The organism is Streptomonospora arabica (genome assembly GCF_039531585.1).
In the GTDB taxonomy this organism is placed as follows: Bacteria; Actinomycetota; Actinomycetes; order Streptosporangiales; family Streptosporangiaceae; genus Streptomonospora; species Streptomonospora halophila.
Map to the genome: position 1 here is coordinate 1 of NZ_BAAAQI010000017.1, position 57,671 is coordinate 57,671.

Consider the following 57,671-nt stretch of genomic DNA (forward strand, 5'->3'; position numbering starts at 1 on the left):
ATGTGCGGCGGGGCGGGTTTCTGGGGGATGCGGCGGGGTTTGATGCGGGGTTCTTCGGGGTGTCGCCGCGTGAGGCGTTGGCGATGGATCCGCAGCAGCGGGTGTTGTTGGAGACGGTGTGGGAGGCGCTGGAGCGGGCGGGTATCGATCCGACGGTGCTGCGGGACAGCGCGACCGGCACCTTCATGGGCGCCACCAGCAGCGACTACCTCACCGCCGCGAGCCCCTGGCCGGAGGGCACCGAGGGCTACGTGCTCACCGGCAACGCCGCCAGCGTGGTCTCCGGCCGTGTGGCCTACACGCTGGGTCTGCGCGGGCCGGCGGTCACGGTGGACACGGCGTGCTCGTCGTCGCTGGTGGCGCTGCACCAGGCGGTGCAGGCGCTGCGCCGGGGCGAGTGCGACCTCGCCCTGGCCGGCGGCGTCTCCGTGGCCTCCTCGCCGAGCGTCTTCGTCGAGTACTCCCGGCAGGGCGGGTTGTCGCGGGACGGGCGGTGCCGGTCGTTCGGCGCCAAGGCCGACGGCACGGGGTTCGGTGAGGGTGCGGGTGTTGTGGTGTTGGAGCGGTTGTCGGATGCGGTGTCCGGGGGTCGGCGTGTGTGGGGGGTGGTGCGGGGGTCGGCGGTGAACTCCGATGGGGCGAGTAACGGGTTGTCGGCGCCCAATGGTGCGGCGCAGGAGGCGGTGATGCGTGCGGCGCTGGCGGATGCGGGTGTGGAGGCCTCGCACGTGGGTGTGGTGGAGGGGCACGGTACGGGGACGGTGCTGGGTGATCCGATCGAGTTGGGGGCGCTGGGTGCGGTCTATGGCCGCTGCGGCGGTGTGGTGGTGGGGTCGGTGAAGGCCAACATCGCCCATGTGCAGGCGGCCGCGGGGGTGGCCGGGCTGATCGCGCTGCTGGGTGTGCTCGGGCGCGGCACGGCGCCCGCTCTCACCGGGGTCTCGGACGGCGTGTCGGAGTTGGTCGACTGGGCGGAGCTGGGTCTGGGTGCGGTCTCGGGCGGCCCGCGTGCGTGGCCGCGGGGGGAGGGCCGGCGGATCGGCGGGGTGTCGTCGTTCGGGATCAGCGGCACCAACGCCCACGTCGTCGTCGAGGAACCGCCGCACGATCACGCCTACGACTTCCCCGCGCCCTCCGGCGAGCCCGCCGGCGCTCCGCGGGGACGCGTCCTCGGCGGACTCGCCGGGATCCCCGCACCTCCCGCCGCCCCCGAAGCCCCGCCGTACGCGGGCGGCACCGGGAACACGTCCGGCGACGGGCCGACCGCCTCCCCGGCACCGTACGGCCCCCGGCCCCTCCTCTTCGGACCGGACCCGGCGCGAGGAGAGCGGACGGTGCCGCTGCCGATCAGCGCGCGCACGCCCGAGGCGCTGCGCGCCCAGGCCGAGCGGCTGCATACGTATCTGGCCGAGCACCCCGAAGCGGACGCGGTCGGCGTCGCCTACTCCCTGGCCACCACCCGCGCCCGCTTCGAGCACCGCGCCGTCGTGCTCGGCACCCGCCGCGACGAGCACCTGGACGGGCTGGCCGCCCTCGCGCGCGGCGAGACCCCGCCCGGCACCGTGCGCGGCGAGGGCGGCGCTCCCGGTGCGACCACCGCGACCGTGTTCGTGTTTCCCGGGCAGGGCGGGCAGTGGCCGGGGATGGCGGCCGAACTGCTGGAGGCCTCCGAAATCTTCTCCGGGCGGATCGCCGAGTGCGAGGCGGCGCTGCGCCCGCACGTCGACTGGTCGCTGGGTGCGGTGCTGCGCGGCGAACCCGGTGCACCGGGCCTGGAACGGGTGGATGTGCTCCAGCCTGTGCTGTGGGCGGTGATGGTGGCCCTGGCCGAGCTGTGGACCGCCTGCGGGGTTCGGCCCGACGCCGTGGTGGGCCACTCGCAGGGCGAGATCGCGGCCGCCTGCGTCTGCGGCGCGCTCTCGCTGGAGGACGGCGCCCGCGTCGCCGCGGCGCGCAGCCGGCTGTCCGTCCCGCTGATCGAGACCGGCGGCCTGCTGGCGGTCCCGGTGCCGGCCGAGGAGGCCGCCGCGCGGATCCTCCCGTGGGGCGAGGCGCTCAGCGTCGGCGCGCTGAACAGCCCGGAGTCGGTCGTCATCTCCGGGCGCCGGCAGGCGCTGGAGGAGGTGCGGGCCGAGTACGAGCGGGAGGGCGTCAGCGCCCGCCCCGTCGCCTCCGCCTTCGCGTCCCACTCTCCCGAGATGGAGGTGCTGCGCGGCCCGATCGCCGCGGAGCTGGCGGGACTGGCGCCGCGCTCGGGCGGCGTGCCCTTCCACTCCACCGTGCGCGGCGAGGTCGTCGACGGCGCCGAGCTGGGCGCCGACTACTGGTTCGCCAACCTGCGCCGACCGGTGCTGTTCGAACCCGCTGTGCGCGCGCTCGCCGAAGCCGACCGGTGCGTGTTCATCGAGGTCAGCCCGCACCCGGTGATGGGTGCGGCCGTGGCCCGCACCGCGGAGTCGGTCGACGCCCCGCCCGGGGCGGGGCAGCGGGTGGTGGCCACGCTGCGCCGCGACGAGGGCGGTCCGGAGCGCTTCACCGCCGCCGTCGCCGAGGCCTACGCGCACGGCGCCGCCCCCGACTGGGGCGCGCTCCTCGCCCGGCGCCCCAGCGCACGCGTGCACCTGCCCACCTACGCCTTCCAGCACCGCCGCTACTGGGCCCGGCGCGCGGGCGGCGCCGACCCGGCCCTGGGCATCGGCACCGAGGACCACCTGCTGCTGGGCGCCGCCGTCTCGCGCGCCGGCACCCGCGGGTTCCTGCTCACCGGCGAACTGGCCCTGCACCGGATGCCGTGGCTGGCCGACCACGCGCTGGGCGGCGACGCCCTGCTGCCGGGAACCGCCCTGGCCGAGCTGGCGCTGCGCGGCGGCGACCGCGCCGAGTGCCCGCGGCTGGTGGAGCTGGCAATGCACACTCCGTTATGGCTGCCGGCGACCGGCGGCCTGCAGGTGCAGGTCCGCGTCGACGACGCGGGGGAAGGCGGCCGCCGCGCCGTCAGTGTGCACTCCCGCCCCCGCCCGGCGGAGTCGGGCCCCGGCGCCGGCGACGCCTGGACCGTGCACGCCGAAGGGACGCTCGCCCCCGACGACGCGGCTGCGCCCGGCGCCGCGCCCGGCGGGCCCACCGGGGCGTGGCCGCCGCCGGGAAGCGAGCCCCTGCCGCTGGACGGCGCCTACGACGATCTGGCGGGGCGGGGCTATGCCTACGGGCCCGCCTTCCGCGGGCTGGAGGCGGCGTGGCGCCGCGGGGACCGGCTCTACGCCGACGTCGCCCTGCCCGGCGAACGCCGCGCCGAGGCGGCGGCCTGCGGGATCCACCCCGCGCTGCTCGACGCCGCACTGCACCCGCTGCTGCTGGACGCCTCCGGTGGGAACGGGCCGGACGCGGCGCCGCGCCTGCCCTTCAGCTGGGAGGGCGTGCGGCTGCACGCCGAAGGCGCCACCGCGCTGCGCGTGTGCCTGACCCGGCTGGAGGAGGGGGTCTTCGCCGTGCACGCCGCCGACCCCCGGGGCGCCCCCGTCCTCACGGTCGAGGCCCTCACGACCCGGCCGGTCTCCGCCTCGGCCGCCGGCGGGCGCGGCACGCAGCCCCTCTACCGGGTGGACTGGGTCCCGGCGCCGGCTCCCGCCGAGCCGGCTCCGGCGCCGTCCGGTTGGGCGAGTCTGGGGGATCGCGCCGGCGCCGGAGTACTGTCCGCCAGCGCGCCCCACTACGCCGACCTCGCCGAACTGAGCGCGGCCGCGGCAGCGGGCGCGCCGGTTCCCGACGTCGTGCTCTACCGCTGTGCCCGGCCGGGCTCCGGAGCCGGCGCCGCCCGCACCGCGGTCGCCGACGTCCTCGCGCTCGTCCGGGCCTGGCCGGGCGACGACCGCCTCGCCGGCGCGCGACTGGTGGTGGCGACCGCCGGGGCGGTCGCCGTGGGCACCGAGCCGACCGCTCGGACCCCCGGCGGGGACGGGCGCCGGGACGGGCCCGCCCCCGAGGGCCCTGAGCCCGACCCGGCCGGCGCGGCCGTGTGGGGACTGGTGCGCTGCGCGCAGAGCGAGCACCCCGGCCGGTTCGCCCTGGTGGACCTGGAACCGGGCGCCGACGGTGCGGACGGCGCCGCCGCGGGGGTGCTCGCCGCCGCGCTGGCCGCCGACGAGGACCAGATCGCGGTGCGCGGCGGCGCGTGCCGCGTCCCGAGGCTGGCGGCCGTGGAGTCCGCCCGGGTCATCCCGCCGCCCGGCGCCGAACCGTGGCGGCTCGAACCCGCCGGCGACGGCACCCTCCGGCTGCGGGCGGTGCCCGCCCGGGCGGCGCAGCGCCCGCTCACGGCGGGCGAGGTGCGCATCGCGGTGCGCGCCGCCGGCCTGAACTTCCTCGACGTGCTGCTCGCTCTCGGGCTCTTCGCCGCCGAGCACGAGTTCGGCAGCGAGTGCGTCGGCGAGGTCCTGGAAACCGGCGCGGGAGTCACCGACCTGGCCCCGGGGGACCGCGTGATGGGCATCGTGCACGGCGCCCTCGGCACCGTCGGCGTCGCCGACCGGCGCATGGTGGCCGCCGTACCCGGCCACTGGAGCGACACCGACGCCGCGGCGGCGCCCATCGCCTACCTGACCGCTTACCACGCCCTGGTCGACCTGGCGCGGGTACGGCCCGGGGAGCGGGTGCTCGTGCACGCCGCGGCGGGCGGTGTGGGCCAGGCGGCGCTGCGGCTGGCCCGCCACCTGGGCGCCGAGGTCTACGCCACGGCCGGCCGGGGCAAGTGGCCGGTGCTGCGCGGATTCGGTGTCCCCGACGCCCGCATCGCCGACTCGCGCACGCTGGACTACGAGGACGCGTTCGGCGGGGGCGCAGGCGTGGACGTGGTGCTCAACTCGCTGACCGGCGCGCACATCGACGCCTCCCTGCGGCTGCTGGCGCCGGGCGGGCGCTTCGTCGAGATCGGCAAGGCCGAGGTCCGCGACGCCGGGGCGGTCGCCGCGGACCACCCGGGCACCACCTACCGCGCCTTCCGGCTCGGCGAGGGCGAATGCGGACCCGAGCGCATCCAGGAGATGCTCCAGGAGGTCCTGCGGCTGTTCGAGCAGGGCGCGCTGGGGCCCCTGCCCGCCTCCGCCTGGCCGATCGGCCGCGCCCACGAGGCGCTGCGGTGCCTGCAGAAGGGCCGCAACGTCGGCAAGCTCGTGCTGGAGACGCCGACCCCGCCCGACCCCCGCGGCACCGTGCTCATCACCGGAGGCACCGGCCGCCTGGGCGCGCTCACCGCCTACCACCTGGTGCGCACCCACGGCGTCCGCCGCCTGCTGCTGACCAGCAGGCGCGGTCCCGACGCCCCCGGCGCCGGGGAGCTGGCCGAGGGCCTGCGGGCGCTGGGCGCCGAGGCCGACATCCGCGCCTGCGACGCCGCCGACCGCACCGCCCTCGCCGGCGTGATCGGCGGCGTGCCCGCCGACCGGCCGCTCACCGCGGTCGTGCACGCCGCCGGGGTCCTCGACGACGCGCCGGTCACCGCGCTCACGCCCGAGCGCGCCGCACCCGTCCTGGCGGCCAAGGCCGGCGCGGCCTGGAACCTGCACGAACTGACCCGCGAGGCGCCGCTGGCCGCCTTCGTGCTGTACTCCTCGGCCGCGGGGGTGCTGGGCGCCGCAGGGCAGGCCTCCTACGCCGCCGCCAGCACCGCGCTGGACGCGCTGGCGGTCCACCGCCGAAGCCGCGGGCTGCCCGCCACATCCCTGTCGTGGGGGCTGTGGGCCGACCGCAGCGAGCTGACCGCCGGTCTCGGCGAGGCCGACCTCGCCCGCATGCGGCGCCAGGGCGTCGCCGGGGCGCTGGAGACCGACCAGGCCCTGGAACTGCTGGACACCGCCCTCGGCACGGGCGAACCGCACGTGGTGGCGATGCCCGTCGACCGCGCGGGCCTGGCCGCGCGCGCCCGCGAGACCGGCCGGATACCGCCGGTGTTCCGCGGCCTCGTCCGCCCGCCGCGGCGCGGAGCGGCGGCGGCCGCGGAAGGCGGCGGGGGCACGGGGCTGCCGCGCGACCTCGCCGCCCGGCCCGAAGCCGAGCGCACCCGCGTCCTGCTGGAGCTGGTGCGTGCGCACGCCGCCGACGTGCTCGGCCATTCCGACGCCGCGGCGATCGGCGAGCACCGGCGGTTTCTGGAGCTGGGTGCGGACTCCCTGACGGCGGTCGAGCTGCGCAACCGCCTGGCTGCGGCGGTCGGCGCGCCCCTGCCCGCCGGCCTGGTGTTCAGCCGCGCCACACCCGGGGAGCTGGCCGAGCACCTGCGCGGCCTGCTCGACGAGCGCAGCGCGCCCGAGCACGGCTTCGGGCCGGTCGAGGGGCCCGGAGGCGGTGAGGCGGGCGCCGGGCGGGAGGGCGCCGCCGCGGGCGCCGACCCCGGGGGCGACAGCATGGTCGCGCTGTTCCGCGGGGCGTGCGCGGCGGGGCGCGTCGAGGACGGCCTGCAGATGCTGCGCGCCGCCGCCCGGCTGCGTCCGCGGTTCGACGCGGGGCGCGGGCAGCCGCGGCCCCGGCCGCTGCTGCTGGCCGAGGGCCGGGCGCCGCTGTTCGTATGCTTCCCCTCGCTGGTCATGATCTCCGGGCCGCACGAGTACGCCCGCTTCGCCGCGGCCCTGCGCGGGGTCCACGAGGTGCGCGTGCTGCCCCAGCCCGGGTTCGCCGGCGGCGAGCACCTGCCCGGCACGGTCCGGGCCGCCGCCGAGGCGCAGGCCGCGGCGGTGGAGGAGGCGTGCGGCGCCGAGCGCTTCGTGCTGGTGGGCCGCTCCTCCGGCGGCTGGGTCGCCCACGCCGTGGCCGAGGCCCTGGAGCAGCGCGGCCGCCGGCCGGCGGGAGTGGTGCTGCTGGACACGCCGGTGCCCGAGGACGCGGCGCTGGCCCCGCTGATCGGCGGGCGCATCATCGAGCGCGACCGGGAGCTGGGCCTCACCGATGCCGCGCGCGCAACGGCGATGGGCGGCTACCTCGACCTGTTCGAGAGCTGGTCTCCGCGCAAGATCGCCGCTCGCACGGCGATGGTGCGGCCGGACGACCCGGTGGCCGACGGCGGCGGCGCCCCCGTGGCGGAAGGGCTGTGGCGCTTCGCGTGGCCGCTGCCGCACGACGCCCTGCGCGTGCCGGGCGACCACCTGACCATGCTGGAGGACCACGCCGAGCAGACGGCCGCCGCGGTGGGGGAGTGGGTGCGCAGGACGGTCCATCCGCCGCGCTCGACGCCGCCGGAGTTCTGACCTCGTCGCCTGGTGGCGCCGGGCCCGCCGGGGAGGAGCCTCCGGCGGCACGCCGGCGCGCGGCGCCTGGCCGCGGCTTCGCCGCAGCGCCGGTGGCGGCGAGCCCCCCGGCTACCGCCCGCTGCGCGCCGGCCGGCCGGGCCACCACGTCCGCCGGCCGGCGTCCAAAGCGAGCGCGGGCACCAGCAGGGATCGAACAACGAGTGCGTCCAGCAGTACTCCGAACGCAACCAGGAACGCGAGCTGCAGCAGGAACAGCACCGGGATCACCGCCAGCGCCGCGAAGGTCGCGGCCAGCACGACCCCCGCCGAGGTGATGACCCCGCCGGTGGCGGTGAGGGCGCGCAGCACCCCCTCCCGGTGGCCCGCGCGCACCGCCTCCTCACGCGCCCGCGTCATCAGGAAGATGTTGTAGTCGATGCCCAGGGCGACCAGGAACACGAACGCGAAGAGCGGCACGACCGGGTCGGCTCCGGGCAGCTCCAGCACGTGGTTGAACACCAGTGCGCCGACACCCAGCGCGGCCGCGAACGACAGCACGGTCGTCGCCACCAGCAGCAGCGGCGCGACGACCGCCCGCAGCACCGCGACCAGCACGGCCAGCACCACCACCAGCACCAGCGGGATCACGACCGCGAGATCGCGCTGCGCGGTCTCCAGCGTGTCGAGCATCACCGCGCTGGGGCCGCCGACCAGGGCTTCGGCGCCGGGAACCGCGTGCACCTCCGTTCGCAGACTACGGACGATCTCCACGGCCCGCGCCGACTCCGCGGGGGCCTCCAGGCCCGCCTCGACCAGGACGCGCCCGCCGACGACCTTCGGCGGAGCAGCGGGTGCGCCCGGTCGCTCCCCGGCCCCCGTGGGCGGCCCGCCGCCCTCGGTGACCGGACGTGCTCCGCTCACGCCGTCCACACGCTCGGCGGCGGCCGCGATCTCATCGGCCTTGCCGGCGTCGGCGACGATCACCGCGGGCGCCGCCCCCGCGTCATCGCCGAAGCCGCGCCGCAGCACCTCCTGGCCGCGCACCGACTCCACATCGGTGCGGAAGACGTCGGCGGTGGAGGTCCCCTCCGCCTCGAACGACGGGACGAACGCGGCACCGGCGAGCAGGACCAGGGCGGTGACCGTCCACACGGCCCGCGGCCGGCGCCCCACGGCGCGGGCGACCCGGCCCCACAGCGGGTGCCGGGCCTGGCCTCCCGTCCCGTCGCCCCCGCTGCCGGCGTCGGCCACCGTGTACCGGGGCCGGGCCGGCCAGAACGCGGTGCGGCCGAGGAGCAGCAGGACCGCCGGCAGGAACGTCAGCGCGGTGGCCATCGCCGCGCCGATCCCCAGCGCCGCCACCGGCCCCAAGCTGCGGTTGGAAGCCAGGTCGCTCGCGAGTAGGCAGAGCACGCCGAGGACGACAGTGCCGCCCGAGGCGAGGATGGGGGCGGCGGTGCCGCGCACCGCGGAGGCGAGGGCCGGCGGTGCGCTGCGGTGCTCGGTGAGGGCCTCGCGGTAGCGCGCCACCAGGAGCAGGGCGTAGTCCGTGCAGGCGCCGACGACCAGGATGAACAGGATGCCCTGGCTCTGTCCGCTGAGGGTGAGCCAGTCCGCAGCCGCGGCGGCGTAGACCCCGGCGGCCGCCAGTGCGAGGGCCAGCACCGCCGCGGCGATCACGGCGGCCGGGAGGATCGGCGAGCGGTACACGGCAACGAGGATGGCCAGCACGGCGGCCAGCGCGACGGCCAGCAGCGTGCCGTCGATGCCGGCGAAGGCCGCGGAGAGATCCGCGGCGAACCCCGCTGGTCCGGTGACCAGCACCTCGGTGCCGTCCTCGGTCGCGCTGTCCGCCAGTTCCGCGCGCAGCCGGTCGACGGCGGCGGTCTCCTCCATCCGGGGGTCGAGCGGGACGACCAACTGGAGGACGCCGTCGTCCTCGGTGCCGATGAGCGGTCCGGCGATCGTCCCGCCGACCGCCTCGGATCCGGCGATGCTCCGGGCGTCGGCGCGCACGGCCGCGGGGTCCACACCGTCCTCGTCGGCGTAGGCGACGAAGGCCGGTGCGGCGTCCTGTTCGGAGAACTCCTCCTCGATCTCGCTGACTTCGGTGGACTCCGCCCCCAGCGGGAGAAACGCCGACTGCTCGTTGGTCTGCACCTCCGAGAGCCGGCCGACGTACGAGCCCAGCGGGCCCGCCCCCGCGATCCAGGCGAGCGCCACCACGACCGCGGCGCCGGTCCAGACGCGCCGCCTCCAGGGCGACCGGGAGTCCTCCGGGCGATGGGCGGATCCGTGCACCATGGCCGGCCTTTCGTGGTCAGGGGCGGGGAACGAGCCGGGAGCAGGAATGATGAATGAAGACATGCGCTCACGGGTCGTCCTCGTGCGGCGGCCCGCGCCCGGCGTTCCCGGCGGAGGCGGAGTACGCTGCGGCCGCTATCCCGCCGCGGGGCCGCCTACCGTCGCCCGTGCCGCGACCTCCGCCGGAGTCGGCGTGCGAAGCGCTCCGCCGGGCCGGGGGGTCGCCGAGGGCGCCCTCGACTCGCCGGGGGCGGGGAACGGGCCGGGCCCGCCGCAGTCCAGGCGGAGCGCGAGGAGAACGAGGACGAGGGACGCCGCGCCGGGCGAGGACGGTCGGAGGCCCGGCGGGCCCCGGCGTTCGCGCGAGGGCCTCTATGACGCCATCCAGCACGACGGGCAGCGCCTGGCCGCCGGGCTGATCCGCCTGCTGTACGCCCTGTCGGCCGACTCCGACATCAACCCGACCGACTTCCAGTGCTACACGCTGCTCAGAGTGGGCGGGTTGATGACACCGGGCGAGATCGCCCAAGGGCTCCGCCTGACCACCTGCTCGGTGACGATGGTCGTCGACCGCCTCGCCGACCGCGGACTGCTCCGCCGCGAGCGCCCCCCGACGCCCGGCGCAAGGTCGTCGTGGTTGCGGGAGGCCCCCGGTGCCGTGCGCACCGGGGGCCCGACCGGGCCGGGGGCGGCGATGAGCGCGCTGCACGATCGGTATGCCGAGGCCGACTGGAGACCGCGGCGTCGTGGTTGGGGCAGGTGGCCGGCGTGCTGGACGGGGTGGCCGCCGGCGTCGGCCCAGGACCCGGCGCCGCCTGCCGCGGCGGGCACGCGCAGCGCGGCGGTCCGACCGCGGACCGAGCGGCGGCCCGCGGGGCGCCGACGCGCCCGCCCGCCGCCCCGCCCGCCGGAGTTCAGTCCGGCTCGCGCTCGGGCGCCTCCTCGGCGGGGGCGTCCGCGCGCGGCGGCTCCTTCGGTTCGCGCCGGCGGGTCGCGCCGACGCTGGCGGCGACGACGCAGCCGATCGCCAGCCACTGCCACGCCGACAGGAACTCGCCCAGCAGGACCAGCCCGACCAGGGCGGCCGCCGCCGGCTCCAGGCTCATCAGGATTCCGAACACCCGCGGCGGCATCCGGCGCAGCGCCTGCATCTCCAGCGTGTAGGGCACCACCGACGACAGCAGGCCGATCGCCAGCCCGATCAGCAGCAACTTGGGGTCCAGCAGTGCGGAGCCGCCCGCGGCGATCCCGGCCGGGGCGACCAGGATCGTGCCCGCCACGCTGGCCACCGCCAGCCCCGACATGCCGTGGAACCGCCGCCCGGTCGCCGCGCTGAGCAGGATGTAGCCGGCCCAGGCGGCGCCCGCGAGAAGCGCGAACAGCACACCGGCCAGGGTGATGTCGCCGTCGCTGCGGCCCAGCAGCACGACGCCGGCGCCGGCCAGCGCCACCCAGAGCAGGTCGATCCTGCGCCGCGACCCGATCACCGCCACCGACAGCGGGCCCAGGAACTCGATGGTGACCGCGATGCCCAGCGGAATGCGCGCGAACGACTGGTAGATGGCGAAGTTCATGGTCGCCAGGCACACGCCGAAGCCCACGGCCACCATCCAGTCCGCGCGCGTCCGGCCGCGGAGCGCGGGCCGGGCCAGGGCCAGCAGCACCACCGCGGAGGTCAGCAGCCGCAGCCACACCACCGCGCTGGGCGGCAGCACGGCGAAGAGGCGGCTGGCGACACCCGCGCCCGCCTGTACCGACAGGATGCCGATGAGCACGAACCACGTCGGCGGCACGGACTCGCCGGCCGCCCGCAGCAGGCCGGTCCCGCTGGGCAGCCGCGTCCAGATGGGGCCACCGGATGAATTCACCGCCGCGTTCGCACTCACAGGCGCTCATCCTAAGCGCCTCCCGGCCGGGCGCGCCGTCCCGCCCGCCCCGGTGCACCTCCGGTCCGCCGCCGGGCCGACCGGAGCCCGCCGAGGTTTCGGACACCCGGTTGCACGGAATGCTGACCCTCACCCCGCACGGCGCGGGCCGCGGCGGAACGAGAAGCGAGGAGTCCATGGCGTTTTCGGTGACCTCCGAGGTGGGGCGGCTGCGGCAGGTGATCGTCCACCGTCCCGGCCTGGAGCTGAGCCGGCTCACCCCCTCCAACAACGACGCGCTGCTCTTCGACGACGTGCTGTGGGCCGAGCGGGCGCGCGAGGAGCACGACGTCTTCACCGCGCTGCTGCGCTCCCGCGGAGTCGCGGTGCACCTCTTCGGCGACCTGCTGCAGGAGGTGCTGGCGCTGCCGGAGGCCCGCGCCTACGTGCTCGACTGCATCTGGGACCAGCGCTTCTTCGGCCCGATGGCGGTCGACGCGCTGCGTGCGGCGTTCGAGGCCATGGACCCCGCCTCCCTGTGCCGGTACCTCATCGGCGGCATCACCAAGCGCGAGCTGCTGGAGCGCGTCGAGGAGCCCCGCTCGGTGTGGTTCCACACCCTCGGCCCCGACGATTTCGTGCTGACGCCGCTGCCCAACCACCTCTTCACCCGCGACACCTCCTGCTGGATCGGCGGCGGGGTGTCGGTCAACGCGATGCGCAAGAAGGCGCGGCGCCGCGAGACCATCCACTACGAGGCCGTCTACCGGTGGCACCCGCTGTTCGCCGACGCCGCCTTCGAACTGTGGAACCCCGGCCACGCCTGGGGCCCGGCCACCATCGAGGGCGGCGACGTCATGCCGATCGGCAACGGCTCGGTGCTGGTGGGGCTGAGCGAGCGCACCCAGCCCCAGGCCGTGGAGATGCTCGCCCACGAATTGTTCGCCCGCGGCGGCGCGCAGCGCCTGCTGGGACTGTGGATGCCCAAGGCGCGCGCCATCATGCACCTCGACACCGTGATGACGTGCGTGGACCGCGGGGTGTTCACCAAGTACGCGGGCCTGGGCATGCTGCCTTCCTACACCATCGAGCCCGGCGACACCGACAAGGAGCTGAAGGTCACCGACAACCCGCCCGAGCGCATGCACGCCGCCATCGCCGACGCCTCCGGGCTGGAGGACATCACCGTGCTGACCCCCACCCAGGACGTGTTCTCCTCCGAGCGGGAGCAGTGGGACGACGGCTGCAACGTCTTCGCGCTGGAGCCCGGCACGGTGGTCGCCTACGAGCGCAACGCCGCGTCCAACGCCTATCTGCGCGACCGGGGGGTCGAGGTGCTGGAGATCAGCGGCAGCGAGCTCGGCCGCGGCCGCGGCGGCCCCCACTGCATGACCTGCCCCCTGGAGCGCGACGAGGCCGAGGAGTAGGAGCGCGCGCCGGTATCCCGGGGCCCGGGCCGGGCGGATGCGGTGCGGCCGCGCGCCCGGCCGCTACGTCCGAGTGCTGGGCGGGCCCTGCGGCACGGCCCGGTCGGTGCGGCCGCGCCGATCGGGGGAGGCGCCGTTCCGGCCGGGGCCAGCGCTCCGCGTGCCGGGCGGCGGGGGCTCGCGTCCACCCCGGTGCGGGGGAGCGGTGGCGGTCACGGCTGCAAGCGCCAGGATCCAGGCGAGGGCCTCCGCGCCCGGCTGCACCAGGATCATCACCGGCGCGACGGCGTAGTGCCGGCCCAGTCCCGCCGCCGCCTGCAGCGAGAGCCACGCGTAGGGCAGCGCGGCCGTCGCCAGCTGCACGGCCAGCGCCGCCCACATCAGCCGGGCCCGCACCGGACGGCGGCGCACCAGCAGCACCCCGCCGACCGCGAGGACCACCAGCGGCGGCCCCAGCGATCGGATGAGCGCGACCAGGGGCACACCGATGGACTCCACGCGCACGAGCCTAACGGCCGGGCCCGCGCGGGGGTCCGCGCGCCGCGCGCCGCCCCGGTCGGCCGGAACCGCGGTGCGGCGGGCGCTACTCCCAGCGGAACAGCCGTGCGGCCAGCACCGCGCCGACGGCCGCCCAGGCGGCCAGCACGGCCACGGGGCCGAGAGAGGGCGCCGCGCCGTCGGCGAGCACACCGCGCAGGCCCTCGGTCAGGGCGGTGATGGGCAGCGCCTCCACCGCGGTCCGCACCGCCCCGGGCAGCCGGTCGACGGGGAAGACGACCCCGCCCAGGCCCAGAAGCACCACGTAGACCAGGTTGGCCGCGGCCAGGGTCGCCTCGGCCCGCAGCGTCCCGGCCATCAGCAGCGCCAGCGCGGTGAAGCACGCGGTGGCCAGCAGGACCAGCAGCACGGCGTAGGCGACGCCGGCCGCGTCGGCATGGGGGCGCCAGCCCAGCGCCGCGGCGGTGGCGCAGATGAGCATGATCTGGACGAGCTGGACGCCCAGCACCGCGAGGGTCTTGGCCGCCAGCAGGCCGCCGCGCGGCAGCGGGGTCGCGCCCAGGCGCTTGAGCACCCCGTAGCGGCGCTCGAACCCGGTGCCGATGGCCTGGCCTGTGAAGGCGGTGGAGAGCACCGCCAGCGCCAGGACGCCCGGCGCGAGGAAGTCCACGCGTGGGCCGGGTCCCAGGTCGAGCACCGGCGTCAGGCTGAACCCCGTCAGCAATAGGATAGGAATCACCATGGTCAGCAGCAGCTGCTCGCCGTTGCGCAGCATGATGCGCAGCTCCATGGCGGCCTGCGCGCCGACCATGCGGTGCGGCGGCGCGGCCCCCGGCGCGGGAGCGAAGAGGCCGGGTGCGGTGCGGGTACGTGGTTCGGTCATGGCTCGCGCAGGTCTCGGCCGGTGAGTTCGAGGAAGACGTCCTCCAGGCTGCGCCGCTGCACGCGCAGCCCTTCGGGGGAGATGCCGTTGGCGGCGCACCAGGCGCCCACGGTGGCCACCAGCTCGGGGCCGATGCCCCCGCACGCGTCGGCGGTGACGGCGTACTCGGTGAGCACGGCGGTGCCGCGGCGGCCCGCGCCGGGGCCCGGATCGCCGTCGCCGCGCCGCTCGACGGCCGCGGCGGCGGGCAGCGCCGCGCCCAGCCCGGCGGTGTCCAGGTCCGCGCCGGCGCGGAAGCGCAGCTCCTGGCGGGACTCGGTCAGCTCCTCGGGCGCGCCGGAGGCGACGGTGCGGCCGTGGTCGATGATCACCACGTGGTCGGCGAGCCGCTCGGCCTCGTCCATGTAGTGGGTCGTCAGCACCACGCCGACCCCGGAGTCGCGCAGCTCGGCGATGAGGTCCCAGGTGGCGTGGCGCGCCTGGGGGTCCAGTCCGGCCGTGGGCTCGTCGAGGAAGACCAGCTCCGGGCGGCCGACCACGGCGGCGGCCAGGGACAGCCGTTGCTGCTGGCCGCCGGAGAGGCGGCGGAACGGCGTCGCGGCGGCGGAGACCAGGCCCAGGCGCTCCAGCAGCACCTCGGGCGGCACCGGGCTGGCGTGGAAGGAGGCCACCAGGCGCAGCCACTCGCCGGCCCGGGCGCCCGTGGGCACGCCGCCCGACTGCAGCATCACACCGACGCGCGGTTTGAGCGCGGCGGCGTCGGCGGCCGGGTCCAGGCCCAGCACGCGCACCCGGCCGGCGTCGGCGCGCCGGAAGCCCTCGCAGGTCTCGACCGTGCTGGTCTTGCCGGCGCCGTTGGGGCCGAGCAGCGCGGTGACCGCGCCGCGGGCCGCGGAGAACGTCAGGCCCGCCACGGCGGTTGTCGCGCCGTAGCGCTTGACCAGTTCAGTGGCCTCGACCGCGGCTGTCTCCATGGGTCCCGAGTCTATGGCGGGACGGCCGACTACCCGCACCGCCCCCGGCCCCCTGAAGGACCGGCCGCCCCGCGGGGGTGCGGTCACGTACAGGAGCGCCCGTCCCGTGGGGGTTGGGTCACCTACAGGATCGGGCGCCCCGAGGGGGTGGGCTGCGGCGATGGGGCCAACGCGCGCAGCGAGTGGGCCGGCTTGCCGCCGAGCGCACGGTGCATCCCCGAACAGGACCCCGGCCCAGTCCGGAGCACAACTCGCATGCACGGTCGGGAATACCGCACACAACCACGTGTTGCCGACTATCAGCACCCAGCACCCAGCACCACCCCCAAACCCCCGCCCCACCCCACCAAAAGCCGGCAAGGTAAGCCTCACCTGCGTGACTTACCGCATCGGGCGGCGTTTGCCCACCGGGACTTATTTACGCCACACTGATGTTGTGAAAAACATGGGGAACCGTCAGCAGTCCGCGGGAAGCGCCGCCGCCGGCGCCTCCGCGGCCGCTCACGGCCCCGAGCGGGGTGCCGAGAACGGTACGCGCGCACGCGTGGCGCGGCTGATCCTCGAACACGGGCCCATCACCGCCGCCATGCTCGGCGAGCGGCTCGGCCTCACTCCGGCGGCGATCCGCCGCCACCTTGACAACCTGATGAACGAGGGCATGGTCGAGGCCCGCGATTCCCGCGACCGCGGGCGCCGCGGCCGCGGCAGGCCGGCCCGGGTCTTCGCCATCACCGATGCCGGGCGCGACGCGTTCGTGCACGGCTACGACGATCTCGCCGCCAGTGCGCTGCGGTTCCTCGCCGAGAAGGCGGGGTCCCAGGCCGTGGCCGAGTTCGCCCGGAGCCAGGTGGCCGACCTGGAACGGCGCTACCGCCCGATGCTCGCCGCGGCGCCGCCGCAGCAGCGCATCCGGCTGCTGGCCGAGGCGCTGTCCAACGACGGCTACGCGGCGTCGGCCGGTGAGGCCCCCGCCCCGGGCGGCGGCGACCAGCTGTGCCAGCACCACTGCCCGGTGGCCCACGTCGCCACGGAGTTTCCCGAGCTGTGCGAGGCCGAGGTCGAGGTCTTCGAACGGCTGCTGGGGACCCCGGTGCGGCGGCTGGCCACCATCGCCCACGGCGACGGCGTGTGCACCACGCACGTCACCCCGCGCGACATCGCCGCTGCCGAGCCCCGTCCCGCCGGGAGCCCGGGCCAGTCGCGCACCGATGAGAACACGCCCGCCCGTCCTGGGGCGAGAGGGCGGGCGACGCCAGATGAAGGACGTCTGAGTCCAGGAGGATCCGCGTAATGACGTCTACCGCGCACCCCGAGCTCGAAGGGCTCGGTACCTACGAGTACGGCTGGGCCGACCGAGACGAGGCCGGCGCCTCCGCTCGGCGCGGCCTGAACGAAGAGGTCGTCCGCGACATCTCCGGCAAGAAGGACGAGCCGGAGTGGATGGAGAAGCTCCGTCTCAAGTCGCTGCGCCTCTTCGGCAAGAAGCCGCTGCCCGAGTGGGGCGCCGACCTCGGGGGCATCGACTTCGAGAAGATCAAGTACTTCGTGCGGTCCACGGAGCAGCAGGCCGCCTCCTGGGAGGAGCTGCCCGAGGACATCAAGAACACCTACGACAAGCTCGGCATCCCCGAGGCCGAGAAGCAGCGCCTGGTCGCCGGTGTCGCCGCGCAGTACGAGTCCGAGGTCGTCTACCACCAGATCCGCGAGGACCTGGAGCAGCAGGGCGTCATCTTCCTCGACACCGACACCGCGCTGAAGGAGCACCCGGAGCTCTTCCAGGAGTACTTCGGCACCGTCATCCCGCCCGGCGACAACAAGTTCTCGGCGCTCAACACCGCCGTGTGGAGCGGCGGGTCGTTCATCTACGTGCCGCCGAACGTGCACGTCGAGATCCCGCTGCAGGCCTACTTCCGGATCAACACCGAGAACATGGGCCAGTTCGAGCGGACGCTGATCATCGTCGACGAGGGCGCCTACGTCCACTACGTCGAGGGCTGCACCGCGCCGATCTACAAGACCGACTCGCTGCACTCCGCGGTCGTGGAGATCGTCGTCAAGAAGAACGCCCGCTGCCGCTACACGACCATCCAGAACTGGTCGAACAACGTCTACAACCTGGTCACCAAGCGCGCCGTCGCCTACGAGGGCGCCACCATGGAGTGGATCGACGGCAACATCGGCTCCCAGGTGACGATGAAGTACCCGGCCGTCTACCTGATGGGCGAGCACGCCAAGGGCGAGACCCTCTCCGTCGCCTTCGCCGGCGAGGGCCAGCACCAGGACACCGGCTCCAAGATGGTGCACTGCGCGCCCAACACCTCTTCCACCATCGTGTCCAAGTCGGTGGCGCGCGGCGGCGGCCGCGCCTCCTACCGCGGGCTGATCCAGGTGCAGGAGGGGGCCGACCACTCCAAGTCCACGGTCAAGTGCGACGCGCTGCTCATCGACACCATGAGCCGCTCGGACACCTACCCCTACAACGACATCCGCGAGGACGACGTGGAGATGGGCCACGAGGCCACCGTCTCCAAGGTCAGCGAGGACCAGCTCTTCTACCTGATGAGCCGCGGTCTGGACGAGGACGAGGCCATGGCCATGATCGTCCGCGGGTTCGTCGAGCCCATCGCGCGCGAGCTCCCCATGGAGTACGCGCTGGAACTCAACCGGCTGATCGAACTGCAGATGGAAGGAGCGGTCGGTTAAGCATGGCCAGCCCCAATCTCGGAATCCGCGAGCACTCGCACGGCGGGGACATCCCGATCTCGCGCCTGGACGTGCACGGGTCCTTCGAGTCCGCGAGCTTCCCCGTGCCCAACGGGCGCGAGGAGGAGTGGCGCTTCACGCCGCTCCGCCGGCTGCGCGGCCTGCACCAGGGCCGCGAGATCGCCGACGGCACCATCACCGTCGAGGTCTCCGGCCCTGAGCAGGCCGTCGTCGAGCGCGTTGGGCGCGACGACTCCCGCATCGGCGCGTCCTTCCTGCCCAACGACCGCGTCAGCGCGCTGGCCTGGGAGAGCTTCACCGACTTCAACCCGGCCACCGTGGTCACCGTGCCCAAGGACACCGAGCTGTCCGAGACGGTGTTCGTCAACATCACCGGTACCGAGCACGGCGACGCCTACGGCCACGTCCTGGTGCGCGCCGAGCCGCACTCCTCGGCCACCGTGGTCCTGGAGTACGCCGGCTCGGCCGTCTACGCCGACAACGTCGAGTTCGTCGTCGAGGACGGCGCCTCGCTGACCGTCATCAGCCTGCAGGACTGGGACGACGACGCCGTCCAGGTCTCCCACCAGTACGCCACGGTGGGCCGCGACGCCCGGTTCCGCAGCTTCGTGGTCACACTCGGCGGCGACCTGGTCCGCCTGTCGCCCAGCGTCCGTTACAAGGGCACCGGCGGCGACGCCGAGCTGCACGGCCTGTACTTCACCGGCCGCGCCCAGCACCACGAGCACCGCTCGCTGATCGACCACAACGAGTCCAACACCCGCAGCCGCGTCGAGTACAAGGGCGCGCTCAGCGGTGAGGACGCCCACGCGGTGTGGATCGGCGACGTCATCATCGGCGAGGGCACCTCCGGCACCGACTCCTACGAGCACAACCGCAACCTGGTGCTCACCGACGGCACGCGGGTCGACTCCGTGCCGAACCTGGAGATCTTCACCGGAGAGGTCGAGGGCGCGGGCCACGCCAGCGCAAGCGGCCGGCTCGACGACATCCACCTCTTCTACCTGCAGTCGCGCGGCATCCCCGCGGACGAGGCCCGGCGCCTGGTCATCCGCGGGTTCTTCCAGGAGCTCATCGGCCGCATCGCGGTCCCCGAGCTGCGCGAGCGCATCATGGACGAGGTGGAGGAGAAGCTGGCCCTCCATGAGTGACGGATACACCCGGGTGTGTTCGCTGAGCGACGTCCCCGACGAGGGCGCGCTGGGCGTGGAGATCGGCGACACGCCGGTGGCGGTGGTGCGCAGCGAAGGCGAGATCTACGCCATCAGCGACATCTGCTCCCACGCCGAGGTGAACCTGTCCGAGGGCGAGGTCGAGGACGGGACCGTCGAGTGCTGGCTGCACGGGTCCTGCTTCGACCTCGGCTCGGGCAAGCCGATCAACCCGCCGGCGACCCAACCGGTCGCCACCTACGCAGTGCAGATCGACGGCGACGACGTCCTCGTCTCGCTCAACACCCAGAGTTCAAAAGGCTGAATCGCATATGACGAAGTTCGAAATCCGCGGGGTGCGCGCCGACGTCCTCATCGGCGCCGAGGAGCGCCAGGAGATCCTCAAGGGCGTCGACCTCACCATCAACTCCGGCGAGACCCACGCCATCATGGGCCCCAACGGCTCCGGCAAGTCCACGCTCGCCTACGCCATCGCCGGCCACCCCCGCTACGAGATCACCGACGGCGAGGTGCTGCTCGACGGCGAGAACGTGCTGGAGATGAGCGTCGACGAGCGCGCCCGCGCCGGCCTGTTCCTGGCGATGCAGTACCCCGTCGAGGTTCCGGGCGTGTCCATGTCCAACTTCCTGCGCAGCTCGGTCACCGCCGTGCGCGGCGAGGCGCCCAAGCTCCGCACCTTCTCCAAGGAGCTGCAGGAGACCATGGGCAACCTGGCCATCGACTCCTCCTTCGCCGCCCGCGGCGTCAACGAGGGCTTCTCCGGCGGTGAGAAGAAGCGCCACGAGATCCTCCAGCTGGAGCTGCTCAAGCCGCGCATGGCCATCCTCGACGAGACCGACTCCGGTCTCGACGTGGACGCGCTGAAGGTCGTCTCGGCCGGAATCAACCGGGCGCGCGAGACCGGCGACGTGGGCGTCATGCTCATCACCCACTACACCCGCATCCTCAACTACGTCCAGGCCGACCACGTGCACGTGTTCGCCGGCGGCCGCGTCGCCGAGTCCGGCGGGCCCGAGCTGGCCGACACCCTGGAGTCCGAGGGCTACGAGCGTTTCGCGAAGGCAGGCGCAGCGAAGTGACCACGAGCGAGCTGGGGCGCCTCGACGTCGAGGCGGTGCGGGCCGACTTCCCGGTCCTGGCCCGCACCGTCCGCGACGAGCGCCCGCTGGTGTATCTCGATTCCGGAGCGACATCGCAGAAGCCCCGCCAGGTGGTCGAGGCCGAACGGGTCTTCTACGAACGCCACAACGCGGCGGTGCACCGCGGCGCGCACCAGCTCTCCGAGGAGGCCACCGACGCCTACGAGAGCGCGCGCGCGACCATCGCGGCGTTCGTGGGCGCCCAGCCCGGCGAGGTCGTCTTCACCAAGAACACCACCGAGGGCATCAACCTGGTGGCCTACGCCATGAGCAACGCCGCCACCGGTGGCGACGCCCACGCCCGGTTCGTCGTCGGCCCCGGCGACGAGATCCTCGTCAGCGAGATGGAGCACCACGGCAACCTGGTGCCCTGGCAGCAGCTGTGCCAGCGCACCGGCGCGACGCTGCGGTGGTTCCCGGTGACCCCCGAGGGCCGGCTGGACCTGAGCGGCATCGACGAGCTGATCAACGACCGCACCAAGCTCGTCGCGATCGCCCACCAGTCCAACGTCCTGGGCACCGTCAACCCGGTCGCCGCCATCGCCGAGCGCGCCCACGCCCACGGCGCGCTGGTGCTGGCCGACGCCGCGCAGTCGGTGCCGCACATGCCGGTCGACGTCGCCGAGCTGGGCGTGGACTTCCTCGCCTTCTCCGGGCACAAGATGCTCGGGCCGACCGGCATCGGCGTGCTGTGGGGGCGTTCGGAGCTGCTGGCGGCCATGCCGCCGTTCATCTCCGGCGGGTCCATGATCGGCGTGGTCTACATGGACCACACCACCTGGGCCGACCCGCCGCAGCGGTTCGAGGCCGGGACCCCCATGGCGGCGCAGGCCGTGGGGCTGGCCGCCGCGTGCGACTACCTCAGCGCGGTGGGTATGGACAAGGTGCAGGCCCACGAGCACGCCCTCACCGAGTACGCGCTCAAGCGGGTCGCCGAGGTGCCGGGCGTGCGCATCATCGGCCCGGCCGACGCCGTCGACCGCGGCGGCGCGATCGCGTTCACGGTCGAGGACATCCACCCGCACGACGTGGGCCAGGTCCTCGACGACCTCGGCGTCGAGGTGCGTGTGGGCCACCACTGCGCGTGGCCCCTGCACCGCTGCTACGAGACCGTGGCCACCACGCGGGCGTCGTTCTACCTGTACAACACGTTCGCCGAAGTCGACGCCCTGGCCGAGGGAATCCGGGCCGCGCAGCGGTTCTTCGGCACCGCGGCTGCACGCTAGGAGGGGGGACAGGCCGCTACTATGCAGCTCGACTCCATGTACCAGGAGATCATCCTGGACCACTACCGCAACCCGCACAACAAGGGGCTGCGTGAGCCGCACGACGGCGAGGCCCACCACATCAACCCCACCTGCGGCGACGAGATCACCCTGCGCGTCCGGCTCACGCCGGCCGCCGAGGGGGGCGGCCTCGACGGCGGGGCGACGGTCAGCGACGTGTCCTACGACAGCATGGGCTGCTCGATCAGCCAGGCCAGCGCGTCGGTGCTGACCGACCTGCTGATCGGGCGCAGCGTCGACGACGGCATGCGCATGCTCGACGAGTTCACCGAGCTCATGCACTCCAAGGGCCAGGCCGAGCCCGACGAGGACGTGCTGGAGGACGCGGTGGCCTTCGCCGGCGTCTCGAAATACCCTGCCCGTATCAAGTGCGCCCTGCTCGCCTGGATGGCGTGGAAGGACGCGACCGCCCAGACCCTGGAAACGGAGAAGGAGGGCGCCTCATGACCGAACAGGACTCCACCGCGACCGTACCGGAGCCCGCCGGCGGCGAGGCGCTGGCCGAGGAGATCGGCGAAGCGCTGAAGGACGTCATCGACCCCGAGCTCGGGGTCAACGTCGTCGATCTCGGCCTGCTCTACGGGGTCAACGTCGACGGGGACGTCATCACCCTGGACATGACGCTCACCAGCGCCGCCTGCCCGCTGACCGACGTCATCGAGGACCAGGCGAACACCGCGCTGGACGAGTTCGAGCGCGAGGTCAAGATCAACTGGGTCTGGATGCCGCCGTGGGGCCCGGACAAGATCACCGACGACGGCCGCGACCAGCTGCGCATGCTCGGCTTCAACGTCTGAAAACCGTGCGCCGCAGGCGCGATCCCCGGCGTTTGCACGGGCCCCGCCGAAGCATCGGCGGGGCCCGTCGTCAGCGCCGGAGCGGTCAGCCCTGCCGCGGTGCGGGGGCGACGATCTCGACCAGGTGGTCGAAGGGGGCGAAGCCGACGGTGTTCGCAGTCATGACCGCTGCGCCGTGCCTGTGGGCTCAATGCGCCGGGATGAGGCCTGGGCCGAGCTCGTGGGCGATGTCGGTGTCACCGCGTTCGGTCAGGCTGTCCAGCAGGGCCTGCGGCTCCGCGGCGCGGTCGTCGGAGCCGTCCTCGCTGATGCGCCGCGCGATGATCTTGAGGGCCTCCTCGGTGGCGGCGGGTGCGGTGTAGCCGATCAGGTGCAGCGCGCGGCTGGTCGGGCCGTGCGAGCTCATGTCGGCGGCCGGCAGGCGGCGCGCGTCCAGCCGGTCGCCGTTGACGGTGATGAAGACCCGGTCGCCGGGCTGCGCCGAGAGGCGGCGCAGCAGCGGACGCAGCGAGTCGAACGCCGGCTGGTCGCGCCAGACCAGCACCAGCAGGTCGGCGCCGGGCGCTGTCAGGCACAGCAGGCGGCCCGGCTGCAGGCCCAGATGCGTCGCATAGCCCGGCGGAACGGTGACCGGTGCGCCGTGCAGGTGGTCGGCGGAGACGTCCACCCGGTGCCACCACCGGCCGTCGGGCGCGCGGAAGCAGCGGGCCGAGTCGGCCACCCGCGGCGGCTGCGGCGCGCTCGGCCGGGGATGCTCGGCGTGGTCCTGCAGCGGCGCCTCGGCGCCGGGGCGCCGCCGGATGGGCAGCCCGTTGGCGGTGGTGGTGCCTTCGGCCTCGGCGTCGGGGTCGGGCGGGGTGCTGCCGTAGGCGGGGCCGGGGGGCGCGTTCTCGACCGGGATCGAGGGGTCGACCATGACGTGGCCCTCGCGGATGGTCACGCCCGGTGTGCTCAGCAGCCACGCGCGCACGGCCTGCTGGCGGATGCCGATCCGGGCCAGCCGGATCGCGGCGTCGGAGGTGCTGGGCGCGTCGCCCAGCATCTCGCGGGTCTGCCAGCGCATCCGGTGCGGGTCGTCGGCCACCAGCCAGCCGTTGTGCAGCCGGCGGTCGGTGAAGAGGGTGATGACCACCCGCCACAGCGGCGTGCCCAGCGCCGGGACCTCGACCGGGTGGTCGGGATGGGCGGTGATGAGGTGGTCGACGGTGGCGGCGGCGCCCAGGTGGTCGGAGAGCTCGCGCATGTGCTTGGTCAGCGGGCCGCCCGCAGGCGAGCCCAGCCACTGCAGCAGCCGCTCCTCGACGGTGCGCTGGGCGTTGCGGATGTCGCGCAGGTCCACGCCGAGCTGGTCGGTCAGCAGCCGGATGCTGACGGGCTCCGAGGCGAACAGCCGCTCGGCGGCGACGGTGCGCTCGACGTCGGTCCAGTTGCGGAAGAAGTCCTCGAGCAGGTCCACCAGGGGGTGGCGGCCGAGCTCGGGGGCGGGCGCGGGCGCGGGCTCCGCGGTGTCCTGCTGCGGGACCCGGCTGAAGGCGGGGCGACGCAGCGTGCGGTCGGGTCCCAGCAGCGAGCTGCGCACCGGCCCCGCGGAGGCCTCGGCCGCTGCGGACCCGGCGGCGGACTCGTATGCGGCGCCGGCGCCCGCCCGCGACCGCGTCTCCTCGTCGCGCTGGGCCCGCAGCGCGCGCAGCGTCCGGATCGCCCGGGTGGCGGGGCTCTGCGTTCTCGGCGCCTCATCGGGCTCGGCGGGCGCCTCGGCCGGTCCGGCGCCGGTGGCGGCGGTGAGGTAGGCCAGGGCGCTGTGCACGTGGTCGGGCGCCGAGTCGGGCATCCAGTTGGCCAGGGTGCGGACGGCCTCGACCATCAGCCCGGGGGAGGGCGAGGCGGCGCGGCCCTGCTCGCCGGCCAGGGGCTCGACCGCGCGCCAGGTGGCGGTGCCGACGAGGTCCAGCGGACCGCAGCTTTCGGGCAGCCCCCAGGAGCCGATGGCGGCCGGGCTGGCCGAGACCAGCCGCTCCCAGCTGCCGGCGGTGGCCAGCAGGGCGCCCCGCACGGGCTCGGCCACGTCGTCGATGTCCACGTCGGCGGCGCGCAGGCACGGCAGGAACTCGCCCAGCGGGAGGTGGCTCCACTGCTCGGCGGCCAGGCGCGCGAGGGAGTGCGACAGCCAGGTGGTTCCGGCGATGTCCAGGACGCGGGGCAGCGGCAGTGAGTTCCACCAGCCCTCGATCAGCCGGGCGTGCCACAGCACCGGCCCCACCATCGCGGGATCGCTCCACCGCAGGGCGGGAACGAGGTCGGTGAGGCAGATCGGGGAGACGGCGTTCATCTGCTGAAGACCTCGACCTCCGCGCGTCCGGCCCGCGGCGGGAAGCCGGAACCGGTTCCCCGCGGGCAAATACGTTCCTGGACCACAGTACGTCCACTCGACCGGCGCCCGGTGCCCGGCCGCCGGAGGCGCGGTCGGTGCCCGACAGGTCGAAGCGGCGCACCCTCGGGTGATCGTACGTGCGCGTGCTGCGGTTGAACAGTGCCGGGGCGGATCGGATCCGAGCAGGTGGCGGCGGGTCTGACGGCCTGACCCCGGGATGCTGTCCCGCTTGGTGGAATGCCGGTTTCGATGGGGATGCGCGGTATTGTGACGTAGGTTACGTGCGCGGGGCCTTCTCGGCGCGAAAAGCACTCCTGGGCGCCGTCGCGCCGGTGTGGTACGGCTGCACCCCGCTCTGCGGCGGAGGCGCGCCCCCGCCGCAGAGCGGCCGCGGTCACGTGGCCAGCGCCGCGACGGTGTCGGGATAGATCGGGACGCTGGCCGGGTTGCCGGGGTTCAGCGCCAAGCCGACGCCGTCGGGCATCGCCTCGGCGAGGTCGCGCGCGGCCAGCACCGTGTAGGGCAGTTCGGCGCTGCGCAGCCCCAGTTGCTCCTCGGAGGTGAACGCCGGGATGAACGGCGCGCCTTCGAGCTCCAGGGTCGGCAGCGCCACCGAGCCGTCGTCCTGGGTGCCCGAGCCCTGCGGCAGCGGGACCCACACCTGCCCTTCGCGCAGCGCGGAGATGAAGGCGCTCACGGGAGCCGGATCGGGCGACTCGGCGCCGGACTGGGCCAGCGCGTCCTGCAGCGCCTGCTCGACGTCGTTGGCGGGGAAGGCCTCGGCCTGCTCGCCGGACTCGCTGTTCTCCGGAATGGCGTCGCTGTTGCTCATGCGGGTGCAACGGCTCCTTGCGTAGTCGCGTGCGTAACCCTCCGGCCGCCGTTCGGCCGGCTGCCGAGGCGACGCACCTGACGCCCGGAGATCGGACCTGGTGCAGGCGTGTCGGCGGTAGTCGGAGGTATGCTTGTCGGGCAGGCCCTACCCTTGCCTCTCCCTGTTGACACATCCTCGTCCGTGTCGTGTGTGAGAGACGCACCCCGTTGTCGAGCTCCCCGCGCGTCGCCGTGGGCCCTTGCGACGGTGCCCGTGGCCGAGCTGCATGATTGGTTGATGTGACTGACCTGGAGACGAATCCCCCGGAGGGCGATCAGGAGCAGCCGCCCGCAGCCATCCGCTCCTACGTGGCCATCGGCGACAGCCTGACCGAAGGCCTCGACGACCTCGCGTCCGACGGGCGGTACCGCGGGTTCGCCGACCGCCTCGCCGAGCACCTGAGCGCCTTGGCACCGGGCTTCCGCTACGCCAATCTTGCCGTTCGCGGGCGCCGCATGCGCCACATCTTCGGCGAGCAGCTCGAACAGACCCTGAGTTTCGGGCCGGATCTGGTCACTGTGCACGCCGGAGGCAACGACGTGCTGCGGCCCAACACCGACCTCGACGCCCTCGCCGCCGAGTTCGAGACCGGCGTCCGGCGGCTGCGCGACGCCGGAATCCGCGTGGTCATCCTCTCCGGGCACGACACCGGATGGATCCCCGTCCTGCGCGTGTACCGCGGCAGGATCGCGGTGTTCAGCATGCACCTGCGCGCCGTCGCCGAGCGCACCGCCAGCGACATCGTCGACCTGTGGTCGATGGGTGCGCTGAACGACCCCCGCGCCTGGAGCGTGGACCGGCTGCACTTCAACGCCGAGGGCCACCGGATCGTCGCCGCCCGCATCGCCGAGCTGCTCGACGCGCCGATGGGCCCGCGCGAGACCTGGATGCGCCCGTGGGAGACCCCGCCCGAGCGGCTGCCGCGCATCCTGCGCCGCCGCGAGAACTGGCGCTGGGCCCGCCAGCACCTCGTGCCGTGGCTGAGCCGCCGCGCCCTGGGCCGCTCCTCGGGCGACGGCCGCGACCCCAAGCGCCCCCAGCTTATCGAGCTGTCGACCGCCCCGGGCCCGGCCGAGCCCAACGGGGTCGGGCCGACGGCGGCGGAGCGCGACCGCGGTGCGCCCGCCGACGGGGGAGCCGCCGGCTACGAGCCCGCGAACGGCCGCGCCGTGCGGCAGGCGCGCAGCCGCGGGCACCGGAGCGGACGCGGCTGACCCGGGACTCCGGACCGATCCGCCCGGCCCGAGCGGCACAACCGGAACCGGCGGGATCCGCGGGCCCCCTCGCCCGGGCGCGGCCCGACCCGCCCGATCACTCGGCCTCGCCGGCCAGGCTCTGGATCAGGTCGCCGACGTGCACGATCCCCGTGCACTGGCCGAACTCGTTGACGGTGACGAGGTCGTCGTAGACGCGCTCGCGCTCGTGGCCGGCCGCCCGCAGCGCCGCCATCGCCCGGACGTTGCGGGGCACCGTCCGCGGCGTGTCGGCCAGCCGGCTCGCCGGCCGCTTCGCGTGCAGCGCGTGGCCGTAGGGCCCGGTGACCGCGAGCAGGAACCGCGCGCGGTCGATGTGCGCGATCGGGCGGTCGCGGTGGTCGATCAGCACGACGCTGTTCAGCGCGGTGTCGGCGCTGAACGCGTCCAGCACCTCTTCGGCCGTGGCATCGGTGTTCATGGCCACCGGCGGCCGCATGAACTCGGCGACCGGAGGCCCGGAGTCGTGGCGCTCCTGGGCGGCCTCGACCGGGGCCGCCGGCACCGAGCCGACGCGCTCGCCGGGCAGCCAGTCGTCGTCGGCGAACAGCGGCCCCTGGGCGAGCCGCACGCCGGCCTCCCGCAACCGGCTCACCTGCTCGTCGGAGGTGACCCCGGAGGCCATCGGGAAGACGCCGCCGCCGTGCCCGATGCGCACCAGGCCGTCGACGAGGGCGCCCATGCGCTGGTCGCCGGGCAGCCCGCCCACGATTCCCGGATCGATGCGCAGCAGGAACGGGCTGGTCTCCAGCAGCAGGTCCGGCGGCACGGCGGCGGTGCCCAGACCGCAGCGGAATCCCTGCTCCCGCAGTCGGGCGAGCCCGCGCACCAGCGGCTCGCGGGGGACCCGGGGCAGGTCGGGACCGAGCATGACGGTGACGTCGCGCGGGCGCCGCCCGCTCCGGCGCAGCGTGTCCTCGAACAGATGGAACACCTCGGGCTCGGCGGTCACGGCCTGCGCGGGCAAGGGGACGACGAGCGGGAGCAGTAACTCGCGGGCGGTCGCGCTGCGCACGAGACGGGAGAGCCGCTCGGCCGCCGAGGCGGGGTCGCCGGGCCACTCGCTCCGCGACCTGCCGTCCGCCGCGCGGATGTCGGCGTCCACGGCGAGCACCGCTCCGGAGTCGAGATCGACGACGGGCCGGTAGACCGGGACCTCGCCCGAGCCGCCGTCTGCGGCGTCGCTTCGGTGGTCTCCGGGACCGGGATGCATATCGCTCAACGCCGGGGACTGAAGGGACACACGGCAATCATCGCGGAGGGGGCGCGTGTTGTCAGCGGCCCGGGACACGAGTTCAAGCGCCATTCCCCGCAGGGAGGCGGGGCGTTCATGTTCTCCGTCGGGCCGCGGCCGCCCCCGGGAAGGCGGAAGGGCGGACGGGTCCCGCCCGTCCGCCCGCGGTGCGGGGAGGTCCGGCAACGGGATGTCGCCGTGCGTGCCCCGCGCGGCGGCGGCGCATCCGCCGCCGGCCCCGCCGGCGCGCACTCCGGCCGGGACGTATCCGAGCGAACCGGGCGGCCCTCCCGTCCGGCGCGGACTCCCGGCGGCCGCCCGGCCGCGGCACCGCGCCGGGGGGAGCGGTGCCGCGGTGGTCGCGGCCGAGGGAGGGTGCCGGGCCGTGTTCGAGGGGCCGCTGTCCTCCTGCGGGGCGCACCCCGGTGCGCCGCCCGCTGCAGACGAAGCCGTCGTGGCGCCCTAAGCGCGGCGGAAGGCGACGGCGACGTTGTGGCCGCCGAAGCCGAAGGACTCGTTGAGGGCGGCGACAGCCTCGGCGGGCATGTCGCGCGACTTGTCGCGCACGATGTCCACCCGCACCTCGGGGTCGAGCTCCTCGATGTTGATCGTCGGCGGGATGCGCCCCTCGTACAGCGCCAGGATCGTGGCGATGGACTCCACCGCGCCGGCGCCGCCGAGCAGGTGCCCGGTCATGGACTTCGTGGAGGTCACCGCCACGCGGTCCGCCGCCGCGTCCCCCAGGGCGGCGCGGATGGCGACGCTCTCGCCGACGTCGCCCGCCGGAGTGGAGGTGGCGTGTGCGTTGACGTGGGCGATGTCGGAGGGGGCCAGGTCGGCGTCCTCCAGCACGGCGCGGATGGCCTGGGCCTGGCCCCGGCCCTCGGGGTCGGGCAGCACGATGTCGTGGGCGTCGTTGGTGTAGCCCGCGCCGGCGGCGACGGCGTAGACCCGCGCACCGCGCGCGGCGGCGTGCTCGGCCGACTCCAGGACCACGATGCCGGCGCCCTCGCCCATGACGAAGCCGTCGCGCTGGGTGTCCCAGGGGCGCGACGCGCCCTGCGGGTCGTCGTTGCGGGTGGACAGCGCGCGCATCGACGCGAACGAGGCCATGTTCAGCGGGTGGATGGCGGCCTCGACGCCGCCGGCGATCACCACGTCGGCGCGGCCGCTGCGGATCATGTTGATGGCGTCGGCCACGGCCTCGGCGCTGGAGGCGCACGCGCTCACCGGTGCGTGCGCACCGGCGCGGGCCGAGTACTCCAGCGACACGGCGGCGGCGGGGCCGTTGGGCATCAGCATGGGGACGGTGAACGGGGAGACGCGCTTCCAGCCGCGCTCGCGGAAGGTGTCGTACTGCTCCAGGATCGTCAGGATGCCGCCGATCCCGCTGGAGACCACGGCGCCCAGGCGGGACGGGTCGACATCGGGGGAGTCGGAGTCCTCCCAGGCCTCCTGAGCCGCGATCAGCGCCAGTTGCTGGGTGCGGTCCAGCCGCCGCAGGCGCTGCCGGGGGAGCACCTCCGAGGGCTCCGTGGCGATTCGGCCGGCGAAGTGCACCGGCAGGTCCTGGACCCAGTCCTCCTGGAGCGTGTCGATACCGGACCGGCCTTCGAGAAGTGCGGACCAGGTGCTGGCGACATCACCTCCCAGCGGGGTTGTGGCGCCGAGTCCCGTCACGACGACTTCGGTGGTGTTCATCGCTCCCAATCGCCCTTCACATCGGGTGGTCGATCTCCCGGCCGGTACCCGGACGGGCTGGCAGGGGGCCCGGCCCGCCGGCCGGCTGCGCGGCCGGCGGGCACGGTGCGCTACTTCTGGATGAAGTTGATGACGTCCTGGACGGTCTTGAGGTCCTTGAGCTGGTCGTCGGGGATCTCGACGCCGAACTTGTCCTGCGCGGCGACGGCGATCTCCACCATCGACAGGGAGTCGATGTCCAGGTCGTCGACGAAGCTCTTCTCCGGGGTGACCTCGCTCGCCGAGACACCTGCGATCTCGTCGATGATCTCGCCGAGGCCGTCGAGGATCTCCTGCTCGGTGTGAGCCATGTCGGGGTTCTCCTTAGTGAACTGCGTGTCGGTCGATACGTGCCGCGGCGCCCGGCCCCGGAGAGGGCCGCGCCCGCGGATGTCTAGGGAATCTCCAGCACCTGGGCCGAGTAGGTCAGGCCCGCGCCGAATCCCATGGTGAGCACGAGGCTCCCCGAAGGCAGCTCGCCGCGTCCGGACATGCGCGCAAGCGCAAGCGGAACCGAAGCCGACGAGGTGTTGCCCGCCGTGACGATATCGCGGGCGATGATCGCCTGGGGCGCTCCCAGCTTGCGCGCGATCGCCTCGACGATGCGCAGGTTCGCCTGGTGGGGCACGAAAGCGGTCAACTGCTCGGGCTCGACGCCCGCGCGGCGCAGCGCCTCCGCGGCGACCGCGTTGAGTTCGGTGGTCGCCCACCGGAAGACCGCCTGGCCCTCCTGGTGGAGGTACTTGTCGTCGCGCAGGTAGATCTTGTCGGCGCGGTCGCCCGAACTGCCCCAGACCACCGGGCCGATGCCGGGGGTCTCGGCGGCGCTCACGACGGCGGCGCCGGCGCCGTCGGCGAAGATCACACAGGTGGAGCGGTCTTCCCAGTCGAGCCAGTCCGACAGCTTCTCCGAGCCGATGACCAGCACGTTGCGCGCCGACCCCGCGCGCACGGAGTCCGCGGCCAACCCGAGGCCGTAGCAGAACCCGGCGCAGGCGGCGTTGACATCGAAGGCCCCCGGCGCCTCGATGCCCAGGCGGGCCGAGACGCGTGCGGCCGCATTCGGGATCTGGTCGACCAGAGTGCAGGTGGCGACGATGACCAGGTCGATGTCGGCGGGCGCGAGGCCGCTCGCCGCCAGCGCCTTGCCGCCGGCGGCCGCGCCCATCGACACGACGCTGTCGTCGGGGCCGGCGATGCGCCGCTCCTTGATGCCGACGCGGCTCTGGATCCACTCGTCGCTGGTCTCGACCCGCTTGGCGAGGTCGTCGTTGGTGACGACGTTCGCCGGCTGGTACTCGCCCAGCGCGAGGACGCGCGCTCCCGCCGCCGCGGGGAGGAGGTTCATCAGGGGCGGCCTTCCTGTCGGGTTGCGGTGCTCTGGCTGTGTTCGCGGACGAGCTCGCGGGCGCGTTCGAGGTCGTCGGGGGTCTTGACGGCCAGCCGCTCGACACCGGGCAGCCCGCGCTTGGCCAGCCCGGTGAGGGTGCCGGCGGGCGGAAGCTCGATGAGGGCGGTGGCGCCCAGCCCGGCCAGCGTCTCGGTGCAGGAGTCCCAGCGCACCGGCGCGCTGATCTGCTGGACGAGGCGGTCGAGGTACTCGCCGCCGGTGGCGACCACCGCGCCGTCGCGGTTGGACAGCAGCCGGGTGCGGGGGTCGGCGGGCTCGACGGACTTGGCCAGCCGCTCCACGCGCTCCGCGGCGGGGGCCATGTGGTGGGTGTGGAAGGCCCCGGCCACCGACAGGGAGCGCAGCCGGGCGCGCGGCGGAGGGTCCTCCGCCAGCGCGGCGAGCTGCTCGGTGGTCCCGGCCGCCACGATCTGGCCGGAGCCGTTGTCGTTGGCGGGGGTGAGTCCGTGGGACTCCAGTGCGGCCAGCACCTCGTCGCGGTCGCCGCCGAGCACCGCGGTCATGCCGGTCTCGGTCCGGGCGGCGGCCTCGGCCATGCCCCGGCCGCGTTCGGCCACCAGGGCCAGTGCGTCCTCGGGGCGCAGCACGCCGGCCAGGCCCGCGGCGGTCAGCTCGCCGACGCTGTGGCCGGCGACGGCGTCGATCGAGTCGGGGGCGGAGTCGATCTCGCCGAAGAGCGCGGCGGCGGCGGCGAAGCCCGCGCCGACCAGCAGCGGCTGGGCGACCGCCGTGTCGCGGATCTCCTCGGCGTCGGCGGTGGTCCCGTAGCGCTTCAGGTCCAGGCCGACGGCCTCGGACCACCGTTCGAGGAGTTCGGCCGTTCCGGGCAGTTCGAGCCAGGGGGCGAGGAATCCGGGCACCTGGGCGCCCTGGCCGGGAGCAGCGATGACAAGCACGTCACCAACACTGCCCTGTGGGACCCCACCGAACGGATGCGGACCGAGACGAAAAAACGGGGTCCGGGTTTGTCGCCGTTCTACAACCGCGGGCGCAGGAGAACGCGAAAAGCGGTACCGGTCACACTGGCGGCCGTGATCTCCGGCCGCAACGGGGCTCGCGGCACCGGCCGACCGCCGCCGTGTCGTGCGCGCACCCCCGTCGATGCCACTCTAGGAGCGTGAGCACGGATTCCACCGATCGAGCGGACGAGCAGGCGCCGGGCGACGACGACGCCGTCCGCGCCGCAACCGTCCAGCGGCTGGAGCGCGCGATGGGCACGCTGGGCACCGCCGCGGTCGCGCGCATGGAGAGCCGGCTGTCCTGGTTCCGGCGGATGTCGGCCGAGGACCGCTCGTGGGTGGGGCTGGTCGCCCAGTCGGGTGTGGCCGCCTTCGTCGAGTGGTTCAAGAACCCGGCGCGCGGCAAGCCCGCCATCACCGTCGAGGTGTTCGGCACCGCACCCCGCGAGCTGACGCGCTCGGTCACCCTCCAGCAGACGGTCGACATGATCCGCGTCGTGATCGACGTGGTGGAGAACCAGGTCGACGAGCTGGCGGCGCCCGGGGGTGAGCAGCAGCTGCGCGAGGCGGTGCTGCACTACACGCGCGAGGTCGCCTTCAGCTCCGCCAAGGTCTACGCACGCGCCGCCGAGGCGCGCGGAGCCTGGGACGCCCGGCTTGAGGCGCTGGTGGTCGACGCGCTGCTGCACGGCGACCGCGAGGAGGGGCTGGAGACCTGGGGCGCGGCGCTGGGCTGGTCGCGCACCCCGGTGCTGGCGCTCGCGGGCAGCCTGGGCGAAGCCGACTCGGAGAGCACACTGGAGGACCTGCGGTCGGCGGCCCGCCGGGCCGGGCACGACGTCCTGGCGGGTGTGCAGGGCGAACGCGTCATCGCCGTCATCGGCATCAGCGAGAAGCTCGGCGGCGACTCGGCGGTGCTCGCCGCGGCCGAGCCGCTGGCGGGGCTGTTCGGACCCGGCCCCGTGGTGGTCGGGCCGGCGGTCGGCGACCTGCGCGTGGCCAACCACTCGGTGCGCGCGGCGGTCAACGGGCTGCGCGCCGCCGTGGCCTGGCCGGACGCCCCCCGGCCCGTGCGCGCCGAGGACCTGCTGCCCGAGCGCGCCCTGGAGGGCGACACCGCCGCACGCCGGCAGCTGGTGGAGGAGGTCTACCGGCCGCTGCGCAACGCGGGCTCGCCGCTGCTGGACACCCTGTCGGTCTACCTGGAGCACGCCTCGTCGCTGGAGTCGACGGCGCGGATGCTGTTCGTGCACCCCAACACGGTGCGCTACCGGCTGAGCCGCATCGCCGAGCTGACCGGCCACGTGCCCGCAGACGGGCGGGGGTCGTTCGTGCTGCGCATCGCCATCACCCTGGGCCGGATCTCCGAACGGGAGCCGTAGCCGCGCCCGCGCCCGCCGCCCGCCGTCCCGGACACGGCGAAGGGCGGCCGAGAAGCCGTAGGCGCCATGGCCCCGTCGACGGCCCGTCCTTCCCGTCGCGTCCTGCACCCGCGCGTTCACCGCCGGTCGCACCGACGAGCCGGCGGTGATTAGGAGGACGGCGGGCTTCTCGTCCCGCTGCGGGCCGAGATGCGGACGGGCGACCGGCACGTCTGCACCGTCGGCGGCACACTGCCGGTCGTCGACCGGGCCGTCGGCGGCGCCGGGGGAGACGGCACGACGGCACTCCCGTCGTCCGGTGCGCATCGATAGCAGCGGCGCCGGCGGCCGCCGGCGCTCCGTGGTGGACCACCCCTCCGGCACCGCGGCGACGGCCACAGGCGTGGCGTAGGCGTTTCGGGCGGTGTGCCCGGACGATTCCGCATCGTTTCGGATATCGGAGATTGATCCACCGCATCTCGGGCAGGAATCGGGGCGATCGTCGTTACAGAGGGACGTTCTTCCCGACCGACCTCGTCATCGCCGTAGAACCGCTTTCAGCCGCCGGCCGGACGCCGGCCCGCGGGCGTGCTCCCGCGGCCCTTCCCCCGCGTCCTGAACGGGGGAGTTCCCGCACCATTCGGGAGCTCGACCCCCGAAAAACGGATAGTGTAACCGGCGGGTGGTTGGCGATGATCCGTCCAGGGTCGAGGCGGCCTGCCCCGGCTTCGGGGCGGGGGGTGGCGGGTCGCGGCCGGGAGACCGTTACAACGCGGCGTCTCGGACCGGAACGACAGCGGTTAGCGCCACACAGGCCGTGACGCGCGGCGTCTCCGGAACCGGGGCTGCGAGTGACGGGTGTCCCACTCGCACAGCGCAGCACGAGTTTGGGGGTGGCACAGCAGTGATCATCGGTCGCGTCGGGAAGAAGCTGAGCAAGGTGGCGGCGGCACTGAGACGTCCGACCGAGTCAGGCCAGATGCTGCGCCAGGTACTGTTCTTCATCCCCGCGCCGCTGCCCGTCCTCGGCATCGTCGCACTCCTGGTGGGCGGCAGCCTCTCGGCGCCCGGCTGGACCATTCTGCTCGCCGGCTCCGTCGGCGTGGCGTCCCTGCTGCTGGCCCTGATGGTCCAGCCGACCCCGCTGCCCGAAGGGCTCTCGGCCGAGGCGTCGGTGCGCCGGTCGATGCACCGCTTCCGCCAGATCACCAACCTGCGCATCGGCCTGGCGCTCACTCCGGTGGCGGTGGGCGCCGCGGCCGCTGTCGTGGGCGGCGGCCTGTTCCCGCTGTTCGCCGCGCTCGCGCTGGCGTGGCCGCAGCTCCTGCTGGCGTCGCCGACCTTCTTCACCATCACCCGTGCGCGCCGCGCCATGGAGGCCTGGGGCACCCGGGCCTACCTGTGGGCCGCGCTGGCGCAGCCGGCCCCGGTCGAATGGCCGCTCGCCACGCCGCTGGCCGCGCGCTACCGCGAATGGCAGCGGCAGCGCGAAGGCGGCCGGGCACCGGCGGGCACCGGGACCGAGAGCGCCGAGACCGCGGCCGAGACCGGGCACGCGGAGCAGGAGGCGCCCTCCGCGGGAGCGGAACCCGAGCACTCGGAGGCGGCCGGCGAGCAGCGGCCCGCCGAGTCGGGCGACATCGTTCCCGGTTTCCCCGGATCCGGCGCCGCGACCGGCCCGCGGCCGGTGCCGCGCCAGCCGCGGCCCCCTCGGCGCAAGAGCCAGCCCCAGCGCCCGGGCGGCAGCCGCCCCAAGGCCAAGAACTGAGGCTTCGGCCCCTCGCCGAGGCTTCGTGACGACCGCACCCGGCGCCGCGCGCCGACGGACCCGCCCGTCAGGGCGGTGTGCCGCCGGCGCGCGGCGCTTTCGTGTGCACGGGTGCCGGGGCGTGCGCGCGCTGTGCCCCGCGGCCGGGGCGGCGTTCAGACGCGCGGTGGAGCGGTGAAGGCGCGCACGAGCTGGTTCTCGGCGATGTCGAAGTAGCCCGCGAGCTCCTCGGCGGCGGTGTCGAACGAGCCCGCGGCCAGCAGCTCGTAGATCGCGCGGTTGCGGTCCAGGTAGGGGGCGTAGAAGTCGCGCGGCGCCGCCATCACGTGGAAGGCCAGGCGCAGTTCGGCGAGCAGCTGGCGCATCGTCTCGTCCACGCGCGGGCTGCCCAGCAGGCCGCCGATCGCGCGGTGGTAGGCCATGTTCGCGGTGCCGATGCCCTCCCAGTCGCCCTGCGCGCGCGCCCCCTCGCCCTGCTCGACCGCGGCGCCCACGGTGCCGACCGCCTCGGCGGGTGCCTGCGGACCCGAGCGGACGGCCGCCAGCTCCAGTGCCCGGCGCATCCGGAACATGTCGACCACGTCCTCGGCGCCGGGCTTGGCGACGAACACGCCGCGGTTGAACTCGTGGACGAGCAGCCGTTCGTGGCCCAGCAGCCGGAACGCCTCGCGCAGGGTGTTGCGCGAGACCCGGAACTTGCGGCCCAGACGCTCCTCCGACAGCCGCGCGCCCGGCGCCAGGGCGCCGTTGATGATGTGGCCGCGCAGCAGGTCGGCGACGCGCTCGGCGGTACTGGAGCGCTCCAGATCGTCCCCGGCGTCGGGAAGATCGTCGATCCAGTCGCCGGTGGCGGTCACGCGCGCTCCCTCTCCTACTGCGTCGGGTCCCGGCTTCATTCTCCCCGATGGGCGCGAGCGCCCGCACACCCGCCCGCACGCCCGCCGCCGCGAGCGGAGCGGCAGCGGGGGAATGCATGCGTTACACGCCGTGACCCGGCCGGAAACCTGGCAGAAATTGGAGTATTGAAGTATTGTTCAACAATCCCTGTGATGGGCGTCTCACGCAGCGGTGAGCGCCTCACCGCTTCGGCATCCACCCCCCAGGAGGGACCGCATGAGTGAAACCCCCGAGGTCGCCCCCAAACCGCCGCGCACGCGGCGCGTACTGCTGAACAGCGGTCTGCTCGGCGCGATGTTCCTGATGGCCACCAGCGCCATCGGGCCCGGCTTCATCACCCAGACCACCGAGTTCACCGCCCGCCTGGGCGCCGCGTTCGCGTTCGCGATCCTGGTCTCGGTCCTGGTCGACATCGCCGTGCAGCTCAACATCTGGCGTGTCATCGGCGTGGCCGAGACCCGAGCCCAGGACCTGGCCAACAAGGTGCTGCCGGGCGCCGGCTACGTACTGGCCGCGCTCGTGGTCTTCGGCGGCATCGTCTTCAACGTCGGCAACATCGCCGGCACCGCTCTGGGCCTGGACGCCCTGGCCGGCATCGACATGAAGCTCGGGGGCGCGCTCTCGGCCGCCGTCGCCGTCGCGCTGTTCGTGCTGCGCGGTGCGGGAGTGGCCCTGGACCGCATCCTGGTGGCCCTGGGCGTGCTGATGATCGGCCTGACGCTCTACGTCACCTTCGTATCCCAACCCCCGGTCGGCGACGCGCTACGCCATGCGGTGCTGCCCGGCCGGGTCACCGACGACCTGTTCCTGGCCACCGTCACCCTCATCGGCGGCACCGTGGGCGGCTACATCACCTACGCGGGCGCCCACCGCCTCGTCGACAACGGCCTGGGCGGCATCCGCAACGTCGGCGCCGTCACCCAGACCTCCATCGTGGGCATCATCGTCACCGGCGTCATGCGGGTGCTGCTGTTCCTCGCGGTGCTGGGCGTGGTCACCGGCGGCGCGGCCATCCTCGACTCGCCCAACGCGCCGGCCGCCGCCTTCGCCGCCGCCGCGGGCGAGACCGGGCGCCGGCTGTTCGGGCTGATCATGTGGGCCGCGGCGATCAGCTCCGTCATCGGCGCCTCCTATACCTCCGTCTCGTTCATCTCGACGTTCTCGGCCGGGATGGCCCGCAACCGCAACTGGCTCGTCGCCGCGTTCATCGCGCTGTGCACCGTGCTGTTCCTGGGGCTGGGCCAGGCGCCGGCGACCCTGCTCATCCTGGCGGGCGCCCTCAACGGGCTGATCCTGCCGGTGGGACTGGGCATCATGCTCTGGGTGGCCGCGCGCCGCCGGGCGGACCTGCTGCACGGCTACCGCTACCCGGCCTGGCTGCTGGGCCTCGGCGTCCTGGCCTGGCTGGTGACCGTCTACATCGCGGCCAACGCGCTGGGCGGCATCGCCGACCTGTGGCAGTAGGGGCTTCGGGCGCACCGTGCGCCCCGCCGCCGGGCCGCCGACGGATCGGCGGGCCGGCGGGCCGCGGGGGAGCAGGGAAGGCCGGGGGCACCGGGACGGCGGCAGGCAGCGCCGCCGCACGGCAATCGAGAGGAACGGGGACCAGACGATGCGCATCGACCTCAACTCGGACCTGGGAGAGAGCTTCGGCAACTGGCGGCTGGGCGACGACGGCGCGCTGCTGTCCGTCGTCACCAGCGCCAACGTGGCGTGCGGGTTCCACGCCGGAGATCCCACGGTGCTGCGCGAGGCGTGCGCAGGCGCCGCCGAGCGGGGAGTGGCCATCGGCGCCCAGGTCGGCTACCGCGACCTCGCCGGATTCGGCCGCCGGTTCATCGACATGCCGCCGGCCGAGCTGACGAACGACGTGCTCTACCAGATCGGCGCGCTGGAGGCCATGGCGCACGCGGCCGGCGAGCGCGTCCGCTACGTCAAGCCGCACGGCGCGCTCTACAACGCCATCGTGCACCACGAGGACCAGGCGGCGGCGGTCGCCGAGGCGGTCGCGCTCTACGACCCCGGCCTGCCGGTGCTCGGCCTGCCGGGATCGGTGTGGCTGCGCCGCGCCGAGCAGGCCGGGCTGCGCACGGTCCGCGAGGCCTTCGCCGACCGCGCCTACACCCCCGAGGGCACCCTCGTCTCCCGGCGCGCGCCCGGCGCCGTCCTGCACGACGCCGAGGAGATCGCCCGGCGCTGCCTGGACATGGTGCGCGGCGAACCCGTCGCGGCGGTCGACGGGACGCCGGTGCGGATCCAGGCCGAGTCGCTGTGCGTGCACGGCGACAGCCCCGGCGCCGTCGGGATCGCCCGCGCGGTGGCCGAACGGCTGCGCGGCGCGGGCGTCGAGCTCGCACCCTTCACCGGGTCCGCAGCGCCCGCCGGGGACGCGTGATGGGGCCCGCCGCAGGGGAGCCGGCCCGATTCGCCCGGCGGCGCGCGGCCGGACGGGCGCGCGCCGCCGCACGCGCCTGCGGAGAAGGAGCAGCAGCATGCGCGTGCTGAGGTGCGCCGACTCCGGGGTGCTGGTGGAGGTCGCCGACCTCGACGAGGCGCTGGCGCTGCAGGCGGCCCTCGTCGAGGACCCGCCCCGCGGTGTCACCGACATCGTCCCCGCCGCCCGTACGGTGCTGCTGCGGATGCATCCCGACGGCGGCGACGCGGATGCGGTGGCGGAGGCGGTGGGCCGGCTGCGGCCGCGGCGGGGCGAGCGCGCCCGAGCGGGCGAGCTGGAGGTGCCCGTCCAGTACGACGGCGAGGACCTCGCCGACATCGCGGCGCTGACCGGGCTCAGCGAGCGCGACGTGGTCGCCGTCCACACCGGCGCCGAGTGGACCGTGGCCTTCTGCGGCTTCGCACCGGGGTTCGGCTACCTGGTGTGCGACGACACCCGGCTGCACGTGCCGCGCCGCGGCGAGGCGCGCGCCCGCGTGCCGCCCGGCGCCGTCGCGCTGGCAGGGGAGTTCACCGGCATCTACCCGCGTGCGTCGCCGGGCGGGTGGCGGCTCCTGGGCCGCACCGACGTGGTGACCTGGGACCTGGAGCGCGATCCGCCGGCGCTGCTGCGCCCCGGCGTGCGGGTGCGGTTCACCGAGGAGCCGCCTCCGGCGCGCCGCCGGGGCGCCGGTTCGGCCGCCGCGCCGTGTCGGACGGCCGCGCAGAACGGGGAGCAGGGCGCTCAGCAGATCAACGGGCGCAGAAGCGGGCGGAGCGAAGGGGGCGGCCGCGCCGATGCCGGCAGTTGAAGTCGTGCGCACAGGCGCCCTGAGCACCGTGCAGGACAGCGGGCGCCGCGGGCACGCGGCGCTGGGCGTGGGCGGCTCGGGGGCCGCCGACCGGACCTCCTACGCGCTGGCCAACCGGCTGCTGGCCAACCGCGAGGGCGCCGCGGCGCTCGAAGCGACCATGGGCGGCCTGGTGCTGCGGGCGCGCGGTGCCGTGACCGCCGCCGTCACCGGCGCCCCCTGCCCCGTCGAGGTCGACGGCCGCGGAGCGGCCGCCGACACCGTCCTGCACCTGCCCGACGGGGCCGAGCTGCACCTGGGGGCCCCGCCGAGCGGGCTGCGCAGCTACGTCGCGGTGCGCGGGGGATTCGACGTGGCGCCCGTTCTGGGCTCGCGCAGCACCGACACCCTGGCCGGCCTCGGTCCGCCGCCGCCGCAGGAGGGGACGGTGCTTCCGGTCGGCCCCCCGCCGCGCGACCTGCCGGCGGTCGACTGGGTGCCGGCTCGCCCGTTCCCGGAGCGGGAGCTGAGCCTGCGGGTCGTTCCGGGCCCGCGCGACGACTGGTTCGACGACGGCGCCCTGGGCGTCCTGCTCTCCTCGGCCTACGAGGTCACCTCCCGCAGCGACAGGATCGGCGCGCGCCTGTCCGGCCCGGCCCTGTCCCGGCGCGGCGGCGGCGAGCTGCCAAGCGAGGGGATGGTACCGGGGTCGCTGCAGGTGCCCCCGGAGGGGCGCCCCGTGCTGTTCCTGGCCGACCACCCTGTCACGGGCGGCTACCCGGTCATCGCGGTCGTGGTCGCCGCCGACGTCTCCCGCGCGGCCCAGGCCCGACCCGGCACCGCGCTGAGGTTCCACCGGTGAGCGCGCCGGCGCCCCGCACCGGGCCGTCGCCGTGGGCGCGGCCGCCCGGCGTTCGTCGGCCCGCCGTTCGCCGGCCCGGCGGAGGCGTCCGCCCCGCGCCCCTGAGCAGGATACGGAGGTCCTGACATGTCCGATGCCCCAGCCGACCCCGGCGCGCCCCGCGCGGCGCCCGCGCTCCCGGCGCGCCTGGCGCCCGGAGAGGCGCGCGAGCGGTTCCGCGCCGGCCTCCGCGTGCCCACCGCGGGCTACTGCGCCGGCTACGCCCAGGCGAACCTGATCGCCCTGCCGCGGGACCTCGCCCTCGACTTCCTGCTGTTCGCCCAGCGCAATCCCAAGGCGTGCCCGGTGCTGGAGGTCACCGAGCCCGGGGAGGTGTCGGCGCCGGTCTTCGCCGGCGACCTGCGCAGCGACCTGCCGGCCTACCGGGTCTACGAGCACGGCCGCCTGGTCGCCGAGACGGCCGACGCGACCGCCTACTGGCGTCCGGACCTCGTCGCGTTCCTGATCGGGTGCAGCTTCACGTTCGAGGCGCCGATGCTGGAGGCGGGCATCCCCCTGCGCCACATCGAGACCGGGCGCAACGTCGCGATGTACACCACCGACCGCCCGTGCCGCTCCGCCGGGCGGCTGGCGGGGCCGCTGGTGGTGTCGATGCGGCCGATTCCGGCAGAGCGGGTCGCCGACGCCGTGCGCATCACCGCGCGGTACCCGTCGGTGCACGGTGCGCCGGTGCACGTGGGCGATCCCGCGGGGCTGGGCGTGGCCGACCTGGACGCCCCCGATTTCGGCGATCCGGTGGAGGTCCGCCCCGGCGAGGTCCCGGTGTTCTGGGCGTGCGGGGTCACGCCGCAGGCGGCGGTGGCGGCCTCGGCGCCGGAGTTCGCCATCGCCCACGCTCCCGGGCACATGGCGATCACCGACGCCCGCGACCACGACTACCGGGTGCCCTGACGGCCCGGGGCGCCGGCGGCCGCGCGGACCGGCGCGGTCGGGCCCCGCGGGCGTCAGGGCGTGAGTACGTGGTGCGCCAGTTCGCGCACGTCGGGACGCGGGGACTCGTTGGGGGTGAGCCGCTTGACGGTGCGCCTGGCCACCGGCGAGTGCGACCACACCACCTCGGCGCTGCGGCCGTCCAGCACCAGGGCGGCCAGGGAGTTGTCGTACCAGGGGCCGCCCTCGATGCGCCAGTGCAGCGGGGATCGGGGCACTCCCGCGGCGCGGGCCATCAGCGAGCCGATCGCGGCGACGATTCCGCGGACGCTCAGCCAGGTCATCTCGCGCAGCGCCGCCGGCATCCGGTTGCACGTGGGCGAGCACACGAGCTGGGCGATGCGGGTGCCGCCGCCGGCCGGATCGGCGGCCGCGCCGGCGGCCCGGGCGCGCGCCAGGTAGGAGAAGTGCACGTCGCCGCCGAGGAACAGCACGCTGGCGGGCGGCGCGCCGCGCTCGCCCGCGGCCACCCGCAGCACGGTGTCGGCGACCGACCGGAACGAGGACTGGAAGGCCGCCCAGTGCTCCAGGTCGATCTCCTGGCGCACCTTCTCGGCGGGACGGCGCATGGCTTGGCCCCAGGCGCCGGCGCACACGGCCTCGTTCCAGGATTCGAGGTGGTGGACGCCCGCCGGCAGCAGGAACGGCAGGGTGCTGGCGACGACGAGGTGGTCCACGTCGCCGGTGAGCTGCTCGTCCAGCCACGCGGCGCCGACGGGGTCGAGCATGCTGCGCCGGGTGTCGTCGTCGACGACGCGGCCGCACCGGGTGTCGACCATCAGCAGGCGGTCGCGGCCGATGTCGAAGCGGAAGCTCCACCGGTAGCTGTCGGCTTCCTGGTGGGACCGCCAGGCGAAGGCGTCGACGACGGGGGCCGCGTCGGAGGTCCCGGCGGCGGCCTTCTCCGCGGGCCCGGGGGCGTCGGCGGCGGCCGGGGCGTCCCCCTCCGCGGCGGGGAAGGGGGCACCGGCCGGTTGCGCGGGACCGCCGCCGGAGGCCGGGGCCTCGCGGCGGAGGGCGCCGGTGCCCTCGGCGTCGGCGTCCGCGGCGGCGCCGTGCGCGGCCGTACCGGCGGGAGCGCGTCCGGCCTCCGCCGCGGCGGGGGAGGGGCCGGATGCGGGGCCGGCCGACGCAGACGCGCGGAGGACCTCGGCGAAGACCGGGTCGGCCGCGCGCTCGTCCGGCGCGAGGTTGCCCAGGTGCTGATAGATCCAGTAGGCGCCGAGCCCGGCCGTGATGCGCGGCCGCCACCACGGGTTCTGCTCCATCTGGCGCCGCCAGGTGCCCGACGTGTTCCAGTCGTCGCGGATGTCGTGGTCGTCGAACAGCATCAGCGTGGGAACCGTCGACAGCAGCCACCGGATGTCGGGGTCCGACCAGGACTGGCGGTACAGCTCGGCGTACTCGTCGAAGGAGACCACCTCGTCGGGGGGCCGGGAGCCGGCCGCCCCCTGCCCCCGCGCGCGGGCGTGCGCCCGGCGGCGCGCGAGGTAGTCGGTCATGCCCGGCTGGAGCTCGTCGGCGTAGACCTGGTCGCCGATGAGCAGCAGCAGCGAGGGCTCGTTCTCGCCGCCCTCCGGGAGGGCTGCCGCGGCCCCGGCGCCGGACCCGCTCTGTGCGGAGCCGTCCGCCCTCGGGGCGCCGCTGCGCGCGGCCGCCAGCCGCAGTGCGTAGGCGCGCAGCATGTCGACGCCGTAGCGCAGGACGCTGGCGCGGGAGTGCTCGGTGGGGGTGTGGCAGGAGCCGAAGAGCACGCGGGCGGGAGCGGCGGCGTCGAGGGTGTGCACCACGCTCGGCGGGCGGCCGGCGCCCTGCTGCGGCCAGGCGGTCTCGCCGTCCAGCCGCACCTCGTACGGCAGCGCCGCACCGGGCGGCAGGCCGCGCAGGTCGCAGAGCGCGTAGTGGTGCCCGTGCACGGTGAACGTCCCGGAGCGGGCCGTGTACCCGCCGGCGGTGACGGCGACCTCGCACGGCGCCTCGGTCTCCACCCAGATGGTCGCCGTCGTCTCCGTCACGTGCCGCAGCAGCGGGCCGAGGCGCAGGCCGTTGCCCACACGCCCCCCTTCCCTGGATGTCGGTCGGCGGTATCCGAACGGCAACGGGCCGCCCGGATCTTGTGCATCCGAGTATGGCCGCCGGAGGCCCCGGCGGCCACCGTCGATCCGGTCCCTGTGGAGGTTGCAGGGGGCGCCTCACTGGGTACGCGTTGCCGCATGCGGACAAAACTTCTCGACCTGCGCACCGGAGGGTCCGAGAGCATCACCGACATCACGGGCCTGTGCAGGGACTTCGTGGCCGAGACCGGCGGGGACGGCCTTCTGAACGTCTTCGTGCCGCACGCCACGGCCGGCGTGGGCATCATGGAGCTCGGTGCCGGCTCCGACGACGACCTGCTCGCGCTGCTCGGCGACCTGCTGCCCAAGGACGACCGGTGGCGGCACCGCCACGGCTCCTACGGCCACGGCCGCGACCACGTGCTCCCCGCGCTCATTCCGCCCCAGGCCACGGTACCCGTGGTCGGCGGCCGCCTTGAGCTGGGAACCTGGCAGTCCATCGCGTTCGTCGACACCAATATCGACAATCCGACCAGGCAAGTCCGCCTCTCGTTCTTGACGGGCGCCGGATAGCGGACAGGATGGTAAGTGCAGTACACCTCAGGGCGCAGGCGCGTTGACGGATCAGGTCCCCAGCGTGTGAACTTAGCCCTCAACAGCGGGGTCGCCCCGGTGATACGGGACCGCGCACGGTCGGCCCGCCGGAACATCTGCGGGATCGGCGCGAAGAGCAGAACTTGTGGAGGAGGACTTTCGTGAGCGCGACCGCGGGCCAGGCACAAAGCGAACGTGGCCTGGCCGACCGACTCGGATTCAAACCGGGTCAGGTGGTGCAGGAATTCTTGTTCGACGACGACGTGGACGAGGAGCTGCGCGCCTCGATCGCCGAGCGAACCGGCGAGGAGCTGGTCGACGAGGATTACGACGGCGTCGTCGACGCCGCGCTGCTGTGGTGGCGGAGCGACGAGGAGGACGACCTCACCGATGTCCTGGTCGACGTTCTCGGCGCGGTGGAGGGCGGGGGCATCATCCTCGTGCTGACCCCCAAGCCCGGGCGCGAGGGGCACGTCGCGCCGAGCGAGGTCGCCGAGGCGTCCACCACGGCCGGACTGTCGCAGACCAGCGCGGTGAGCGCCGGCGCGAACTGGTCGGGGACACGCCTCGTCGCGCCGAAGGTGCAGCGCTGAGCGGCTCCCGTTCCCGGCCGGGACGGCGTCTGCGGAGCGGATTGCCATAGGGTGACCCGCGGGTGTGCCGTCCGTCGGCATCGGCGGGCGGCACTCGCCCCGTGTCAGCACGTTCGCAGGAGGGCCCATGTCGATCGAGCCGGGCGAGGCCGCGCCGCACTTCGAGCTGTCGGACCAGCACGGCCAGACCGTGCGCCTCGCCGACTTCGCCGACCGCAGGAACGTCGTGCTGGTCTTCTACCCCCTGGCGTTCTCCGGAGTGTGCCGGGGCGAGCTGACCGCGCTGCGCGAGGCGTCCGGCGACCTGGTCAACGACCGGGTGCAGCTGCTGACGGTCTCGGTCGACTCCATGTTCGCCCACCGGGCCTGGGCCGACCGGGAGGGCCTGGAGTTCCCGCTGCTGTCGGACTTCTGGCCGCACGGCGGCACCGCGCGGGCCTACGGCGTCTTCGACGAGACCCGCGGAGTGGCGCTGCGCGCGACCTTCGTCATCGACAAGTCCGGCGCCGTCCGATGGAAGGTCGTCAACCCGATCTCCGAGCCGCGCGACGTCGACGACTACCGCAAGGCGCTCGCCGACCTCGCCTGACCGCGGCCCGCAACCGGCCCCGCCGCCCCGCGGAGCCGGTACGATTTCCCTGTCACCGGATCGGCACCGCAATCCGGGCGTGTAGCTCAGTTGGCAGAGCCCCCGCCTTACAAGCGGGTGGTCGGAGGTTCGAGTCCTCTCGCGCCCACCCTTCCTGAACATGGAAAACGCCCCCGGCCTGCGGTTACAGGCCAGGAGGCTTAGTCATGCGTCGGTGGCTGTCGGTGGTCGGACCGGGGCGTCGGTGAGGATCTGCGGCCAATACACGGCCACGTCGGTGGGGCGTCGCTAGCCGCCGTGGCGTCGGTACGCCTCTTCGATCTGTTTCTTGGCGCGCTCCTCCTCTCCCACAAGGCACGTGGCGTCGGGACGCACGCCCTGGGTGCCGCCGGTGTATCGGTCTGCATCGATGGTGCATCGAATATGCTGGGCACCGCCGCCTCCGCGCCGATCGGCCGGTGCCGGCGGCGAAGAGTACGAGGAGGCCGGTCATCACCGCTGAGCAGGGTCCCCGGACCACTCCGCCCGCTGCGCCGGCGGAGCTGTCGGCGACCGGTGCGCTGTGGACGCGCCTGGTCGCTTTGCACAGCCGGGTCGACGCACTCGTGGAGCGCGCCCTGCACCGCGGGTTCGGCATCGGGCTCTCGGAGTTCCTCGCGCTCTCGGCGTGCGCGGGCGCCCCCGACGGCGAGATGCGCATGCAGGACCTCACCGACGCCGTCAACCTCAACCAGAGCTCGGTCAGCCGCATGGTGACCCGCCTGGAGCGCACCGGCCTGACCGAGCGCCGCAACTGCGAGCACGACCGGCGCGGGGTCTACACCGGGATCACCGAGCACGGCATGGACGTGTTCCGCCGGGCCGTGCCGGTCTACGAGTCCGTCCTCGCCGAGGCCCTCGACCTCAGTGCCGCCGACCCCGAGCTGGCCGGCCTCGTGGAGCACCTGGGCGCCCTGCGGACCTGAGAGGCCTGAGGCCTCCGCCGCCGCTGCCCGTTCCGCCCTACGGCCGGTCCCTCGCGCGCCGACCGGCCCCTCGCCTTGCTGCGGCCTCCTTTGCCGAGGCACGGCTTTCGGCCTTCCGCCGGGCACGAGCGCGGCGCGGCCCGCCGGCACCGGTGCCGGCGGGCCGCGCGCTTCCGCGAAGGGCGGGTCAGGGGGTGTGGACGTCGGGCAGGGGAGCCGCGTCCATGCCGTCGCCGAGGAAGAAGCTCGGGTGCGGCGGCTGGTTGTAGGCGGTGTTCTGCCAGGCCACGGCCACCCGGTACTGGGTGTCGTGCATCAGCGTGGGCATCCGGACGTTCGTCGGGTGCGGCGTGGAGTAGATGCGCAGGGCGCTGCTGTCCTCGGTGCGCCAGACCACCTCCTCGCGCCAGTCACCGAGGATGTCGCCGCTCAGCGCCGGAGTGGCCTTCGTCCCGTTGTTGGAGGCCACGTTCTCGCCGGTCAGCAGGCGCTCGTCGCCGTCGGGGCCGTAGGAGTCGATGTGCGTGCCGTCGAGCAGTTCGCGCACCGGATCGCCGTCCCACCAGGCCGCGAAGTTCGCCGAGGACGGCGTGCGGCCGACGTTGTTCCCCCGGCCGTCGAACAGGCCGCTGATCCCGCCGCCGGTCGCCCAGAACTCCGCGCCGGGGTTGCCGGCCCACACGTCGGCGGCCACGCCGCGTCCGGGGCCCTCCTGGCCGTCGGCCGTGGGTTTGCGCCACAGGGTCTCGCCGGTCGCGGCGTCGTTCAGGTGGGCGCCCGCCTCGCCTCCGGTGCGCTCCTGGATGTCGAACACCTCCAGTCCGCCGCGCTCGGGCAGGAAGTCGCCCACGTGCAGGGCGTCGCCGTGGCCGTAGCCGGTGTTCCACAGGCCGCTGCCGTCGTCGTCCACGGCCATCGCGCCGTAGACCACCTCGTCGCGGCCGTCGCCGTCGGCGTCGGCAATGCTCAGCTGGTGGTTGCCCTGGCCCGCCCAGGCGGAGCCGGCTTCGTCGCTGTCGAAGGTCCAGCGCTCGGTGAGCCTGCCGTCGCGCCAGTCCCAGGCGACGATCACCGAGCGGGTGTAGTAGCCGCGCGCCATGATCAGGCTCGGCCGCTCGCCGTCGAGGTAGGCCACTCCGGCCAGGAACCGGTCGACCCGGTTGCCGTAGTCGTCGCCCCAGTCCGCCACGTTGCCGCGCGGGGGGAGGTAGTCGACGGTGCTCAGCTCGGCGCCATCGGCGCCCTCGAAGACCGTGAGGTACTCCGGCCCCGAGAGGATGTAGCCGCCGCTGTTGCGGTGGTCGGCGTCCGCGTCGCCGATGGCCTCGCCCCGGCCGTCGACGGTGCCGTCGGCGGTCTTCATGGCGACCTCGGCCGCGCCGTCGCCGTCCAGGTCGTAGACCGCGAACTGGGTGTAGTGGGCGCCGGCGCGGATGTTGCGGCCCAGGTCGATGCGCCACAGGCGGGTGCCGTCGAGTTCGTAGGCGTCGACGATGGTGTTGCCCGTGTAGCCGGACTGGGAGTTGTCCTTGGCGTTGTCGGGCTGCCACTTGAGCACGATCTCGTAGGCGCCGTCGCCGTCGAGGTCGCCGACACTGGCGTCGTTGGCCGAGTAGCTGTAGGAGCCGTCGGGGGTGCTGCCGCCCGCTGGCCGCTGCAGCGGGACGTCCAGATAGCCCCGGCCGAACCGCAGAGCCGAGCGCGAAGCCTCCTGCTCCCGGCCGTCGACGACGGGCCGTACGGTGTACTCCGCGCCGGAGGGGGCCGGGGAGTCCAGGTAGGAGGTCGCGCCGGTGAGGGGCTCGGAGTTCACCCGGGTGCCGCCGCGGTAGACGTTGAAGGCGACGCCGCCGGGGTCGGTCGCCAGCATCCGCCAGCCCACCAGGTTGCCGTCGCCGCTGCGCACACTGACCGGGCCGCGGTCGAGGGCCTCGACCTGGCGGCCCGAGGCGTCGTCGTCGCCGTCCCCGCCGCCGTCATCTCCGCCGCCGTCGTCCCCGCCGCCGGTGGAGCCGTCGCAGACCGTGCCGTTGAGGGTGAAGGCCCTGGGAGCGTCGTTGGTTCCGCTGTGGGTGGCCTGGAAGCCGAACTCGACGGTGCCGCCGGTGGCGATCGCTGCGTTGTATGCGGCGTTGTCCACGCGCACACTCGACCCCGACTGGGTGGCCTCGCCGTTCCAGGACCCGGTGACGGCCTGGCCGTCGGCGAACTCCCATTCCAGCGTCCAGCCGTCGATCGGGTCGCCGAGGTTGGTGATCGCCACCTGGGCCGTGAAGCCGTTGTTCCACTGGTTGACGGTGTAGTCGACGCTGCAGCCGGCCGCCGCGCTCGCCGGCGGGGCCGCCAGGAGGGCCGCGCCCATGGCCCACGCGGCCGCCGCCGCGGCGGCCGCGTGCAGCCGGGTTCTGCCCCGGCCGCGGGTCGGGGGAATTCCGTCTGTCATCCGAGTGCTCCTCGCTCCCCGAGCGCCGCCGCACGGAGAAGCACGGAGGCGGGCTCCGCCTGCCGCGGACCGGCGCTGGGGATCGGTGGGGGATGGGGCTTGATCGGTCGTCGGTCCGGATTCCCGGGTGCGGTCTCGAAGCGGGTGGTGGTGCGAGGGCGTTCGGCGAAACCTCCCCGGCCACGGGAATCCTGGCCGCTCCGTTTACAGTTGAAAGCGCTTTCAATTGCCTCTGGGCGAACGAACATAACACGGTCGGGAGAAGTCGGGAAGGGATTCGATAAAATCGATTCAAGATCCCTTTGCCGATCGCGCCCCGCGCCCCGCGCCCCGCGCCCCGCGCCCCGCGCGCCGCTCGGTGCGGCGGTGCGCGGGGCTCACCCCCATTCGACGCGCGCCTGCGCGCGCCACTGCTCGACGAGCTCCGGGAGGCCGTCGACCGCGACCTCGCGGCCGCGGTTCCACAGGGCGAGGTAGAGCTGCACCGCCGTGCCGCTGAACACCGCGTCGGGGGGTTCTGCTGCGGCCGGGGCGCCGGCTACCGCGACGACGGGCTCCTCACTGATGCGCAGCGACCAGGAGTGGCCGGTGTCGTCGCACCGCACCAGGAGGGTGCGGGGCTGGGGAGACCGCAGCCTGCTCTTCCGCCGCGGCAGGAAGCCGCAGAGCAGCTCGTCGATCCCGTCCGCCGCCAGGGCCGGCGTGACCGGCGCGTCGGCGGTCGGCGGCGGCGCGCCCAGAGCCGCGGAGAGCGCGTCGACGCTGTGCACCGTGGTCTCGTGCGCCTGCCTGCGAGCCCAGAACAGCCGCGGCCGCGGCGCGTTCTTCAAGAACACCGGGGCCTCCGCGTCGTCCGGGGCCGCGCGCAGCGTCTCGACCAGGTCGGCGAGACCGGCGGAGAACCAGGCCAAGGGGTCCGGCGCCGCCGCTCCCTCGGCGTGGGAGCGCTCGGTGTCGTGGTCGCCGTCCCCGCGGAGGACGGCGGCGGCCCACCGGTGCACCATGCCCTGGTGGGCGACGAGTTCGGCGACCGTCCAGTCCGGGCACGTCGGCACGCGCGCCGCAGGGCCGGCGCGCTCGGCCGCGCCGCGGAACACTTCGCCGCTTCGCGTGATCGCGGAAACGTAGTCCTGGAGTTCGAGATGCGCCGGCATGGCGACATCGTAGAGGCACCGGGGCTCAGGCCCCGGCGCCGGCCAGCATGCGCTGGACCTCGGCGTCGTCGACCTGCGGGAAGCTCTCGTACCACAGGCTGACCGCCTGGAACCGCGGCGGGCACAGCACGCACACCACGCGGTCGCACACATCCCCCAGGGCGTCGGCGGCCTCGGGGGAGCACACCGGTACCGCCAGTGTCAGCGACGCCGGCCCCTGCTCGCGCAGCGCCGACAGCGCCGCCCGGGCGCTCATGCCCGTGGCGAGGCCGTCGTCGACGACCACCACGTCGCGCCCGGCGACCCGCGGTGCGGGGCGCTCGCCGCGGTAGGCCTCGACCCTGCGCCGGGCCTCGGCGCGCTCCTTCTCGATGCTGTCCGCCAGTACGTCGGGATCGGGGTGGACCATGCGCTTGAGCCGGTCGTTGATGATCGGCGCGCCTTCGGCCGTGACGGCGCCCACCGCGGTCTCCGGGAAGTCGGGGCTGGTGATCTTGCGTACGACGGTCACGTCCAGCGGGGCGCCCAGCCGCTCGGCGACCACGCGGCCCACGGGCACCCCGCCGCGGGGCAGCGTCAGCACTACGGGATCGCGCAGCCGCAGTGCGAGGAGACGGTCGGCCAGCCGCCGCCCGCCGTCGTCGCGGTCGCGAAAGACCTGCATGCGGACCACCTCCGCCACGCCGTCGTGGAGCGTCACGCCCCCGGCTACCCCCCTGGCCGCCTGCGGAAACCGTCCCCCGACCGCCCCGAAGGAGAGGACGGGCACCGCGCGGGCGGACCGTGCGCCGCGAACCGGCCGGCCCGCGTCCTGCAGTGGGCGGTATCCGGGCAAGTCAGCGGTTACCGTCCGCACCGGCGGGGTAGGCGGACACCGAGCGGTCCGCCTTCGGGGCGCGCCGCGCGGCCGCCGCCGCGCCGTCCCGCGGGCAGCGGCCCCGGGCGGCGCCGCCCCACCATCGCAACCAGTCTCCGGTTCCCGGCGAGCCGACCACCGAGGACGGACGCCTGTCCCCGCGCGGTGCCGCCGGCGGCCGGGGGCGCAATCGCGGAGGGCGGTGATCCATGGTCGTCTCCCGGTCGCTCCGGCGCGGAGGCGCCGGCGTGCCCACGATGGGTGTCGAAGAGGAGTTCTTCCTGGTCGACGCGTCGGGGGCGCTCGCCCCGCGCAGTGTCGAGGTCTTGGACTCCGCCGCACCGGGGGCGAGCGCGCTGCTCGGCGAGTTCACCCGGAGCCAGGTCGAGTCGGCCGGCCCGGTCTGCACCCGGGTCGACGAGCTGCTCGGCGGACTGCGCGCCGCGCGCCGGCGGCTGGCCGAAGCCGCCGCCGGCCAGGGCGTGCGGGTGGTGGCCGCGGGCGTGCCGATCATGGCCGAGAGCGGCCCCCAGCGGCTCAACCCGGGATCGCGCTACCGGCGCATCGCCGAGCGGTTCGGCGCCGTGGCCGCAGCGGCGGGCACCAACTGCGGCTGCCATGTGCACGTGGGCGTTCCCGACCGCGACAGCGGGGTGGCGGCCAGCAACCGCCTGCGGCCGTGGCTGCCGGTCCTGCTGGCGCTGAGCGCCAACTCCCCGGTCTGCGAGGGAGCCGACACCGGCTACGCCAGCTGGCGCCAGCCCCGCTGGTCGCGCTGGCCCACCGGGGGGCCGCCGCCCCCCATGGAGTCGGCCGAGCACTACGAGGCCTGCGTCGCGGCGCTGCTGGAGTCGGGCGCCGCGCTGGACCGCCGGATGGTCTACTGGGACATCCGGCTCTCGGATTACAACCCGACGGTCGAGATCCGGGTGTGCGACGTTCCCTCCACCCCTGAGGAGTCGGCCCTGCTCGCGGTCCTGGTGCGCGCCCTGGTCAGCGCCGCGCTGGACGACGCCGCCGCCGGCCGGACGCCCGCGCGGCGCGACCCGGCGGTGCTGCGCGGCGACCTGTGGCGCGCCGCGCGCGACGGGCTGGAGGGCAGCTGCCCCGATCCGCTGGGCGGCGGCCGGCTGCGTCCGGTCCACTCCGTCCTCGCCGGGGCCGTCGAGCACCTGCGGCCCTACCTCGCCCGCTCCGGCGACCTCGGGTACGCGCTGGAGGCGCTGGCCGCGCTGCGCACGCGCGGCGGCGGCGCCGCACGCCAGCGCGCCGCCCACGCCCGCCGGTCCAGCGCCGCCGACGTCGTCGACTACCTGGCCGGGGCCACCGTGCAGGGGCTGCACGACCGGCGGGCGCCCGCGCCCGGGGAACCGCCGCCGGCGCATGCGCGGCCCTTTGGCGGGTAGCGGGCCCGGGCTGCCGTTCCGCGGCGCTATGCCATATGAGGAGGAAGAACACGATGACCGACCGGCAACGGCTCAAGGAGCTGGGACAGCAGCTGCGCGTCGACGCGGTCCGCGCCGCCGACGCCGCGGGTTCGGGGCACCCGACCTCGTCGATGTCGGCGGCGGACCTCATGGCCGTGCTCGCCTCGGACCATCTCCGCTACGACTTCAACGAGCCCGCCCATTCGGGCAACGACCACCTGATCTTCTCCAAGGGGCACGCGTCGCCGCTGCTGTACGCCCTGTACAAGGCCTGCGGCGCGATCTCCGACGAGGAGCTGCTGCGCTACCGCAAGCTGGGCAGCCCGCTTGAGGGCCACCCCACGCCGCGGCTGCCGTGGGTCGACGTGGCCACCGGGTCCCTCGGGCAGGGCCTGCCGATCGGAGCGGGCGTGGCCCTGGCGGGCGCGAGCCTGGACCGCCTCCCGTACCGCGTCTGGGTCCTCTGCGGCGACAGCGAGCTCGCCGAGGGCTCGGTGTGGGAGGCCATGGAGTACGCCGGACAGGCGGGCCTGGCCAACCTGACCGCTGTCTTGGACATCAACCGGCTGGGGCAGCGCGGTCCGACCCGGCTCGGCTGGGACCTGGACGCCTACCGCCGCCGCGTGGAGGCGTTCGGCTGGCACACGGTCGAGATCGACGGGCACGACGTCGACGAGATCGACTCGGCCTACCGCCGGGCGCGCGAGGAGGCCGAGCGCCCCACCGCGATCATCGCCCGCACCGTCAAGGGGGCCGGCGTCAGCGCCGTCGCCGACCAGGAGGGCGCGCACGGCAAGCCGCTGAGCGACGCCGAGCAGGCGATCTCCGAGCTGGGCGGGCGGCGCGACCTGCGCATCGACGTGGCGCTGCCCGACAGCGGGGGAGTGCGCCAGCGTCCCGGCGGTTCCCGGGTGGACCTGCCGACCTACGCCGTGGGCGATGAGGAGGCCACCCGCGACGCCTTCGGGCGGGCGGTGGCGGCGCTCGGCACCGCGCGCCCCGACACGGTCGTGCTGGACGGCGAGGTCGCCGACTCCACGCGCGCCAAGTTCTTCGCCGAGCAGCTCCCGGACCGCTTCTTCGAGTTCTACATCGCCGAGCAGCAGATGATCGCCGCGGCGGTGGGGCTGCAGGTACGCGGGTGGACGCCCTACGCGGCGACCTTCGCGGCCTTCCTGACCCGCGCCTACGACTTCGTCCGGATGGCGGCGGTCAGCCGTGCGGACATCAACCTCGTCGGGTCACACGCCGGTGTGTCCATCGGGGAGGACGGCCCCTCCCAGATGGGGCTGGAGGACATCGCGGCCCTGCGCGCCGTGCACAACAGCGTGGTGCTGCACCCCTGCGACGCCAACTCCGCCGCGCGCCTGACCGCCGGGATGGCCGAGCACGACGGGGTGAGTTACCTGCGGACGCTGCGCGGCAAGACGCCGGTGCTCTACGGGCCCGACGAGGGCTTCGAGATCGGCGGCAGCAAGGTGCTGCGCTCCTCGGCCGACGACCGGGTGACGGTCGTGGCCGCCGGCGCGACGGTGTACGAGGCGCTGGCCGCGGCCGATGCGCTCGCCGGCGAGGGGATCGGCGTGCGCGTGATCGACGCCTATTCGATCAAGCCGGTGGACGCCCCGACGCTGCGCACCGCGGCCGAGGAGACGGGGCGCATCGTCACGGTCGAGGACCACTGGCCCGAAGGCGGGCTGGGGGACGCCGTGCTGGACGTGTTCGCCGACACCCGTTCCACGCCGCGCACGATGAAGCTCGCGGTGACGGGGATGCCGGGCTCGGCCACACCCGAGGAGCAGCGGCGCGAGGCCGGGATCGACGCCGGGGCCGTCGAGGCGGCGGTGCGCGGCATCCTGCGCCAGGAGCACGAGCCCGCCGCGGCGGGCGGCTGATGGGTCCGGCGGGCCGGCGCAGCGGGCACCCGCTGCGCCGGCCCGCCGGCCGCACCCCAGGCGGAAAAATGGAGATCGAGTCGGTATGAGCAGTTCGGTGTATCCGGACTGCTTTTATTGCTTGGTCTGATTTATCCTCTATGGTGAGGCGAACCGCGGCCCGCGAGCCCGGTTGCAGGCATGTCTTCATTATGGTTACCGAATGCCCGGATTCGGTCCTCCGGAGGCTGTTCCGCTATTCCGGCGGATTTCTTCGTACCGGGATACGCGCGGTCCTGAACGCGGTGGCGCCTTGCTTGGTCGCAGGTAAGGGGTTCGGCGCGGTAATCGCCGCCGCTGTTCCGTGCGAACCGAATTCGGGGTCTATGAGCGCGCGATAGGCGTCCGTGGTGGAAGTCGGTGTTCGAGGCGCATGAGCGCAGGATCGCCGGGTACGTGAGGTGCCGACCAGGTGTGCGATCGACCGGACACCGAACGTGACCGCCGAAGAAGCCGGTCCGACAAAGCGGCGTGCGAAGCGGAGTTCTCCGGTGCGTCTCCCGTCCCCCGCGGCGGACGACGGTCCGAGTATCCCCGTGGAAGGCGAAATCGGATTTCCCCGACATCCGCGCACGAATGGTGCTCGGATAACGAACGTCCACCGTAGATCCGGGCGCCGGTCGGATTCCGTGTGCGGGGATCGCCGGTCGATGAACAATCGGCACAGAATCAACCCTCAGCAAGGATTGGGTGGAACCTCCATGACCGAGTCCGGTGTGGATAACGGGCAGCAGCGGCTGAGCCTGGGAACCGAGGCCGCGCGGAACCTCGCGACGACGACCAAGACTCCCCCGCAGATGCAGGGGATCACCTCCCGCTGGCTGCTGCGCCTGCTCCCCTGGATCGAGGCCGCCGGCGGCTCCTACCGCGTGAACCGCCGGCTCACCTACACCGTCGGCGACGGGCGGGTCAGCTTCGTCTCGACCGGCGCCGACGTGCGGGTGATCCCGCACGAGCTGTGCGAGCTGTCGCTGCTGCGCGACTTCGGCGACGAAGCCGCGCTGGAGGCGCTGGCCGAGCGCTTCACCCAGGAGGAGTACGCGCCCGGCGACGTCATCGTCGAGCGCGGCTCCCCGGCTGACCGGGTGTGCCTGATCGCCCACGGCAAGGTGAGCCGACTGGGCAGCGGCGAGTACGGCGACGATGCGGTCCTGGGGACCATGATCGACGGCGACCACTTCGGTGCGGCCGCCCTGGTCGAGGACCAGGGCACCTGGGACGCCACGGCCAAGGCGCTCACCCCCTGCACCGTGCTCACCCTGCGGCGGTCGGAGTTCGAGGAGGTCGCCGGGCGCTCCGAGGCGCTGCGTGCGCATCTGGCGGAGATCGGCTCCCGGGACGTGCCCCAGGCGGACCCCGGCGGCGAGGCGGCGATCGCGGTGGCGTCGGGGCATGCGGGTGAGCCGTTGCTGCCGGGGACGTTCGTGGATTATGAGGCGGCGCCGCGGGAGTACGAGCTGAGTGTGGCGCAGACGGTGCTGCGGGTTCATACGCGGGTGGCGGATCTGTACAACCAGCCGATGAACCAGTTGGAGGAGCAGCTGCGGTTGACGGTGGAGGCGCTGCGGGAGCGCCAGGAGCACGAGATGGTGAACAACCGCGATTTCGGGTTGCTGCACAATGCGGATCTGCGGCAGCGGATTCCCACGCGCAGCGGTCCGCCCACCCCCGACGACCTCGACGAGCTGCTGGCCACGGTGTGGAAGCAGCCGGACTTCCTGCTCGCCCACCCCCGCGCGATCGCCGCGTTCGGCCGCGAGTGCAGCCGCCGCGGCGTCTATCCCCAAAGCGCCGACATCGAGGGGCACCGCGTGCCCGCCTGGCGTGGCGTGCCCATGTTCCCCTGCAACAAGATCCCGGTGAGCGACACCCGCAGCACCTCGATCATGCTCATGCGCACCGGCCAGGAGAAGCAGGGCGTCATCGGCCTCCACCAGACCGGTCTGCCCGACGAGTACCAGCCGGGGCTGTCGGTGCGGTTCATGGGCATCGACGACAAGGCCCTGATGTCCTACCTGGTCAGCACCTACTACTCGGCCGCCGTGCTGGTCCCCGACGCCCTCGGGATTCTGGAGAACGTCGAGGTCGGACGCGAGGACTGAGGCTCCCGCCCCGCGGACCCGCCCGTGCGGCACCCCCCGCAGCCCCGATCCGGCCGCACGGGCGCCGACCGCATCGAGGCTCCCCGCCCCCTTCCGCCCGCACGGACCCGCCGGCGCCGGGTGGAGCGCCGACGGCGACCCCGCCCGGTGGCGGCCCGGCCGCGACCGCCGGACGGACCGCGACCCCCGCGGCCCCGGCACGAACCCGAGAAACACGAACCGAGTCAGGTGGTGCACCCGATGACGGACCCAAGCGTCGAGAACGAGCGGCCCGAGCAGCGGAGCCTCGGTACCGCGGCGGCGCGCAACCTCGCGACGACGACCAAGACTCCCCCGCAGATGCAGGGGATCACCTCCCGCTGGCTGCTGCGGTCCCTGCCCTGGGTGCAGGTCGACGGCGGCGCCTACCGGGTGAACCGCCGACTGACCTGCACTGTCGGCGACGGGCGGGTCAGTTTCGTCTCGACCGGCGCCGACGTCCGGGTGCTGCCGCCCGAGCTCGCCGAGCTGCCCGCGCTGCGCGGCTTCGGCGACCAGGGCGTCCTGGAGGCGCTCGCCGACCGCTTCGAGCAGCGCGAGTACGGTCCCGGCGACGTCGTCGCCGCCGCCGGCGACCCCGTCGACCACGTGTACCTGATGGCGCACGGAAAGGCCGCGGTGCTGCGCACCGGCGACTACGGCGACGACGCGGTGGTGGACCAGCTGACCGACGGGGACCACTTCGGCGGCGCCGCGCTGGAGGCCGCTCCCGGCACCTGGGGCGAGACCGTCAGGGCCAGGACCGCCTGCACCGTGCTCGCACTGAGCCGCGAGCGCTTCCTGCAGACCGCCGACGCCTCCGCCGCGCTGCGCACGCACATCGAGCAGGCGCGCGGGCGCGCCTTCCGTCCCGCCAACAAGTACGGCGAAGCCGACATCGCGGTGGCGTCGGGGCATGCGGGTGAGCCGTTGCTGCCGGGGACGTTCGTGGATTATGAGGCGGCGCCGCGGGAGTACGAGCTGAGTGTGGCGCAGACGGTGCTGCGGGTTCATACGCGGGTGGCGGATCTGTACAACCAGCCGATGAACCAGTTGGAGGAGCAGCTGCGGTTGACGGTGGAGGCGCTGCGGGAGCGCCAGGAGCACGAGATGGTGAACAACCGCGATTTCGGGTTGCTGCACAATGCGGATCTGCGGCAGCGGATTCCCACGCGCAGCGGTCCGCCCACCCCCGACGACCTCGACGACCTCGTCTCCCGGCGGCGCAAGACCCGCGTCATCCTGGCGCACCCCCGCGCGATCGCCGCATTCGGCCGCGAGTGCAGCCGCCGCGGCGTCTACCCCGACACCGTCGAACACCAGGGCCACGCGGTCGCCGGCTGGCGCGGGATCCCGATCCTGCCCTGCGACAAGATCCCCGTCACGGGCGCGGGGACGACCTCCGTCCTCGCGATGCGCACCGGCGAGGACGACCAGGGCGTCGTCGGCCTCCACCACATCGGCCTGCCCGACGAGTACGAGCCCGGGCTGTCGGTGCGGTTCATGGGCATCGACGACAAGGCCCTGATGTCCTACCTGGTCAGCACCTACTACTCGGCCGCCGTGCCGGTCCCCGACGCCCTCGGGATTCTGGAGCACGTCGAGACCGGACGCTGACCCGATCGGCGCTACGCACAGAAGGGACTTGCGACCATGGTGGCAATCGAGGAGACGACGGGCGGCCGACCGGCCGCCGATGTGCTCGCCGGCGT

The 57,671-nt window shown here is 74.4% G+C and carries 43 protein-coding genes, 1 tRNA gene and 2 pseudogenes (1 of these 46 running past the window's edge); 29 read left to right on the forward strand and 17 right to left on the reverse strand.

The window, feature by feature from the left end; translation table 11 throughout:
* Positions 1–2 precede the first annotated feature (2 nt).
* Positions 3–7,235 carry an acyltransferase domain-containing protein gene (locus tag ABD284_RS21100; RefSeq protein ID WP_344146405.1) on the forward strand — a complete coding sequence of 2,411 codons (7,233 nt, stop codon included), beginning with the start codon at positions 3–5 and terminating at the stop codon, positions 7,233–7,235.
* 111 nt (positions 7,236–7,346) lie between these two features.
* On the opposite strand, the gene ABD284_RS21105 is transcribed toward ABD284_RS21100, so the two are convergent.
* Positions 7,347–9,521 (reverse strand): MMPL family transporter, encoded by a 2,175-nt coding sequence (locus tag ABD284_RS21105; protein ID WP_344146408.1) that lies wholly within the window; start codon positions 9,519–9,521, stop codon positions 7,347–7,349.
* Positions 9,522–10,026: 505 nt separating this feature from the next.
* Here ABD284_RS21105 and ABD284_RS21110 point away from each other — a divergent pair.
* Positions 10,027–10,083, forward strand: a pseudogene (locus ABD284_RS21110) (hypothetical protein); the annotation flags it as partial.
* A gap of 352 nt (positions 10,084–10,435) precedes the next feature.
* Here the strand turns inward: ABD284_RS21110 and ABD284_RS21115 are convergent.
* Positions 10,436–11,368 carry an EamA family transporter gene (locus tag ABD284_RS21115; RefSeq protein ID WP_386699656.1) on the reverse strand — a complete coding sequence of 311 codons (933 nt, stop codon included), beginning with the start codon at positions 11,366–11,368 and terminating at the stop codon, positions 10,436–10,438.
* Between the two features lie 215 nt (positions 11,369–11,583).
* On the opposite strand from ABD284_RS21115, the gene ABD284_RS21120 reads away from it, so the two are divergent.
* Positions 11,584–12,813 (forward strand): arginine deiminase, encoded by a 1,230-nt coding sequence (locus ABD284_RS21120; RefSeq protein ID WP_344146414.1) that lies wholly within the window; start codon positions 11,584–11,586, stop codon positions 12,811–12,813.
* Between the two features lie 63 nt (positions 12,814–12,876).
* On the opposite strand, the gene ABD284_RS21125 is transcribed toward ABD284_RS21120, so the two are convergent.
* The 3 genes from ABD284_RS21125 to ABD284_RS21135 all read right to left on the reverse strand — a co-directional run bounded on the left by ABD284_RS21125 (position 12,877) and on the right by ABD284_RS21135 (position 15,168).
* A complete protein-coding gene (locus ABD284_RS21125) occupies positions 12,877–13,311 on the reverse strand; it encodes a hypothetical protein (protein WP_344146417.1) in 435 nt (144 codons plus the stop codon).
* An 85-nt stretch (positions 13,312–13,396) separates the two neighbouring features.
* Complete coding sequence (locus ABD284_RS21130) at positions 13,397–14,194, reverse strand: ABC transporter permease (RefSeq protein ID WP_344146420.1); 798 nt, start codon at positions 14,192–14,194, stop codon at positions 13,397–13,399.
* A complete protein-coding gene (locus tag ABD284_RS21135) occupies positions 14,191–15,168 on the reverse strand; it encodes an ABC transporter ATP-binding protein (protein WP_344146422.1) in 978 nt (325 codons plus the stop codon). Before ABD284_RS21135 ends, ABD284_RS21130 begins: the two co-directional genes overlap by 4 nt.
* Positions 15,169–15,613: 445 nt before the next feature.
* Here ABD284_RS21135 and ABD284_RS21140 point away from each other — a divergent pair, with 445 nt between their 5' ends.
* From ABD284_RS21140 to ABD284_RS21175, 8 genes are read left to right on the forward strand one after another with little or no spacing between them, the layout of a single operon-like run.
* Positions 15,614–16,459, forward strand: a complete 846-nt coding sequence (locus tag ABD284_RS21140; protein WP_344146425.1) for a helix-turn-helix transcriptional regulator — start codon at positions 15,614–15,616, stop codon at positions 16,457–16,459.
* Entirely contained in the window at positions 16,459–17,871 is a 1,413-nt protein-coding gene (gene sufB, locus ABD284_RS21145) for a Fe-S cluster assembly protein SufB (protein ID WP_344146428.1), read from the forward strand. Before ABD284_RS21140 ends, sufB begins: the two co-directional genes overlap by 1 nt.
* 2 nt (positions 17,872–17,873) lie before the next feature.
* Positions 17,874–19,043, forward strand: coding sequence for a Fe-S cluster assembly protein SufD (gene sufD, locus ABD284_RS21150; RefSeq protein WP_344146431.1), 1,170 nt, complete (start codon positions 17,874–17,876; stop codon positions 19,041–19,043).
* On the forward strand, positions 19,036–19,368 hold the full coding sequence (locus tag ABD284_RS21155; protein ID WP_344146434.1) for a non-heme iron oxygenase ferredoxin subunit: 333 nt from the start codon (positions 19,036–19,038) through the stop codon (positions 19,366–19,368). Before sufD ends, ABD284_RS21155 begins: the two co-directional genes overlap by 8 nt.
* Before the next feature lie 7 nt (positions 19,369–19,375).
* A complete protein-coding gene (gene sufC / locus ABD284_RS21160) occupies positions 19,376–20,143 on the forward strand; it encodes a Fe-S cluster assembly ATPase SufC (protein WP_311546019.1) in 768 nt (255 codons plus the stop codon).
* Positions 20,140–21,429, forward strand: a complete 1,290-nt coding sequence (locus ABD284_RS21165) for a cysteine desulfurase (protein WP_344146438.1) — start codon at positions 20,140–20,142, stop codon at positions 21,427–21,429. Before sufC ends, ABD284_RS21165 begins: the two co-directional genes overlap by 4 nt.
* Before the next feature lie 21 nt (positions 21,430–21,450).
* Positions 21,451–21,936 carry a Fe-S cluster assembly sulfur transfer protein SufU gene (gene sufU / locus ABD284_RS21170; protein ID WP_344146440.1) on the forward strand — a complete coding sequence of 162 codons (486 nt, stop codon included), beginning with the start codon at positions 21,451–21,453 and terminating at the stop codon, positions 21,934–21,936.
* Entirely contained in the window at positions 21,933–22,286 is a 354-nt protein-coding gene (locus tag ABD284_RS21175) for a metal-sulfur cluster assembly factor (protein WP_344146443.1), read from the forward strand. The genes sufU and ABD284_RS21175 overlap by 4 nt, the downstream gene beginning before the upstream one ends.
* Before the next feature lie 187 nt (positions 22,287–22,473).
* Here ABD284_RS21175 and ABD284_RS21180 read toward each other — a convergent pair whose 3' ends face one another.
* Both ABD284_RS21180 and ABD284_RS21185 read right to left on the reverse strand, forming a co-directional pair.
* Complete coding sequence (locus tag ABD284_RS21180; RefSeq protein ID WP_344146446.1) at positions 22,474–24,615, reverse strand: hypothetical protein; 2,142 nt, start codon at positions 24,613–24,615, stop codon at positions 22,474–22,476.
* A gap of 436 nt (positions 24,616–25,051) precedes the next feature.
* Positions 25,052–25,489 (reverse strand): SseB family protein, encoded by a 438-nt coding sequence (locus ABD284_RS21185; RefSeq protein WP_344146448.1) that lies wholly within the window; start codon positions 25,487–25,489, stop codon positions 25,052–25,054.
* Positions 25,490–25,770: 281 nt separating this feature from the next.
* On the opposite strand from ABD284_RS21185, the gene ABD284_RS21190 reads away from it, so the two are divergent.
* Positions 25,771–26,745, forward strand: coding sequence for an SGNH/GDSL hydrolase family protein (locus tag ABD284_RS21190; RefSeq protein ID WP_386699651.1), 975 nt, complete (start codon positions 25,771–25,773; stop codon positions 26,743–26,745).
* A gap of 97 nt (positions 26,746–26,842) precedes the next feature.
* Here ABD284_RS21190 and ABD284_RS21195 read toward each other — a convergent pair whose 3' ends face one another.
* The 5 genes from ABD284_RS21195 to ABD284_RS21215 all read right to left on the reverse strand — a co-directional run bounded on the left by ABD284_RS21195 (position 26,843) and on the right by ABD284_RS21215 (position 32,065).
* A complete protein-coding gene (locus ABD284_RS21195; protein ID WP_344146661.1) occupies positions 26,843–27,997 on the reverse strand; it encodes an EAL domain-containing protein in 1,155 nt (384 codons plus the stop codon).
* Between the two features lie 483 nt (positions 27,998–28,480).
* Complete coding sequence (gene fabF, locus ABD284_RS21200; RefSeq protein WP_344146451.1) at positions 28,481–29,719, reverse strand: beta-ketoacyl-ACP synthase II; 1,239 nt, start codon at positions 29,717–29,719, stop codon at positions 28,481–28,483.
* A 110-nt stretch (positions 29,720–29,829) separates the two neighbouring features.
* Positions 29,830–30,069 carry an acyl carrier protein gene (locus ABD284_RS21205; protein ID WP_311546008.1) on the reverse strand — a complete coding sequence of 80 codons (240 nt, stop codon included), beginning with the start codon at positions 30,067–30,069 and terminating at the stop codon, positions 29,830–29,832.
* Positions 30,070–30,152: 83 nt separating this feature from the next.
* The gene (locus tag ABD284_RS21210; protein ID WP_344146455.1) at positions 30,153–31,106 is read right to left on the reverse strand and encodes a beta-ketoacyl-ACP synthase III; all 954 of its coding nucleotides are present in this window, start codon (positions 31,104–31,106) and stop codon (positions 30,153–30,155) included.
* Positions 31,106–32,065: an ACP S-malonyltransferase gene (locus ABD284_RS21215; RefSeq protein ID WP_344146458.1), complete on the reverse strand. Its 960-nt coding sequence runs from the start codon at positions 32,063–32,065 to the stop codon at positions 31,106–31,108. Before ABD284_RS21215 ends, ABD284_RS21210 begins: the two co-directional genes overlap by 1 nt.
* A 221-nt stretch (positions 32,066–32,286) precedes the next feature.
* On the opposite strand from ABD284_RS21215, the gene ABD284_RS21220 reads away from it, so the two are divergent.
* Positions 32,287–33,510 carry a PucR family transcriptional regulator gene (locus ABD284_RS21220; protein WP_344146461.1) on the forward strand — a complete coding sequence of 408 codons (1,224 nt, stop codon included), beginning with the start codon at positions 32,287–32,289 and terminating at the stop codon, positions 33,508–33,510.
* A 958-nt stretch (positions 33,511–34,468) separates the two neighbouring features.
* Positions 34,469–35,257, forward strand: a complete 789-nt coding sequence (locus ABD284_RS21225; protein WP_344146664.1) for a hypothetical protein — start codon at positions 34,469–34,471, stop codon at positions 35,255–35,257.
* Positions 35,258–35,412: 155 nt separating this feature from the next.
* Here the strand turns inward: ABD284_RS21225 and ABD284_RS21230 are convergent, their stop codons facing one another.
* On the reverse strand, positions 35,413–36,114 hold the full coding sequence (locus ABD284_RS21230; RefSeq protein WP_344146464.1) for a GntR family transcriptional regulator: 702 nt from the start codon (positions 36,112–36,114) through the stop codon (positions 35,413–35,415).
* Positions 36,115–36,370: 256 nt separating this feature from the next.
* Here ABD284_RS21230 and ABD284_RS21235 point away from each other — a divergent pair, with 256 nt between their 5' ends.
* From ABD284_RS21235 to ABD284_RS21255, 5 genes and pseudogenes are all read left to right on the forward strand, one after another.
* Positions 36,371–37,618: an NRAMP family divalent metal transporter gene (locus ABD284_RS21235; protein WP_344146467.1), complete on the forward strand. Its 1,248-nt coding sequence runs from the start codon at positions 36,371–36,373 to the stop codon at positions 37,616–37,618.
* Between the two features lie 148 nt (positions 37,619–37,766).
* Positions 37,767–38,549 (forward strand): LamB/YcsF family protein, encoded by a 783-nt coding sequence (locus ABD284_RS21240; protein WP_344146470.1) that lies wholly within the window; start codon positions 37,767–37,769, stop codon positions 38,547–38,549.
* Positions 38,550–38,646: 97 nt separating this feature from the next.
* Positions 38,647–39,249, forward strand: a pseudogene (locus ABD284_RS21245) (5-oxoprolinase subunit B family protein); the annotation flags it as partial.
* Positions 39,250–39,385: 136 nt separating this feature from the next.
* Entirely contained in the window at positions 39,386–40,240 is an 855-nt protein-coding gene (locus ABD284_RS21250) for a 5-oxoprolinase subunit C family protein (protein WP_344146473.1), read from the forward strand.
* Positions 40,241–40,366: 126 nt separating this feature from the next.
* On the forward strand, positions 40,367–41,191 hold the full coding sequence (locus ABD284_RS21255) for a putative hydro-lyase (protein WP_344146476.1): 825 nt from the start codon (positions 40,367–40,369) through the stop codon (positions 41,189–41,191).
* A 53-nt stretch (positions 41,192–41,244) separates the two neighbouring features.
* On the opposite strand, the gene ABD284_RS21260 is transcribed toward ABD284_RS21255, so the two are convergent.
* Positions 41,245–43,284: a DUF7800 domain-containing protein gene (locus tag ABD284_RS21260; protein ID WP_344146478.1), complete on the reverse strand. Its 2,040-nt coding sequence runs from the start codon at positions 43,282–43,284 to the stop codon at positions 41,245–41,247.
* 159 nt (positions 43,285–43,443) lie between these two features.
* On the opposite strand from ABD284_RS21260, the gene ABD284_RS21265 reads away from it, so the two are divergent.
* The 5 genes from ABD284_RS21265 to ABD284_RS21285 all read left to right on the forward strand — a co-directional run bounded on the left by ABD284_RS21265 (position 43,444) and on the right by ABD284_RS21285 (position 46,025).
* Positions 43,444–43,857: a YjbQ family protein gene (locus ABD284_RS21265; RefSeq protein ID WP_344146480.1), complete on the forward strand. Its 414-nt coding sequence runs from the start codon at positions 43,444–43,446 to the stop codon at positions 43,855–43,857.
* 182 nt (positions 43,858–44,039) lie between these two features.
* On the forward strand, positions 44,040–44,471 hold the full coding sequence (locus ABD284_RS21270; protein ID WP_344146482.1) for a DUF3052 domain-containing protein: 432 nt from the start codon (positions 44,040–44,042) through the stop codon (positions 44,469–44,471).
* Between the two features lie 127 nt (positions 44,472–44,598).
* Positions 44,599–45,060, forward strand: a complete 462-nt coding sequence (locus ABD284_RS21275; RefSeq protein WP_344146485.1) for a peroxiredoxin — start codon at positions 44,599–44,601, stop codon at positions 45,058–45,060.
* A 75-nt stretch (positions 45,061–45,135) separates the two neighbouring features.
* Positions 45,136–45,208: transfer RNA gene (locus tag ABD284_RS21280), tRNA-Val, on the forward strand.
* Between the two features lie 310 nt (positions 45,209–45,518).
* Complete coding sequence (locus ABD284_RS21285; protein ID WP_344146487.1) at positions 45,519–46,025, forward strand: MarR family winged helix-turn-helix transcriptional regulator; 507 nt, start codon at positions 45,519–45,521, stop codon at positions 46,023–46,025.
* A gap of 187 nt (positions 46,026–46,212) precedes the next feature.
* Here the strand turns inward: ABD284_RS21285 and ABD284_RS21290 are convergent, their stop codons facing one another.
* The 3 genes from ABD284_RS21290 to ABD284_RS21300 all read right to left on the reverse strand — a co-directional run bounded on the left by ABD284_RS21290 (position 46,213) and on the right by ABD284_RS21300 (position 50,322).
* Positions 46,213–48,387, reverse strand: coding sequence for a rhamnogalacturonan lyase family protein (locus ABD284_RS21290; RefSeq protein WP_386699657.1), 2,175 nt, complete (start codon positions 48,385–48,387; stop codon positions 46,213–46,215).
* A gap of 458 nt (positions 48,388–48,845) precedes the next feature.
* Positions 48,846–49,622 (reverse strand): maleylpyruvate isomerase family mycothiol-dependent enzyme, encoded by a 777-nt coding sequence (locus ABD284_RS21295; RefSeq protein ID WP_344146492.1) that lies wholly within the window; start codon positions 49,620–49,622, stop codon positions 48,846–48,848.
* Positions 49,623–49,647: 25 nt separating this feature from the next.
* Positions 49,648–50,322 carry a phosphoribosyltransferase gene (locus tag ABD284_RS21300; RefSeq protein ID WP_344146495.1) on the reverse strand — a complete coding sequence of 225 codons (675 nt, stop codon included), beginning with the start codon at positions 50,320–50,322 and terminating at the stop codon, positions 49,648–49,650.
* Between the two features lie 413 nt (positions 50,323–50,735).
* On the opposite strand from ABD284_RS21300, the gene ABD284_RS21305 reads away from it, so the two are divergent.
* The 5 genes from ABD284_RS21305 to ABD284_RS21325 form a co-directional block, all read left to right on the forward strand.
* Complete coding sequence (locus ABD284_RS21305) at positions 50,736–51,884, forward strand: carboxylate-amine ligase (protein ID WP_344146667.1); 1,149 nt, start codon at positions 50,736–50,738, stop codon at positions 51,882–51,884.
* 53 nt (positions 51,885–51,937) lie between these two features.
* A complete protein-coding gene (locus tag ABD284_RS21310) occupies positions 51,938–53,800 on the forward strand; it encodes a transketolase (protein WP_386699652.1) in 1,863 nt (620 codons plus the stop codon).
* A 740-nt stretch (positions 53,801–54,540) separates the two neighbouring features.
* Positions 54,541–55,941: a family 2B encapsulin nanocompartment shell protein gene (locus tag ABD284_RS21315; RefSeq protein WP_344146501.1), complete on the forward strand. Its 1,401-nt coding sequence runs from the start codon at positions 54,541–54,543 to the stop codon at positions 55,939–55,941.
* 240 nt (positions 55,942–56,181) lie between these two features.
* On the forward strand, positions 56,182–57,576 hold the full coding sequence (locus ABD284_RS21320) for a family 2B encapsulin nanocompartment shell protein (RefSeq protein ID WP_344146504.1): 1,395 nt from the start codon (positions 56,182–56,184) through the stop codon (positions 57,574–57,576).
* A gap of 36 nt (positions 57,577–57,612) precedes the next feature.
* On the forward strand, positions 57,613–57,671 hold the 5' portion of the coding sequence (locus ABD284_RS21325) for a family 2 encapsulin nanocompartment cargo protein polyprenyl transferase (RefSeq protein ID WP_344146507.1). The gene runs 982 nt beyond the window's last position; 59 of the gene's 1,041 nt are visible here — the first part of the coding sequence; it begins with the start codon at positions 57,613–57,615; its stop codon lies off the right edge, out of view.

Bases quoted from the DNA above. Each gene is read 5' to 3' on its own strand.
- ABD284_RS21130 (WP_344146420.1), bottom strand. From the start codon at position 14,194: ATGACCGAACCACGTACCCGCACCGCACCCGGCCTCTTCGCTCCCGCG.
- ABD284_RS21205 (WP_311546008.1), bottom strand. From the start codon at position 30,069: ATGGCTCACACCGAGCAGGAGATCCTCGACGGCCTCGGCGAGATCATC.
- ABD284_RS21265 (WP_344146480.1), top strand. From the start codon at position 43,444: ATGCGGACAAAACTTCTCGACCTGCGCACCGGAGGGTCCGAGAGCATC.
- ABD284_RS21275 (WP_344146485.1), top strand. From the start codon at position 44,599: ATGTCGATCGAGCCGGGCGAGGCCGCGCCGCACTTCGAGCTGTCGGAC.
- ABD284_RS21185 (WP_344146448.1), bottom strand. From the start codon at position 25,489: ATGAGCAACAGCGACGCCATTCCGGAGAACAGCGAGTCCGGCGAGCAG.
- ABD284_RS21195 (WP_344146661.1), bottom strand. From the start codon at position 27,997: ATGCATCCCGGTCCCGGAGACCACCGAAGCGACGCCGCAGACGGCGGC.
- ABD284_RS21310 (WP_386699652.1), top strand. From the start codon at position 51,938: ATGACCGACCGGCAACGGCTCAAGGAGCTGGGACAGCAGCTGCGCGTC.
- ABD284_RS21210 (WP_344146455.1), bottom strand. From the start codon at position 31,106: ATGAACCTCCTCCCCGCGGCGGCGGGAGCGCGCGTCCTCGCGCTGGGC.
- ABD284_RS21155 (WP_344146434.1), top strand. From the start codon at position 19,036: ATGAGTGACGGATACACCCGGGTGTGTTCGCTGAGCGACGTCCCCGAC.
- ABD284_RS21305 (WP_344146667.1), top strand. From the start codon at position 50,736: ATGGGTGTCGAAGAGGAGTTCTTCCTGGTCGACGCGTCGGGGGCGCTC.
- ABD284_RS21295 (WP_344146492.1), bottom strand. From the start codon at position 49,622: ATGCCGGCGCATCTCGAACTCCAGGACTACGTTTCCGCGATCACGCGA.
- ABD284_RS21225 (WP_344146664.1), top strand. From the start codon at position 34,469: ATGCTGCGCCAGGTACTGTTCTTCATCCCCGCGCCGCTGCCCGTCCTC.
- ABD284_RS21250 (WP_344146473.1), top strand. From the start codon at position 39,386: ATGCCGGCAGTTGAAGTCGTGCGCACAGGCGCCCTGAGCACCGTGCAG.
- fabF (WP_344146451.1), bottom strand. From the start codon at position 29,719: ATGAACACCACCGAAGTCGTCGTGACGGGACTCGGCGCCACAACCCCG.
- ABD284_RS21140 (WP_344146425.1), top strand. From the start codon at position 15,614: ATGGGGAACCGTCAGCAGTCCGCGGGAAGCGCCGCCGCCGGCGCCTCC.
- ABD284_RS21120 (WP_344146414.1), top strand. From the start codon at position 11,584: ATGGCGTTTTCGGTGACCTCCGAGGTGGGGCGGCTGCGGCAGGTGATC.
- sufB (WP_344146428.1), top strand. From the start codon at position 16,459: ATGACGTCTACCGCGCACCCCGAGCTCGAAGGGCTCGGTACCTACGAG.
- ABD284_RS21255 (WP_344146476.1), top strand. From the start codon at position 40,367: ATGTCCGATGCCCCAGCCGACCCCGGCGCGCCCCGCGCGGCGCCCGCG.
- ABD284_RS21175 (WP_344146443.1), top strand. From the start codon at position 21,933: ATGACCGAACAGGACTCCACCGCGACCGTACCGGAGCCCGCCGGCGGC.
- sufC (WP_311546019.1), top strand. From the start codon at position 19,376: ATGACGAAGTTCGAAATCCGCGGGGTGCGCGCCGACGTCCTCATCGGC.
- ABD284_RS21290 (WP_386699657.1), bottom strand. From the start codon at position 48,387: ATGGGCGCGGCCCTCCTGGCGGCCCCGCCGGCGAGCGCGGCGGCCGGC.
- ABD284_RS21135 (WP_344146422.1), bottom strand. From the start codon at position 15,168: ATGGAGACAGCCGCGGTCGAGGCCACTGAACTGGTCAAGCGCTACGGC.
- ABD284_RS21180 (WP_344146446.1), bottom strand. From the start codon at position 24,615: ATGAACGCCGTCTCCCCGATCTGCCTCACCGACCTCGTTCCCGCCCTG.
- ABD284_RS21315 (WP_344146501.1), top strand. From the start codon at position 54,541: ATGACCGAGTCCGGTGTGGATAACGGGCAGCAGCGGCTGAGCCTGGGA.
- ABD284_RS21240 (WP_344146470.1), top strand. From the start codon at position 37,767: ATGCGCATCGACCTCAACTCGGACCTGGGAGAGAGCTTCGGCAACTGG.
- ABD284_RS21105 (WP_344146408.1), bottom strand. From the start codon at position 9,521: ATGGTGCACGGATCCGCCCATCGCCCGGAGGACTCCCGGTCGCCCTGG.
- ABD284_RS21320 (WP_344146504.1), top strand. From the start codon at position 56,182: ATGACGGACCCAAGCGTCGAGAACGAGCGGCCCGAGCAGCGGAGCCTC.
- sufU (WP_344146440.1), top strand. From the start codon at position 21,451: ATGCAGCTCGACTCCATGTACCAGGAGATCATCCTGGACCACTACCGC.
- sufD (WP_344146431.1), top strand. From the start codon at position 17,874: ATGGCCAGCCCCAATCTCGGAATCCGCGAGCACTCGCACGGCGGGGAC.
- ABD284_RS21235 (WP_344146467.1), top strand. From the start codon at position 36,371: ATGAGTGAAACCCCCGAGGTCGCCCCCAAACCGCCGCGCACGCGGCGC.